Raw genomic sequence first — 55,522 nt, forward strand, 5'->3', positions numbered from 1 at the left:
TTTCATGGGACCGCCGCCGGGCATGCCGTCGGGATGCCCCGTGATGCTCATCAAGCCGCCCATGCCCTGGATCAAAAAGTCGTAGCCGGCGCGATGCGCATACGGACCGTCCTGGCCGAAGCCGGTGACCGAGCAATACACCAGTCTGGGGTTCAGCTCGCTCAGCGACGCATAGTCCAGCCCGTATTGCGCAAGGCCCCCGGTCTTGAAGTTCTCGATCAGCACATCGCATTGCCGCGCCAGTTGCCGCACCAGTTCCTGCCCCTCGGGCTTGGTGAAATCGATGCTGACCGACTGCTTGTTGCGGTTGGCGCACATGTAATAAGCGGACTCGCCCGTGGGCTGCCCCGCCGGATCGGTCACGTAGGGCGGCCCCCAGGCGCGCGTATCGTCGCCCGTGCCCGGCCGCTCCACCTTGATCACTTCAGCGCCCAGGTCGCCCAGCGTCTGGGCGGCCCAGGGGCCGGCCAGCACGCGCGACAGATCGAGCACCTTCACATTCTGCAGGGCTTGCGACGTCATGCTCGCCTCTTCCTTCATTGTTGGGGAACGTTCGCCTTCTTGACGATGCGCTGCCACAGCGCGATTTCCTTCTCCTGGAATTCGTGCATCTGCGCAGGACCGCCCGTCATCGGCGTGGCGCCCAGGCGTTCATAGAAGGCGCGGGTTTCGGGCATCTTGGATATGCGCGTGAACAGCTCGGCCAGGCGCTCGGTCTTTTCGGCCGGCGTCTTGGCGCTGACCATCGCGCCCACCCAGGTATAGGCTTCGAATCCGGGCAGGCCGGCCTCGGTCGCCGTCGGCACATCGGGTGAAGTCCCGACACGCTGGTCCGACGCGACCGCCACCACCTTCACGCGGCCGTCCTTGGCCAGTTCCTGCACCGCGGTCACCTCGGCGAACGTGTAGTCCACTGTGCCGCCGGCCACAGCCATGATGGCGTCGCCGGCGCCCTTGAACGGCACATGCACCGTCTTCAGGCCGGCGCTGTCGTTCAGCAATTCGCCCATCAACTGGTAGCCGGCCGACCCTGCGCCGAAATTCACCTTGCCGGGATTGGCCTGGGCATAGGCGATCAAGTCCTTCAGGGTGCCGTACGGGGCCTGGGGACTGACGGCCAGCATGGCGGGCGAACGCATCATCATGGTCAGCGGCGCGAAATCCTTGACCGGGTCGTAAGGCAGCGCCTTGAACAGCGCCGCATTGACCGCCAACGTCGAATTGCTGCCGATGAAAACCGTGTATCCGTCCGCCGGCGCGGACAGCACGTTCTTCACCGCGATGAAGCCATTGGCGCCCGGCTTGTTCTCCACCACCACCGGCTGCCCGGTCAGCTCCTGCAGCTGGCGGGCGAAATAGCGGGCCGAGGTATCGGTGCCGCTACCCGGGCCGAACGGCACGACGAACTTGATCGGCCGGGAGGGGAAGGTCTCGGCCAGCGCGACGGTCTGATGGCCGGCGGCGCCAAGCATTGCCACGGCCAACATGGCCGTCAGCATCTGTCTGCGGTGCAGCATGGAAGTCTCCTTTGGGTGGATGGCCGGCCGCTCTAGGCGGCGGTCCTGGCCATATGTTCCAGCGGATGACTTTAGGCGTGCTTAACAGGCCTGTCTAATATTAAGAATTTTATATTTGATATTGAATGAATATCAGCGATATCCGCAGCTGCGCTCGGATCAGGCCCGACCTTGCCATTCCCGGCACAGATCAATCCGTGAATCTGGCGTTGTATTTCCAGTTTCCGTCAGGCAACAGCTCCACCCTATACGTGACCGAGGCCCATGCCTTCCCGAACTCTCTGTACAGGCCGGAGAGCTTATAGAGTCCCGCCTGGATTTCCTCCGTCGGGCCGATGAGATCCCGATGCCCTTCCGGGCTCGAAATTGAAATACTCATCCTTTCATAGGAGGCATCACCATCCCGGTGAACCACCATTTCCGCGATGCTCCATGACTCCGGCGTTGCCACGATCAATGCATTGGCCACTTCAAAATCAATCGGCGCCTGGCGCTCGACAAGCGATTCCATCGTCATTCTCGCTAAGGCTGTCTAATTGGAACAAGAAAGAGCCTGAATAAGCCCGTCCAGCTCGAATACTACTCCCGCCTGACCTCGCCCGTTTCCGCCCTTCATTGACCCAGGCTGCCAAGTTCCTTGATGAGCCCGGGCACCACCGAATACTCCTCCCGGTACTCCCGCAAGAATTCCTCCGGCGCATTGCCGATCGCATCGAAGCCGATGTTCTCCAGATACTTGCCGAACTCCGGATCGCGCACCACCTGCCGGGCCGCCGCCGCAAGCTTCTGTACCACGTCCGTAGGCATGCCGGCGGGGCCGCTCAAGCCGACCCAGGCCTTGTTCTTGAATATGAAGGCGTCGTATCCCGCTTCGGCGAAGGTCTGGACTTCCGGCAGCAACGCCGAACGCCTGTCGCCGATGACGGCGATGGCCTTGACCTTGCCGTCCGCGATCATGGGCGCGGCAATGCTGGTGGAGGTGAAGGTGAACGCCAATTGGCCGCCCAACAGATCCGTCATGGCCGGCGGCGATCCCTTGTAGGGGACATCAATGAACTTTACTGAAGACTGCCTGGCCAGGCTCTCCATGATCAGCTGCGGGTACGAGCCCGGGCCGTATGAACCATAAGCCAGGGGAATCTGCGCAGTCCGTGCCTGCTGGACCGCGCCCGCCAGATCCGCGGCCTGCATGGACTTGTTCGCGACGAGCACCGGGCCGGAAGCAGCAATCTTGCTGATCAGCGTGAAATCGCGCTGCGGGTCATAGGGCACCTTCATGGTGACGGTCGAAGAAATGAGCGCATCACCCACGCTCAGCATCATGGTGTAGCCATCTGGCTTGGCGCGCGCCACCTCGGTAGCGCCGATGGTTCCGGCCGCGCCGGGCTTGTTTTCAATCACGATGGGCGCGCCAAGCTGCGCGGACATGAGTTCGCCCAGCTTGCGTCCAATGGCATCGATGGGAGCGCCCGCCGAAGAGGGAACGATCCAGCGGATGGGCCGGTTCGGGTAGGAAGCTTGAGCCGTGGCGACGACGCTGCTCAGCGTCATGGCGCACGCCAGCGCTATTCCCAGTGTTTTCTTGATGGCAGCCATTTTGTCTCCTCCTTGCGGGAGCCGGAATCAGTTGTGCGCGTCCAGGAACTCAAGCACCACGCGGTTGAACTCGTCCGCCGTTTCGAAATACGGCGAGTGGCCGGATTCTTCGAAGGTGTACTTCTGGCTGCCAGGCAGCAACTCCGCGACCAGATGGTGGCTTTCCGGCGTGAGGAAATCGTCGTGGCTGCCGCCCGTCATCAGGGTCGGCACGCGGTAGCCTGCGAGTTCGGATGGATGGATCTTGACGTCGTCGGCCTGCATGGTCAGCGCCAGGAAGCCTTTCGGGTTGAGCGCCTTGATGCAACCGTACAGGTGCAGCATCTCGGGCCGGGCTTCGACGTTCTTGCGATTCCAGCCGATGCTCTTGCTGCGCAGGTCATGGCGGCCGTCATCGAAGGTCTTGCCGGCCTTGCGCAGGATCTCCCAGGTCTCGGGCGAATAGGCTGGCGTCGGCGAGCCGCTGATGAACAGCGTCTGGACGCGTTCCGGCTGCTTCACGGCCAGCGGCAGGCCCGCCCATGCGCCCAGCGACTGGCACACGAGGTTTACTTTGCCTATGCCTTCCTGGTCCAGGATGGCCAGCACGTCCGCGGGGTAATGACGCGGATGGTTGCCCTCCGGCGCGCAGGGAGAGTTCTTGAACCCTCTCAGGTCCATCACGATGACCTTGTATTTTCCGGCGAAGAAAGGCACTTGCTGGTACCAGCAAATGGTGTTGCCGCCGCCGCCATGGATGAACAGGACGGGCGCGCCGTCGCCATAGGTTTCGTAGTAGATGCGGGTGTCGTCGGGTGCGGTTGCATAAGGCACGAAAAGCTCCTCGGAGGGATCGGTTGATCTAATATCTGCGTGTTGATTTTGTTCGATCTCCTGCGGAAACACCGCGCTCCAGACAGACATCATGGGTGCCGCTCCAGACAACTACCCTCTGCATGTGGACCTGCTGCTGCCAGCCGGCAGGCTGAATGGCCCCATCCATGCCGCGATCGATACTTTCCGCACCGCCAACGGCATTGCCCGCAGCCGCAGCGGGCAGGCGTCCGGCCATGTGGTGACTTGGCGCTGCGCGGGCGCGGCCCTGCCGGCGGGAACGGACTCCGCATCCGAACACCAGTGCTTTCTGCCGCCGGGCGCACCGGATTCGGCAACGGAGCGCGCCATCTTCGTGCCTCCGCTGGAAACGGTCTCGGTGCCGCAGCTGCGCGCCTGCGTCGCAAGCAACGAAACCGTGCTGCGCGAAATCCGCAGTGCCGTGGCGGATAAGCGCTATGTCTGCGCGGTCGGCACCGGCGTCTGGCTGGTCGCGGCGGCGGGCGTCCTGGACAGGATGCAAGCGCCCGTGCAATGGGCGTACCAATCAGGTTTCGCGCGCACCCATCCTGACCTGGCCATCGCCAACGATCCAATTGTCTGGGCCGACGAGCGCATCCTGCTGGCTGGCACCCCTTCATTGGCCTATGACTGCGTGCTTGAGCTGATGGACCGCGCAGGCATCGCCGGACTGGCCGGCGCCTCGCGCGACAAGCTCGTCTTCGATCCCGCGCGGCAGTTCATCGCCTCGACGCTGCCCATAGACAAGGTCAGCGGCCTCACGCGCGACAGCCCGCTATATCGGGCCGTCCAGTGGCTGCTGGCGCATGCGCAGGAAGCCGTGACGATAGGCGACGCCGCGCAGCATGCGGCCGTCAGCGAAAGGACCCTGGCGCGCCTATTTCGGATGCACCTGACGATTACGCCTCATGAATTCCTCACTGACGTACGGATGCGGAAAAGCCAGATGTGGCTGGAGGTGACGCTGCGCTCGGTGGAGGACATAGCCAATGACTGCGGCTATCAGGACGTCGCGGCCTTCCGCCGCGCCTTCAAGCGCAAGTTCGGCGTAACGCCGGCGGATTACCGGCGCGAGTACACGCAGCGCGGGCCGCGGGCGCGATGGAAGATGGAGCAGTATGGAAGCGAGGAGTAGCGGGCGGAGATATCCTGCGCCCTGGCGAAACTCGGGGCGGTCGCATGGGCATGCAAGAATACATGGCCCATGCCATGCGGGGGACTGGCTGCTGGGATCGCCAGGAATGCGCGTGGAACACTCAGGGACTCGAACACTATGGGAATTTCCGCGGCGGCCAGCCACCGGCTGCGCATGCTGCTCGGCGGAGCAGCTTCAATCGTCTTTGCCTGGTACTGCTTCCACGGATTGGGGTGGCTTGCGCGCAGGGTCGGGATAGTCCCGATCGTGCACTACGATCCGCCGGTAATCCAGTGGCTTCAAATCGGCGACCCGATATTTCAAAGCTGGTACCAGGTCCGCGTGTCGGAAGACTTTACGCTAGCCGGCCTCGCGCTGATTTTCCTGACCCTGGTACTGTCCTATTACGTAGCACGCGTGGCCTATCACCTCAGCTTCGCGAAGGTCTTTACCCGTTACGACCGTTGGTTTCTTGCGGGATGGATGATCGGCGCGCCCTTGATGGCCGCGCTGGGGCACATACTCGTCTTCATGGTGTTCGAGCATCCCTGGGCGCAGCGATGGCCCACGCTTTCCGGCGCAGCCATGCTGATCGCTTTTTCCGGGTCGGCGAAACTGTATGTGGATTCCTGGCAATGGATCATGCGCCGGCGCAGGGTTCATCCGATCTGACACGCCTCCCCGGCCTGGCACGCGGCGTCCTTTCCGGGCCTGCCCAGCATCCATCCGCATTCCGTCCTAAAATGCGCGGTTTGCCGAAAGAACCGTCATGGCCATCGCCATGAAGGGCTTTCATCCTTTACAAATGAGTGTGGTGAAGATGAACAAGCCTTTCATTTCGCTGTGCCCGGAAATCACCCGGACGCACGCGCTGACGCTGATGGATTGGTTGGAAGATGAGCGCGTGACCTGCTATCTGAGTGATTCGCGCAATGTCTCCCGTTTCATCGAGCAAGCCATCGATCGGACCCAGCTGCCGATCCTGACCCATCTGTTCAACCAGGGCGGCCGGTTCTTCATGGCCTATGACAGGCATGACGCCCCGGTGGGCTTCGTGCGCCTCGTCAAGACCGGCCCGGATTGCGAGATCGTCCTGGTGATCGGAGACTGCGACAACTGGGGCCGGAACCTGGGCGCCAGCACGATCCGCGAAGGCATGAAGCTGGCCTTCCTCGACATGCGGGCCGAAAAGCTCATCGCCAAGATCCACCCGGACAACGCGCGCTCGCTGAAGACCTTTCTGCGCAGCGGCTTTCTGCTTGAAGGCGAAACGCCGACACTGAAGTCGTTTTCCATGACTGCGGGGCGCTATCTCCGGCTCTTGCGCGAAGGCGCCGTTGTCGACTCCACCGATATCTACATCACTGAAATCGACAAGGCCCGGCTCAAGAGCCTGATAGAACTCGAGCAGGGTCCGACCATTGTCGAGCTCGAGCACGAGCTGGAGCGAGCCATCGTCGTCAAGCCGCAGCAAGTGGCGCGGGACGTGGTCACGATGAACTCCCGTGCCTTGCTGCAGCTGGACGACGAAGAGATGGAAGTGGCCCTGGTCTACCCTGAAGACGCCGACAGCAGCGCAGGAAAGCTCTCTGTCTGTTCCGATGTCGGGGCCGCCATCCTGGGCTACCAGGAGGGGGATTCCATCGATTGGCGGATTTCGGACCGGACCCGCCGGATCGGGATCAGGAAAGTGCTTTACCAGCCGGAAGCCGCGGGCGATTTCCATCTGTAGATCGGCGTTCGTCTGTTCGGCGCGAACAACCTCGACAGGGATGGCGAAACTTCGCGAGCCGTCAATGCTACCTTCGAAAGCGCTCGATCGTGAGTCCCTCGAGGTCGATTTCTGGCCTGCGGCCGCATACCAGATCCGCCACGATCCGAGACGTTCCGCAAGCCTGGGTCCAGCCGTTCGAGCCATGCCCGCTATTGAGAAACAGCCCGTCCCAACCGGAGCTTCCGAGAATGGGGGGGCCATCCGGCGTCATGGGGCGCAGGCCTGCCCAGAAGATGGCGTTCGCGTAGTCGATACCATTTGGGAACAGGCTACGCACCGCTCTGACCAGCACATCCTTGCGGCCCGCCTTCAATGACAAGTCATGGCCGACCAGTTCGGCCATGCCCGCCGCGCGGATTCTGTTGCCCAGTCGGGAAATCATGACCTTGTTGTGTTCATCCATGACCGACATATTGGGTGCTTGGTCAGCATCGGTCACCCGCGCGGTAATGGAATAGCCCTTGAGCGGATATACGGGAAGCCTGATCCCCAACGGGGCAAGCAATGCCGGAGCCTGGTTGCCCAAGGCGACAACCGTGGCATCAGCCTTCAGCGAGCCGCAAGAGGTCTCGGCGCCCACCACCCGTCCGTTCTCATGCAGCAATCGCCGCACATCGGTATCGAAGCGGAACTGCACGCCAGCGCACTGAAGCCAGGCGGTCAATGCCTGGCAGAAAACGTGGCTATCGCCGGAGGCATCGGACGGCAAATGAAGGCCGCCCGCGATCTTGGCGGTGGCGTCTCGCAAGGCCGGCTCGACCGCCCGCGCATCGCGTCCGTTCAACACACTGTGGGGAATGCCGAATTCCTTCAGTGCGCTGGCGGCAATATTGCCATACTGGCACTCCGCTTCGGTCTGGAATAGCTGCAACACGCCGCCCGCATGAAAATCGAAGGCGATCGGCGTCTCGGCCATAAGCTGTTTCAGACAAGCGAGGCTATAGTGAGCCACGCGCTGCATGCGCAGCTTGTTGACGCGGAAGCGCGGCGCGTTGCATTCCATCAGCCATCGCCTGGTCCAACGTAGCCTTTCAAATTCGGGCCAAAGCGAAAAGCGCACCGGGGCATCGGCTTGCAACGCCATCTTCAATACCTTGATCGGCATTCCCGGCGCGGCCCATGGCGCCGCAAAGCTCGGGCACAGACCGCCCGCATTGCCGAAGCTGGTTTCCATTCCCGCCGCCGAGTGGCGTTCCACAACTTCGACGTCATGGCCTTCGCGGCAGAGATAGTAGGCCGTTGTGGCGCCGACTACGCCGGATCCGAGGATGAGAACTTTCATGGGCGTGGTTGTCTTGGTCGATCGTGATGTCTGCGGCGTAGCCGGAAGGCGCTGCCCGGCGATGCCAGGCCGGACCGGATTCAAGAATAAAGGGTGCCGGAGTGAAATTTATTTCATTGTTTTGACGCCAATCCGCGCGAATGGAAAGAAAATTCACCAGCTGTATTGCTAGCATTAATGGCGTGCTGAACATTCGCAATCGGTCCGCGCCTTTGATATGCGCGGCCTTGGGCCGGAACCTCGTCAAATCATGTCTGAACAGATTCGCCGCTTCCCCTCGCTCTCTCATTGGGGCGCATTCACCGCGGTCACGCAAGGCGGCCGGCTGATCGATTGCGAACCGTTCGCCCGCGACAGCGCTCCCTCGGGCATCCTGCAATCGATGCCTGCCATGGTCCACTCGCCGCTACGGGTGAACCGGCCAGCCATCCGGAAGGGATGGCTGCGCGACCGGCACTTGTGCGACGGGAGCGAGCGCGGACGTGACGACTACGTTGAGGTCAGTTGGGACGAGGCCCTTGCAGCGGTCCATTCGGAACTCCAGCGAGTGAGGACAGAGCATGGCAGCGAGGCCATCTTTGGCGGCTCGTATGGCTGGTCATCGGCGGGCCGTTTGCACCATGCGCGCACCCAGACGCACCGTTTCCTGAACGCCGGCGGCGGCTTTACGAATCAGGCGGGCAACTATAGCTGGGGCACCGCGCAGTTCCTGCTTCCCCATGTGATCGGCACCTATACGCCGGTTACCGGCCGTGTGACGGACTGGAACAGTGTCACCAGTCATACGCGGCTGCTGATCGCATTCGGCGGCATGCCGTTGCGCAACACGCAGATCACATCGGGCGGCGCCGGGGACCATCCCGTGCCCGGGCAGCTCGAACGGGCGGTAGCCGCTGGCATGGAGCTTGTGGTCATCAGCCCGACCCGGGGAGATGTCCCTGCCGGCGTGCGTGCGCGCTGGATTCCCATTCGTCCCAACACGGACGCGGCCTTGATGCTTGCAATGATCCAGGCGCTGATCGTTGATGGCGTCCACGACGAAGCGTTCCTCCAGACCCACTGCGTTGGATTTCCGGCCTTGCGCGATTATCTCGAAGGCAGTACGGACGGAATCCCGAAGACGCCGGAATGGGCCCAGGCGATCTGCGATGTGCCGGCCGAGACTATCCGCGCACTCGCGCGTCAGGCACGCAACACTCGCACGATGCTGACTTGCGCGTGGTCGTTGCAACGGGCTCATCGCGGCGAACAACCGTATTGGGCAAGCATTGCGCTAGCCGCTGCGTTGGGGCATATCGGGCTGCCTGGCGGGGGCTTTGCGTTTGGGCATGCGTCCATGAATGGCGCGGGAAACCCGCGCATGGAGATCGCGGGACCGGCCATGGAATCGGGACGCAACCCGACCGGCTCGGTGATTCCTGTTGCCCGGGTCACCGACATGCTGCTGCATCCTGGCCAGCACTATGAATTCAATGGGCGGGAAGGTACTTATCCAGACATCAAGATGGTGTACTGGGCCGGCGGCAACCCCTTCCATCACCAGCAGGACCTGAACCGCTTCAGCCGGGCGTGGAGCCGGCCGCAAACGATAGTCGCCCATGAGATCTGGTGGACACCCATGGCGCGGCGCTCGGACATTGTGCTGCCGGCCACCACCACGCTGGAAAGAAATGACATCGGCGGATCGACGCGCGATCGTCACGTGTTCGCCATGCATCAGGCCCTGGCGCCGATCGGCTCCAGCCGCAATGACTTCGACATATACAGGGAACTGGCCGCGCTGGGCGGCTACGAGCATGGTTTTACCGAAGGCCGAGGCGAGATGGAGTGGGTACGGCATATCTATGAATCAATGGCCAAGGAATGGCGCGACTGCGGCCATATGGCCCCTGATTTCGATGCATTCTGGAGCCGCGGGTTCGTGGAAATTCCCGAGCCTGAAAAGCCATTCGTGCTGTTCGAAGAGTTCCGTCGCGATCCCGAGGAACATCCACTGCGTACACCGTCCGGACGCATCGAGCTGTATTCGGAAAAAATCGCCGGATTCGGTTACGCCGATTGCCCGCCCCACCCCAGCTGGCTGATGCCGGACGAATGGCTTGGATCACCCAAGGCTGCACGGTGGCCGCTGCATCTGCTCACACCGCAGCCCGCGGGCAAGCTCCATTCCCAAATGGATGGCGGCAAGGCATCGGTGGACCTCAAGGTCAATGGCCGGGAGGCCCTGCGCATTTCGCCGTTGGATGCGCAAGCGCGCCGCATCGGCCAGCATGATCTCGTCAAGATTTACAACGACCGTGGCGCGTGCCTTGCAACCGCGCTTATCGACGCCGACCTCAAGCCTGGCGTGGTGGCGCTGCCTACGGGAGCATGGTTTGACGCTGCCGACGAGGAGCTGGAGATACACGGCAACCCCAACGTATTGACGATAGACGTGGGCACTTCCCGCTTGACTCAAGGAAGCAGTGCCCAGTCCGCGCTGGTGGAGGTAATGCGCTGGGAAGAAGCCGCGCCTTCGGTCCGGGCCCTGGAGGTGCCGGCAATTGCCAAATTGGATCGTGCCGCATAGCCGTCTGGCCCGGGTCCGGACACGGCTTTTCCCAAGCGCCCGGAGCGCCCCTCGATGGGGCGCTCTGGTTCTTGGGAAAGCGCCTTATTCCGCGGTGATATTGGCCTGCTTGATGATGGCGCTGTATTTGTCCGTCTCGGCCTGGATGTACTGCGCGAAGTCCGCGCTGTTCCGGTAGGAGCTTTCAAAGCCGAGGTTGTCGAGTTGCTCCTTCATGCTGGCGGACGTCATGACTTTCTGCGTGGCGACTTCCAGCTTCTTGAGTATCGGCTCCGGCAACTTGGCTGGCGCCCACAAGCCATACCAGGAATAAAACTCGAAATTCTTCAGCCCGGCTTCGCGCATCGTGGGAACGTCCGGAAGCAAGGGGCTGCGCTTGTCGCCGGTTACCGCCAACGCGCGTATCTTGCCTGACTTGACCATCGGCAGCGAGGAGAGCATTGGATCGGCCAGCGCGTGAACCTGTCCGCCGATCAGATCAGTCAAGGCGGGACCGCCGCCTTTATAGAGGACGATCGGGATCTTCAGATCGGAAAGACCGCCTTCATATGCGAACTGCGCGATGGCGAGGTGCCCCGCCGAGCCAAAGCCCGTGGTTGCAAAATTGTATTTGTTGGGAGCTGCCTTCACCACACCAACGAACTCCTGCACGGTCTTCGCAGGGACATCGTTGTTCACGCTGAATATCAATGCGCCTTGCGCCAGACCGCTGATGGGGGTGAAATCCTTCACCGCATCGAAGGTCATCTTCTTCCCATAGAGCAGCGGGTTGATGTTGTGGATCGAGGCATTCAGGTACAACGTATAGCCATCTGCCGCCGAACGGGCGACCACGCCTGCGCCCACCATCCCGGACGCGCCTGCCCTGTTGTCGATGATGACCGATTGCTTCAGCTCCTCGCCCAGCTTCACGGCAAATATGCGGGCGAGGCCGTCGACGGAGCCGCCAGGAGGATGAGGCACCACGATGGTAATCGGGCGGCTGGGATAGGAGGCATCCGCCTTCGACTGCGCCTGTACCGAACCCAGCACGGCCAATCCACCGACAACTGCCGCAATGCCTTTCATGCAAAGGCGGCGAGAACGAATAGGGGTATTACGCATGACGAACGATCTCATTGAAAATGGTTGGGCAACGAATACCGCCCCCCCTCTTCGGCCCCGCAATAGATGAAAAAAGGCCGGCGTGGAAAGCGGGGATGATCGTAGGCGAATCAGTAGGTGCCTGGATAGGCTGCGCCGTCTATTAAGATATTCTGGCCGCATATATAGCCGGATTGGGCCGCGCAGACATATGCGCAAAGCGCGCCCAATTCCTCGGGCTCGCCGTAGCGGCCGGCAGGATTGTTGGATCCGCGCTCCGTCCACAGCTGTTCAAAACTCTTGCCGCCTGGCTCCAGCATTCCTTCTATGTGATGCCGCTGCGCATCGGTGGCGAAGACGCCCGGAAGCAGGTTGTTGATGGTGACGTTGTGCCGCACCGTCTGGCGGGCCAGGCCCGCAACAAAGCCCACCAGGCAGGAGCGCGCACCATTGGAAAGGCCGAGTTCAAGCTGCGGGGTTTTGACGCTGCGTGAAACGATGTTCACGATGCGGCCGAAGCGGCGTTCCATCATGCCGTCGACGACCCGCCGGATCATGTCGATCGGCCCGAGGGCCATGGCATCAAGGGCCGCATGCCAGTCGGACTGGGTCCACTGGCGGAAGTCGCCGGGCGGCGCGCCGTCTGCGTTATTGACCAGAATATCGGGCGCGGGACACGCCGCAAGCGCCGCCTCCCGCCCTTCATCCGTGGTGATATTGGCAACTGCGTATCGGACCCGGGTTCCCGTGGCCGCCGTGATTTCCTCAGCGGCCTGGGCCAGCGTGCTTTCCGTGCGCGCCGCGATGGTCACGTTGACGCCTTCGCTTGCCAACTGATGGGCGCAGGCGCGGCCCATTCCCTTGCTGCCGCCGAAAACCAGCGCGTGGCGGCCTCGAATTCCCAAATCCATAGCGTTTCCTATTGCAAAGGCGCAGCCCGATCCATGACATGAAATGGCCGGAAAGGAATTCAGTCAGCAGGAAGCCGCAAGGCGGACAATCTCCCGGCGCGCGTTCTTTCCGGCCCCATCCTGCAAGGGATCAGGCGGCCTTCAGTTGCAGCGAATTCCAGCCGTACTTCTTGTCCAGCCCCAGCGCCTTGACCGCGCGCAGGCCCTTGAGCAGAGGCTCTCCTTCCAGTGCGCGCAGCGGCTTGCGCAGTTCGCCTGCCGGCAGGCCCACGGCCTTCATCAGCGATTTGATGGCCACGGGGTTGATGGCCGAGTACGAGTAGTGCAGCAATTGCAGATTGCGCAAATAGGATTCGCGGAAGCTGAAGCTGACCTCGGGCGAGGTCCAGGGCTGGGAAATTTCCGTCAACTCTGCCGGCGCGATATTGCCGGTCATGTTGGCCGTGCCATGGCCACCCAGGCTCATGGTCGGCACGACCAGGCCCAGATTGGGCGAATCGCAGCACATCACGGATACGTCGGGCGCGCCGTATAGCACCTGCGCCACCTGGCCCACGCGCGTGGTGGATTCCTTGTGGACCACGTAGTTCGGGTGCTTGAAGATGCGCAGCAGCTGATCCCAGTGCAGATCGCTCTTGACCCGCGGCGGATTGTTGTAGATGCCCAGCGGCAGATCGGTGGCGTCGGCTATCTCGAGGAAATAGCTTTCGATGTCCGCTTCGGAGGCGCAGATGTAGGCAGGCGCTGCCAGAATGGCGCCATCGGCGCCGTTGGCCCGCGCAAAGCGCAGGTAATCCATGGTGGCCTCGGTGTTGTTGCCGGTGCAGCCATAGAAGAGCTTCATCTTGCCGGTCTTCATCTTCGCGGTTTCCACGATGATGTCCTGGCGCTCTTTTTGCGACAGCATGGAAACCTCGCCCGTGGATCCCATGATGAGCACGGCGCTGGTGCCGTTGTCTTCCTGGAACTTCAGCAGTTCGCGGAAGGCTTCGTAATCGGGACTGCCATCCTTGTTGAAGGGCGTAATCAGGGCCACGAAGGACCCGGTGATCTTCATCTTGCTCATGTGTATCTCCAGTAATGGACGAGTCAAAAATGGTGGAAGCTCAAACCGAGCGGGCGACTTCTTTCTGAGTATCTTGCTGCTGCGCGTCCTGGCAGGCAACCATCGCAGCCAAACCTTGCTTCAAGTCGGCGATCAGGTCTTCCGGGTCTTCCAGCCCCACATGCATGCGTACTGCCTTGCCCTTGTGAGGCCAGCGATCACCATGGTGCTTTCCCGGAGTGAACGGTATCGCCAGGCTTTCATATCCGCCCCAGGACACGCCGATTCCAAAATGATGCAAGGCATCGACAAAGGCGGCGACTGATTCGTCGTCGCTGGCGCGCAGGACTACCGTGAACAGGCCGCTTGCCCCCTTGAAATCACGCTTCCAGATGGCATGGCCCGGATGCGACGGCAGCGCGGGATGCACCACGGCCTCGACCTCGGCTTGTTGTTCCAGCCACTGGGCCACGCGGATTCCCGACGCCATATGCTTCTGCAGCCGCACGTCCATGGTGCGCAGCCCGCGCAATGCCAGGAAGATATCGTCGGGACTGGCCGTCTGGCCCATTTCCTGCGTCGTCTCCCTGACCTTGGGCCAGGTGGCTTGGTTGCAGGTCACCACGCCCAGCATGGCATCCGAATGACCCACGATGTACTTGGTCGCGGCATGGATGGACACATCGACGCCATGCTCAAAAGCCTTGAAGAACAATGGCGTGGCCCAGGTGTTGTCCATGACGACAAAGGCGCCGTGCGCGTGTGCGGCCGCCGCGATGGCGGGAATATCCTGGATTTCAAGCGTTTCGGAACCCGGCGATTCGACAAATACGACGCGCGTATTGGGCTGCATGAGCGATTCGATGCGCTTGCCGCAAGCAGGGTCGTAGACCTGTACCTCAACCCCGAAGCGGCTGAGCACGCGATCGAGGAAGGAGCGGGTCGGGGAATAGGCGCTATACGAAACCAGGATATGGTCGCCGGCCTTGAGCAATGCGGTGAGCGTCGTGGCGATGGCCGCCAGGCCCGAGGGAAAGACCAGGGAACGGTGTCCGCCTTCCAGGGTGGCCATGGCCTCCTCGAACGCGTGGGTGGTGGCGGTTCCATAGCGGCCATAGGTGGTGGCGCCCGGCTCTTGCGCGGCGCGGGCGCGCTTCATGCCTTCCCATTCCGCCATGCTGCCCGCGAGTATCGTCGATGCCCTGCAGATGGGGGTATTCACCAGGCCGCCAAAACGTTCCGGATGCCGGCCTGCGCTGACGAGTTGAGTGCTTTGCCTCATGAACTTCAATCTCCGTGGATGCACGGCCAGCGCTTCCAGGGGAAGTCGATGACCACTGATGACGTGATCAAGTCTATGAGGAGAGTGGGTGAAAACTCTTCGATTTTTTACCCCTTACGGAGGCAAAAAGAGAAAAATAATCACCGCCGAATCCTGACAATCTGGCGAAGGCGGACTGGCTAAGCCGGGTCAGCTCAGACCCGGGGGAGGAAAGGCCTCAGCTTCGGGCAGCGGCGCGCGCGCGTCTCGGCCTGCTTGCGTCAAGGGAATTCCACCGGCCCGCGCGTTCTTCGATGGTGGAGGGAAAAATCTCCAGGCAAAGCTTGTGAAGCGAACGCACGAATGGATTCGATTTCAGGAACATGGCTTCGCCGAAATAGATGGGAATCCTCGGCGCGTTGGGAAGCGCGATGCAGCTCAGGCGCCGATCCGACTCGTCGATGCACCACGTGGGAAGCAATGCGAAACCCAGGCCTTCATCGACGCAACGCTTGACGCTCATGCTGGTCGAGGTAGACACCGCGACCTTGGGCTGCTCGTTGCCGACCGACAAATAGTCCAATGCGATATTGCGGAGCATCTGGCCCGGTTCATATGTCACCAGCGGCCGCCCAAGCGCCCATTCCGGAATAGCCGTCTCATCGGCTGGCGCCGGCCAGCTCGACGGGAACGCCAGCGCCGGCTGGTAGTGGCAGATAACGCGCTGCGGAATCACGGTGTCGCCGAAATAGCGCTCGCTCAAACAGACATCCAGCGAGCCGTTGCGGATCAGCTCCGGCAGCGAGACGTCCTTTTCGTAGCCGACGATCTCGACGTTGGGATACATGCGCCGAAACTTCGTCAGCACCGGCGGCAGCAGGTAGTAGAAGATCGCGTGCGGCATCCCGATACGGATGACTGGCCGTTCCTTGTCGATCAGGTTGCCCAGGCGCGTCAGCATGACGTCGAATTCCGGCGCCAACAGCCGGTAAAGGCTGGTGCCGCGCGGAGTGAGCTTGATCGACTTGGCGCCGCGCCCAGCCACCACCAGCTTCTCGCCGACGCGCTGCTCGAGGCGCCGGATGTGATTGGCCACCGACTGGTAGGTGATGTTCAGCCGGCGCGCCGCGGCGGAATACGTGCCCTCCTGTGCGACAAGGAAAAAAGTCTGCGTGAGAGTAAGGTCCACCTCTTGCATCGCGCCTCCGGCTCGCCGGCTCAAATATAAAATTTCTTGTAGGTTTGGCTCGATGAATTGTATCGCCCCCGGGGGTAGCGGCCTATAACATCGACCTCAGGTTTGGCCTCCGAACCGCGCGGCGGCAACGGCATACAGGTATGTACGCTGCGCAAAAGGGAGGGTAAGTTGAGTGAGCCATGGACAAGAAAGATCGCTGCATCCTCGCGTTGCTTCAGACTGATGCGCGCCTCTCGAACAATGAAATCGCCGAACGGGTCCACCTGTCCCCGACCGCATGCTGGAAGCGGATTCAGCACCTGCAGGCGTCCGGCCTTATTCGCCGCCAGGTTTGCCTGTTGGACAACAACAAGGCGGGGCTGGGCGTGACTGTGTTCGTGTCGATAAAGACGAACCGCCATGACCTGAATTGGCTCGAGAAATTCTCGCTCGGCGTCAAGGATATGCCGGAGGTCATGGAGTTCTATCGGATGACCGGCGACACCGACTACCTTCTCAAGGTGGTGGTGCCCGATATCGCCGGGTTCGATTTCGTCTACAAGAAGCTCATCCAGGTCGCCGAACTGTTTGACGTCAGTTCGAGTTTTGCGATGGAGGAACTCAAGTACACCACGGCGTTGCCGCTTGACCATCTTTGATGCGCAGGCGCGGCAAGCCCCAGTCTGAGGGAATTGCATCCCAAACCGAGGAATTGGACGTGGCGCGTAATTGGAGCGGGTGATGGGAATCGAACCCACGCTTGAGGCTTGGGAAGCCGCCGTTCTACCATTGAACTACACCCGCTCGGGTGTCGTGCCCTCGGCGCAAAGCCGAAGCAGAGGCGGCGATTATAGCGCGCCTTTTTTCATCGCTGCTGGCCGGCGCCGCCCTGCTGCAACAGGCCCTCAGCCTCAAGGTTGTAAATATGTCCCCAATTTAGTGCATCTGGGCGACAGCGGCATGCCGGGCCTGCCACTACAATTCGGGCTATGAATACGAACACCCCCGAAAACAACCCCGCAGCCACCTCGGCCCCGGCTGCCGCAAGCGCCCCCGCGACGCCTGGCGGCGAGCCCTCGGCTACCGCCGTTTCCCCAGAAACGCAGGCGGCGCTGGCCAGTACCGCCCACGCTCCCAACAGCCCGGGCGCGACCCATATCCGCAGTTTCGTGCACCGCCGCGGCCACATTACGCAGGGCCAGCTGGCCGCACTCGAGCGCCTGATGGGCCAATGGTCCATTCCCTATGCGCCGCGCCGCCTGGATCCCGCCGCCGCCTTCGGCCGGCAGGCCCCGACGGTGCTGGAAATCGGCTTCGGCATGGGCGAGACCACCGAGAAGATCGCGCTGGCGCGCCCGGACGACAATTTCCTGGGCGTGGAGGTGTTCAACGCTGGCGTGGGCTCGCTGCTGCGCCGCATTGAAGACTCCAATATCCCGAACCTGCGCATCATCCAGCACGACGCGGTGGAAGTGGTGCGCGACATGATCGCCCCCGATTCGCTGGCCGGCGTGCATATCTATTTCCCCGATCCGTGGCCGAAGAAGCGCCATCACAAGCGCCGCCTGATCCAGCCCGCGTTCATCGCGCTCCTGGCCAGCCGCATCGCGCCGGGCGGCTACATCCATTGCGCCACCGATTGGGAAGACTACGCGGTGCAGATGCTGGAAGTGCTGGGCAATGAGCCGCAGCTTGCGAATACCGCGGACGGCTACGCTCCGCGCCCCGATTACCGCCCTCTGACCAAATTCGAGAACCGCGGCCTGCGACTGGGCCACGGCGTCTGGGACCTGATCTTCAAGCGAGTCGCCTGATGCTATACCCGCCCATCGAACCCTACCGCCAAGGCACGCTGGACACCGGCGACGGCCACCAGATCTACTGGGAACTCTGCGGCAATCCGCAGGGCAAGCCCGCCGTGTTCCTGCATGGCGGCCCCGGCAGCGGCTGCTCGCCCGTGCACCGGCAGCTGTTCGATCCGCAGCGCTACAACGTGCTGCTGTTCGATCAGCGCGGTTGCGGCCGTTCGCAGCCCCACGCCAGCCTGGAGAACAACACGACCTGGCATCTGGTGTCCGACATCGAACGTCTGCGCACCGAGGTCATGGGCGCGGAAAAGTGGCTGGTGTTCGGCGGGTCCTGGGGTTCGACGCTGGCGCTGGCCTATGCGGAAACGCACGTGTCCCACGTCAGCGAACTGGTGCTGCGCGGCATTTTCGGGCTGCGGCGCGCGGAGATCCATTGGTTCTACCAGGAAGGCGCGTCGTGGCTGTTCCCCGACCGCTGGGAAGAGTACCTTGCGCCGATTCCGGAAGATGAGCGCGGCGACCTGGTCGCGGCGTATCACAAGCGCCTGACGGGCGACGACCCGGCCGAGCAGTTGCGCGCCGCCAAGGCCTGGAGCAAATGGGAAGACAGCACCATCACGCTGCTGCCCAGCCCGCGCCACCAGCAAAGCCATGCCGCCGACCGCGCCGCGCTGGCGTTCGCGCGCATCGAGAACCACTACTTCGTGAACCGCGGCTTCATGGAAGAAGGCCAGCTGATACGCGATGCGCACAAGCTGCGCGGCATTCCGGGCACCATCGTGCAGGGGCGCTACGACGTCTGCACGCCCGCGCGCACCGCCTGGGACCTGCACCGCGCCTGGCCCGAAGCCGAATTCCACCTGGTCCCGGATGCGGGCCATGCGTTTGACGAACCCGGCACGTTGGCGCGGCTGATCGCCGCCACCGACGGCTATGCGCGATAACTGAGGAGACCTGCATGCACATCACCCTGAACGGAGACGCACGGGAGTTTCCCCTGGACACGACCGTGAACGAGCTGCTGGAAGCCCTGGGCTATGCCGGCAAGCGCGTGGCCGTGGAACGCAACGGCGAAATCGTGCCCAAGAGCCAGCACGCGCAGACCGCGCTGACGGACGGCGACCAGATCGAAATCGTGGTGGCCGTGGGCGGCGGCTGACACCGGCGCCGCGCTGAAAGACAGCCAAGACAAGGGCCGCTGCGATAGCGGCCCTTGTCGCATGTAGCCGCGCGCCCGATGCGGTTTAGACCGATCGCGGCGCATTCCCTGCAAACTGACCAGCATTCTTGCGTAGTCTGCCAACAAGCTAGCAACCTGTTACACGTTAACCCCTCGTCGCCCGGGGAATGTGCGAGTCATAATCGTTCCTGCTGGTTTCGTACGTTCGTCTTGCTGTTGTTCTAGCGTTGCACATCGCCCTCGCGGGGCAGAGGAGGCATCATGAACACCGCAGTCATCATCAACCTGATCATCCAGCTTGTCGCCGGCGCTGCCGCAGGCAATGGCTTGGGAAAGATGCTCCAGCAGTTCAATCTGGGTCCGTTGGGCAATACCATCGCAGGCGCCATCGGCGGCCTGGCAGGGGGTTCCTGGCTGGCTCCGATGATCACCGCCGGAGCGAACGCGGTTGCAGCAGGCAATACGGGACTGGATCTTTCCGCGATCGCCAGCAGCGTGGTCGGCGGCGGCGTCGGTGGCGCCGTGCTGACCTTGATCGCCGGCATCGTGCGCAAAATGTTCATGGGCCAAAAGCCCTGATGGCACTTGTTTCTCTCACCGCAACATAGATAAAGGAAACGCTATGGGTCTGCTCAATTTCATCAAGGACGTTGGAGAAAAGCTCTTCGGCGCCAGCGAGGCCAAGGCCGCGACGGCGGACGAATTGAAGAAAGAGCTCGATAAGCACGGCCTGAATGCCGACGGCTTGCAGATCTCGGTCGATGGCGACAAGGTCACGGTGGCGGGCGAGGCCCTCAGCACTGAAGCGGCGGAGAAAATCACTCTGGCGCTGGGCAACACCGTGGGCGTGGCCCAGGTGGACAACCAACTGAAGGTGAAGCAGGCCACCCCGGAAGCCAAGATGTACACGGTGCAGAAGGGCGACAACCTGTGGAAGATTGCCGAAGCGCAATACGGCAAGGGCCAGGGCGCGAAGAACAACCTGATCTTCGAAGCCAACAAGCCCATGCTGACCAGCCCCGACAAGATCTACCCGGGCCAGGTGCTGCGTATCCCGCCCCTGTCCTGATCATTGCCGTAAATCGGACAGGCTGGAAGGCACCCATGCGCTTTCCGGCTTGCATCGCGGCAGGCGCCCCCTGCTAGCCGCGATTACTTGGCCAGACGCAATGTCTGGCCATTTTTTTCGCCCGTCTCTCCAATGAAAAATGCCCCAACAGGGGCATTCCGGTCCGGCGCAAGAAGGGTCTTTTCCGCAGGGCTGCCTAGGGAAAAAGCGCCCCCTTTTGGGGGGCACCGCCAGCGCACGCAGTGCGCGCGCCGTGGGGGCATCACTTCATTCCGAAGCGGCCCAAGCCCTTCATCCCGCCCATGGCGCGCATCATCTTGGCCATGCCGCCCTTCTTCATCTGCTTCATCATGCCCTGCATCTGGTCGAACTGCGCGAGCAGGCGGTTGACTTCCTGCACCGGCACGCCGGAACCAGCCGCGATGCGACGCTTGCGCGAGGCCTTGATGAGCTCGGGCTTGGCGCGTTCGGCCGCCGTCATGGAGTTCAGGATGCCTTCGGTGCGGCGCAGCTGCTTTTCAGCCTGGCCGCCCTGCAATTGGCCGGCAGCCTGTTGAAACTGGGCGGGCAGCTTTTCCAGCAGCGAGCCCATGTCGCCCAGCTTCTTCACCTGGCCCAGCTGGTCGCGAAAGTCGTTCAGGTCGAACTTGTTGCCCGACTTGATCTTCGCGGCGAGCTTCTGGGCTTCGGCGATGTCGATGTTTTTCTGGGCCTGTTCGACCAGCGAGACGATGTCGCCCATGCCCAGCACGCGCTGCGCCATGCGCTCGGGATAGAACGGCTCCAGGCCATCGAGCTTTTCCGAGACGCCGACGAACTTCAGGGGCTTGCCGGTAACGTGGCGCACCGACAGGGCCGCGCCGCCGCGGGCGTCGCCGTCCAGCTTGGTCAGCACCACGCCGGTCAGGGGCAGCGCTTCGGCAAAGGCGCGCGCGGTGTTGACTGCGTCCTGGCCCTGCATGGCGTCGACCACGAACAGCGTTTCCACCGGCTTGACCAGGTCATGCAGCGCGCGGATTTCGCGCATCATGGCTTCGTCGATGCCCAAACGGCCGGCCGTGTCCAGGATCAGCACGTCATAGTGATGGCGGCGCGCGTGGTCCACCGCGTTACGGGCGATGTCCTCGGGCTTCTGGCTGGGGTCGGACGGCAGGAAGTCCACGCCCACCTGTGCTGCCACGCTCTTCAGCTGATCGATAGCGGCCGGGCGGTAGACGTCGGCGGACACCACCAGCACTTTCTTCTTGCCAGTCTTGCGGCCGTGCTGGGTGTGCTGGCCTTCGCTGAGCCAGCGCGCCAGCTTGCCGGTGGTGGTGGTCTTGCCGGCGCCCTGCAGGCCTGCCATCAGGATGACGGCAGGCGGCTGCACCGCCAGCGACAGTTCGCCGGAGTCGGCGCCCAGGTCGCCGCCCATCAGGGCGGTCAGTTCCTTGTGGACCACGCCCACCAGGGCCTGGCCCGGGCTGAGGCTGCTGGCGACTTCTTCGCCCAGCGCCTTTTCCTTCACGCGCGCGACGAACTCGCGCACGACGGGCAGTGCCACGTCGGCTTCCAGCAGCGCCATGCGCACTTCGCGCAGCATCTCCTGGGTGTTGGCCTCGGTCAGGCGGGCTTCCCCGCGCAGCGTCTTGACGACGCGCGACAGGCGTTGAGTTAGGTTATCGAGCATGAGAGGCGTTTCCGCTTAAACTAGTTGATTGAACGGTGGCCGCAGGCGCGGATTCTGCGCTTTCGGGCGGCATGCGCCCCAAGGCCCCATCCAGACAACGGTTTCTATGTCACTAGGCATTGTATTTCACACGGCGGCTGCCTTGGCGTACGCGGTGCTGGGAGGGTCGCTTTGGATCCGCCTGGCCCGTGGCGGCGGCGTGGAACAGACCGGCAAAATCGCCCGCCTGTGCCTGCTGGGTGCCCTGGTTCTCCATGGAATCGGGCTGCAACAATCGATGCTGGGGGCCCAGCATCTGTTCATCGGGTGGGCGTTGGCCCTGTCCGCGGCCATCTGGCTGGGCATGGTGGTGTTCTGGCTGGAAAGCCTGCTGGTACGCATAGACGGCCTGCAATTGCTGCTGCTGCCGGCAGCCACCATCGCCAGCGGCCTGGCCGCAATCTTTCCCCAGGGCCAATTCGTGCCCCATGCCAACGACGCGTGGCTGCGCGTCCACCTGCTGATCGCCCTGGCGGCCTACGGCCTGATCACCATCGCCGCGCTGCACGCCATGATGATGGCGCTGCTGGACCGCCATCTGCATCGCCCGCTGGAAGCTCCCGCCGAACGCAGCATCGTCGGCCGCGTGCTGGACTCCCAGCCGCCGCTGCTGGTGCAGGAACAGCTGCTGTTCCGCATCATCTGGATCGGCTTCATCGTGCTGACGCTGGCCGTGGGCACGGGTTCGGTGGCGTCCATGAAGCTGACGGGCAAGATCCTGCCCTTCGACCACAAGACCGTGTTCACGCTGCTGTCATGGCTGACCTTCGGCGTGCTGCTGGCCGGCCGCCACGTCTGGGGCTGGCGCGGCCGCGTCGCCCTGCGCTGGACGCTGACGGGTTTCGGGTTCCTGATTCTGGCCTATACCGGCAGCCGGTTCGTGCTGGAAATGATTCTGCATCGAGGTTGAAGTGGGCAAGTTGCTGTTCTGGATTGTTCTGATCATCCTGGTGCTGTTCGTGGCCCGTCTGGCGGGCCGCATGGCCGCGGCGCGGCAAGCCGGCCAGCAGGGCGCGAAAAAGCCCAAGGCCGATGCGCGCGGCCCCAAGCCGCTGGAGTCCATGGTGCGCTGCGCCCACTGTGGCATCCATCTGCCTCGGTCCGAAGCCTTGCAGCAGAACGGCCAGACCTGGTGCAGCTCGGAACACGCGCGCCTGGGCCCGGCCCGGCACTGATCCGCCTGATTAGAGGCTTGCCGCCCTGCACGGCATAATGCGTGTTGGAAACCACACGCATGCTCTCTTCCCATGGCCTTGCTTCTGGATCGTCATGGCTGGCTGGCGCCAGCCCCGGGTGTTTCGCTCATGCCCTCCCCCAACTGCGACGCGCGCCCTGCCGGCGCGCAGGCGTCGCTGCTGGTGCTGCACAACATCAGCCTGCCGCCGGGGCGATTCGGCGGCCCTGAAGTCGCGGGGCTGTTCCTGAATACGCTGGACTACGGTTCGCATCCCTGGCTGGAACGGCTGCGCGGCCTGCGCGTGTCGGCGCATTTCTTCATCCGCCGCGACGGCAGCATCATCCAGTTCGTATCCACCGACGAACGCGCCTGGCATGCGGGCGTGTCGCGTTTTGCCGGCCGCGAACGCTGCAATGACTTTTCCATCGGCATCGAGCTCGAGGGCACGGATACCCTGCCCTATGCCGAAGAGCAATACCTGGCGCTGCGCAAGCTGACGCCGGCTCTGCGCGCGCGCCATCCGCTGGCCGCCGCCTGGGGCCATGAACACATCGCCCCGGGCCGCAAGACCGATCCCGGACCCGCTTTCAACTGGACGCGCTTCTCGCGCGACAGCGGCTTTGCACGGCGGCAGCTGCCGCCCGTCTGACACTAAAGGAATGGTTATGTTGAAGATCTGGGGACGCCTGACTTCCGTCAACGTTCAGAAAGTCATGCTGGCGGTGCGCGAACTGGCCCTGCCGCACTCCTTCACGCAGGCTGGCGGTCCGTTCGGCGTGGTCGATACGCCCGAATTCGCCAAGCTGAATCCCAACCGTACGGTCCCCGTCATCGACGACGGCGGCTTCGTGCTGTGGGAATCGAACGCTATCGTGCGCTATCTGTCCGCGCGCTACGGCGTCGGCAGCCTGTGGCCGGAAGACGTATGCCTGCGCGCCGACGCCGACCGCTGGATGGACTGGCAGGCCACCGAATGGCAGGGCGTCATGGGTCCGGCGTTCCTGGGCCTGATCCGCACGCCCGAGGAAAAGCGCGACCGCGCCGCCATCGAAAACTCGGTCAAGCGTTCGAATGCCCGTGCCCTGATCCTGGACCAGGCCCTGCAGGGCCGCGAGTTCATCGCCGGCCGCCAACTGACCATGGGTGATATCGCCCTGGTCTGCTCCGCCCACCGCTGGCTGGCCCTGCCGATCGAACGACCGGACACGCCGGCGCTGTCGGCCTGGTACCGCCGCGTCATGATGCGTCCGGCCCCGCAGGGCGTGCTGACGCTGCCGCTGGAATAAGACACAGGGCCGCGGCCTCAGCCGCGGTCCACCTTCCATCCCAGTTCCGCTGAAATCCCCGCTGCGGCGCCCTGCACCACGGCGACCATGTCGCGCATGCGATCCAGCGACATATAGGGCACCGTGCTGGACACACTGATGGCGGCGACGATGCCGCTGGACGCGTCGCGCACGGGCGCCGCCACGCAGCGGATCGACGGTTCGTTGTCTTCCAGGTCGAACGCGTAGCCGTGGGCGGCATAGTCGCGCATACGGTCGCGGAAGGCCTCCCAGGTCTGGCTGCCGCCTCCCGCGCGCGACGACACCGGCGCGCCGACACGGTATAGCGCTTTCCACTGCGGTTCTTCGGTATCCAGCAGCAAGGCTTTGCCCACGCCCGTGGCGGCCAGCGGCATGCGGTGCCCCACGCGCGAGCGCATCTCCAGCCCCTTCTTGCCGGGGATCTTTTCCAGGTACAGGACTTCGTCGTTGTCGCGCACGGCCAGGTGGATGGTGTCGCCCGTCTGTTCCGCCAGGCTGTCCAGATAAGGACGCGCCAGCGTCGCCATCGGAAAGGCTTCGCGCGCCTGGAAACCCAGTTCGATCAGCTTCGGCCCCAGCACATAGCCCACGCCGGGCAGGGACCGCAGATAGCGTTCCTGCACCAGGCAGCTGGCCAGCCGGTGCGTGGTGCTGCGCGCCACGCCGATGCGGGCGCAGATTTCCTTCAGGTCGCGCGCGCCGCCGGACACGGCCTGCACCACCGCCAGGCCGCGCATCAGCGTCTGCGTGCCGGCGGGCGCGGCGCCATCGGGGTCCAGGGTGGGCGTACGGTCGGGAGTCTGCGTAGAGGTCATGAAAGCGGGGCCAGGCGACAAAGAGAACGATTGCAAGCATAACCGCCACCATCGCAGCGAGATGCGGGGAAAAGGCGCGCTTTCCGGGCGATATGCCCGGAGGATGCTCCAGGCGCAGGGAGCGCGCCTCATCACCGTTCTTTCCCTGTATGTGGGATTTAATTCTATATTTTGAGATTTTTCAAGCGCTGATCTAGAATTTTTCCCATCGCCCGCCGCGTGCTCACGAACATCCGGCGGGCCTGAGACAACAAGGTCCGCAGAGCCCTGCCCCCGCGCCAGCCTCACCGCGCGTCCGCAGCCCGGTTTGCGGCCGGAAACGAGACAGCTTCTGATGACTACCGGATCTCCCGCCCGCGCGGCGCTTATCGCGCTGGATTGGGGCACCTCCTCGCTGCGCGCCTACCGTCTGGATGCCGCCGGCCGCACGCTGGATACGCGCCATCTGCCCTGGGGCATCATGCGCCTGCCGCAGCCGCTGCAGGACGGCGCCGCCACCACCGCCCTGTCGGGCTTCGAGCTGGCCTTCGAACAGGCTTGCGGCGATTGGCTGCGCGCCGAACCGGCCCTGCCTGTGATCGCCTGCGGCATGGTCGGCAGCGCCCAGGGCTGGAAGGAAGCCGCCTACCTGGACGTGCCGGTCGACCTGCAGCGCATCGGCACGCTGCTGACCAAGGTCGAACGCGAGGACGGCCCTGCCCTGCACATCGTGCCCGGCCTGATCCAGCGCCATGGCCTGCCCAACGTCATACGCGGCGAAGAAACCCAGGTCGTCGGCGTGATGGCGGACCAGGCGACCCGCAGCGCCGACAGCGTCCTGATAGGCCTGCCCGGCACGCATTCGAAGTGGGTCAGCGCCCGCCGCGGCCGCGTCACCCACTTCGACACCTTCATGACCGGCGAGGTCTACGCGGCGCTGCGCGGCCACACCATCCTGGGCCGGACCATGGCCGACGCCGCCAGCGCCGACATGGCCGCCTTCGAGCGCGGCCTGAAAGTTGCCGGAGCGCCCGCCGGCCGCGCGGGCGTGCTGTCCACCATCTTCAGCACGCGCGCGCTCGGCCTGACCGGCGAACTGGCGCCCGAATCGCAGGCTGACTATCTGTCGGGCCTGCTCATCGGCCATGAAATCGCGGCGCTTGCCGACATGCTGCAGCAGCAGGGCGAACTGCCCCGCATCGTGCTTTGCGGCGACCCCGCGCTGTGCCGGCGCTACATCCAGGCCATGCAGCACTACGGCCTGGGCACGCCCGAACAGGCGCAGAACGCCACCGAGCGCGGCCTGTGGCACCTGGCCATCTGCGCCGGGCTGATCGCCTCGCCCCCCACGGAATAGGAACCAAACATGAACCATCCCGGTCTGCAAACCGCCATGGCCCACTGCGGCCTGATCGCCATCCTGCGCGGCATCAAGCCCGCCGAGGCCGAAGCCATAGGGCAGGAACTCTATGCCGCGGGCTTTCGCCTGATCGAAGTGCCGCTGAATTCGCCCGATCCGCTGGACAGCATCCGCGCCATGCGCGCGGCGCTGCCCACCGACTGCCTGATCGGCGCGGGCACCGTGCTGGATCCCGAGGACTGCGCCCGCGTGCAGCAGGCCGGCGGCGAACTGATCGTCATGCCGCACAGCGACGCCGCAGTGATCCGCGCGGCCAAGGCGCTAGGCATGGCCTCCTGCCCCGGCGTGGCCACGCCCACCGAAGCCTACGCCGCACTGGCGGCCGGCGCCGACGTGCTGAAGATGTTTCCGGCCGAACAACTCGGCCCCGTCGTGCTGAAGGCCTGGCGCGCCGTGCTGCGCCCGCCGATCGCGCTGGCGCCCGTGGGCGGCATCACGCCCGACAACATCGCGATTTACGCCCAGGCGGGCGCCAGCGGCTTCGGCCTGGGCTCCGCCTTGTACAAACCCGGCCTGTCGGCCGCCCAAGTCGGCCAGAACGCGCGCGCATTCATCGCGGCCTGGCAACGCGCCTATCCCGCCCAGGAGACCCAAGCATGAAGATCACCAAGCTCACCACCTACATCGTGCCGCCGCGGTGGTGCTTCCTGAAGATTGAAACGGACGCCGGCATCGTAGGCTGGGGCGAACCGGTCGTCGAAGGCCGCGCCCATTCGGTCGCCGCCGCCGTCGAGGAACTATCCGACTACCTGATCGGCAAAGACCCCCGCAACATCGAAGACCACTGGACCGTGCTGTACCGCGGCGGCTTCTACCGCGGCGGCGCCATCCACATGAGCGCGCTGGCCGGCATCGACCAGGCCCTGTGGGACATCAAGGGCAAGGACCTGGGCGTACCCGTGTCGCAGCTGCTGGGCGGCAACGTGCGCGACCGCATCCGCGTGTACTCGTGGATCGGCGGCGACCGCCCGGCCGACACCGCCGCGGCCGCCAAGAGCGCCGTGGAGCGTGGCTTCACCGCCGTGAAGATGAACGGCACCGAGGAACTGCAGTACATCGATTCCTTCGACAAGGTCGAGAAGTGCCTGGAGAACGTGGCCGCCGTGCGCGACGCGGTCGGCCCCAACGTAGGCATAGGCGTGGACTTCCATGGCCGCGTGCACAAGCCCATGGCCAAGGTGCTGATGAAGGAGCTGGACCCGTTCAAGCTCATGTTCATCGAAGAACCCGTGCTGAGCGAACACTACGAAGCATTGAAGGAACTGGCCCCGCTGACCTCCACCCCGATCGCGCTGGGCGAACGCCTGTTCTCGCGCTGGGACTTCAAGCGCGTGCTGTCCGAAGGCTATGTGGACATTATCCAGCCTGACCCGTCGCACGCCGGCGGCATCACCGAGACCCGCAAGATCGCGGCCATGGCCGAAGCCTATGACGTGGCGCTGGCGCTGCACTGCCCGCTGGGCCCGATCGCGCTGGCCACCTGCCTGCAGATCGACGCCGGTTGCTACAACGCCTTCATCCAGGAACAAAGCCTGGGCATCCACTACAACGCCGCCAACGACCTGCTGGACTACGTCAGCAACCGCGAAGTCTTCGCCTACGAAGACGGCATGGTCGCGATTCCGCAAGGCCCGGGCCTGGGCATCGAGGTCAACGAGGAATACGTGAAGGAACGCGCCGCCGTGGGCCACCGCTGGCGCAACCCGATCTGGCGCCACGCCGACGGCAGCTTCGCCGAATGGTAAGCCGATAAAAATCAGCCGATAGAGAGAAAGAGGAGACATCCCTTGTCCACTGCCACCCACGCCGGCCTGCAGGGCGCCCAGCGCCCCACGCGCAGCCGGTACCTCATCATGGTGATGCTGTTCATCACCGTCGTCATCAACTACCTGGACCGCAGCAACCTGTCGATCGCAGCACCCGCGCTCAAGGACGAGTTCGGCCTGGACACCGTGCATGAAGGCCTGATCCTGTCGGCCTTCGGCTGGACTTACGCCGCCATGCAGATCCCCGGCGGCTGGCTGGTGGACCGCGTGTCGCCGCGCGTGCTGTACGCGGCCGCGCTGATCCTGTGGTCGGCAGCCACGTTCTTCATGGGCTTTGCCGGCAGCTTCGTCATCCTGTTCGTGCTGCGCCTGGCCGTGGGCGCGCTGGAAGCCCCGGCCTATCCGATCAACAACCGCGTCGTCACCACCTGGTTCCCGGAACGCGAACGCGCCACCGCCATCGGCTTCTATACCTCGGGCCAGTTCGTCGGCCTGGCGTTCCTGACGCCGGTGCTGGCCTGGTTGCAGCACCACTACGGTTGGCACATGGTGTTCGTCAGCACCGGCCTTCTGGGCATCGTATGGGGCGTGCTGTGGTTCATGATCTACCGCGAGCCGCGGCAGTTCAAGGGCGCGAACGCGGCAGAAATCGAGCTGATCCAGCAGGGCGGCGGCGTGGTCGACCTGGACCGCAGCGTCAAGGAAAAGAAGGCCCCGTTCAACTGGAACGACCTGGGCCTGGTCATGAGCAAGCGCAAGCTGTGGGGCGTGTACCTGGGCCAGTTCTGCCTGACGTCCACGCTGTGGTTCTTCCTGACCTGGTTCCCCACTTACCTGGTCAAGTACCGCGGCATGGACTTCATCAAGTCCGGCTTCCTGGCGTCGGTGCCCTTCCTGGCGGCCTTCATCGGCGTGCTGTGCTCGGGCGTGCTGTCCGACTTCCTGATCCGCCGCGGCGCCACCGTCGGCCTGGCGCGCAAGCTGCCCATCATCCTGGGCCTGCTGATATCCACGTCCATGATCGGCGCCAACTTCACCGACTCCACGCCTTGGGTGATCTTCTTCCTGGCCGTAGCCTTCTTCGGCAACGGCCTGGCGTCGATCACCTGGTCGCTGGTGTCCACGCTGGCGCCGGTGCGCCTCCTGGGCCTGACGGGCGGGGTGTTCAATTTCGTCGGCAACCTGTCGTCGATCTGCACGCCCATCGTGATCGGCTTCCTGGTGACGAAGGACAGCTTCGCGCCCGCCATCGTGTACGTGTCGTCGCTGGCCCTGCTGGGTGCGCTGTCGTACATCCTGCTGGTGGGGAAGGTGGAACGGATCGAGGCCTGAGCGACGCCGCGATTTCCCTGCATGAAGAAAGGGCGCCTGCATGCATAGGCGCCCTGTTTACTTGCTGCGCGTAGCGGCTTCAGCAGCCCTGCATCGCCAGCTTGCGTTGGCGCTGGTTGCTGGCGCGCTGCCACAGCACCAGGCCCAGACCCGCTGCGGCGATGATCGCGCCGGCGACCGGCACCGCGGCATAGCCCATGCCCGCCGAGATCACGCCCCCGCCCGCTGCGGCGCCTACCGCGTTACCCAGGTTGAAGGCGCCCACGTTCACTGACGACGCCAGCCCCGGCGCATCGGTGGCGGCGCGCATGACGCGCATCTGCAGCGGCGGCACCACCGCAAACGTGCCGAAACCGAAGATCAGCAGCGCAATCGCGGCGCCGGTCTGCGTCGTAGCGAGCCACGGGAATGCCAGCAAGTCGGCGATGATCAGCACCAGGAAGGCGATCAGGCTGCCATCCAGCGAACGGTCGGCAAAACGCCCGCCCACCGTATTGCCGATAGTGAAGCCGATGCCGATCAGCACCAGCATCGCCGTGACGAAGTTGGGCGATGCGCCCGTCAGTTCGGCCAGGGTCGGCGCCACGTAGGTGTAAAGCGTGAACATCGCGCCCGCGCCCAGCACCGTGGTGAGCAGGGCCACCAGCACCACCGGACTCTTCAACACGGCCAGCTCGCGGCGGATGTCGGGACGGCGTCCGGCCTCGCCGGCCGGCAGCGCGAACCACAGCGACAGCATCGCGATCAGGCCCAGCACCGAGGTCGCGGCGAATGACATGCGCCAGCCTATGACCTGACCCAGCCACGTGGCTGCGGGCACCCCGCCGACGTTGGCGATGGTCAGCCCCAGGAACATGGTGGCCACGGCGCTGGCCTGCTTGTGGCGCGGCACCACGCTGGCCGCCACCAGCGAACCCAGGCCGAAGAAGGCGCCGTGGTTCAGGCTGGTGACCAGGCGCGCCAACAGCAGCGTCGTGTAGTTGGGCGACAGCGCGGACAGCACGTTGCCCACCGTGAAGATCGCCATCAGCACCAGCAAGGCGTTGCGGCGCGACCAGCGCGACAGCGCCAGCGTCATCAGCGGCGCGCCCACCATCACGCCGATGGCGTAGGCGCTGATCAGCATGCCGGCGCTGGGTATGGACACGTCCACCCCTTCGGCGATGACGGGCAACAGGCCCATGGGAGAAAACTCGGTCACGCCGATGCCGAAGGCACCGACGGCGAGCGCCAGCAATGGCAGGCCGGCCTTCACCGGCTGGGAGTCCTGGGGATTCATCTGGTTTCCTTGGGTTCGATTGCGCCGACCGGGAGAGCGGGCCGGCGCAAAGGGGCCGGCACGCGGGAAAACCCGGATCGGAAGACAGGCGTCCAGTATGCCGCCGTCATCCTTGCGAAAAAAGGCAGGAAACAGCGAAACACTTTTGACCTGGAGTCATGAATCCGGAAAAGGGGCCGATTCGTCTCAGGCCAGTCCCAGCAACCTTTCCGTCTCGCGCGCCAGGGCGACCAGGCGCGGGCCGATGTCGGCCGCGCGCTCGCGGTAAGGCCCGTCCTGCGCCGGCACGCCGCAATTGAAGACGTACAGCAACGACTGATAGGGCCTGCCCAGCGGCGCGGCAAAGCCATAGGCGTCCGGCCGCCACTCCAGGTTGTTGCCGCAATATCCCTTGCGCTCCAGATCGCGGCGCGCGGCCGCCAGGCTGGGGAAGTGGGCATCGTAGTGCCGGGGATCCGCCACGCGCAGCTGGTTCAGGACGACCGCCCGCTCCTCATCCGACACCCGCGCCAGCCAAGCCTTGCCGGCGGCGCTGGACAACAGCGGCAGCGCCGCGCCTATATCGGGCCGCGTCTGCAAGGCTTCGTTGGAGCGGGCCGTCTCCACGTACACCATCTGGAGGCGGTCACGCACCACCAGCGACACGGCGCCGCGCGCGTGGTCGGCCAGCTGCTTCATCAGCGGCCGCGCCAATTGCCGGATCTGCATGCTGGCGAGCAAGGGATAGCTCAGCGCCAGCACCGAGGCGCCCAGCCGGTAGCGCGCCGGCTCGCCCTCGCGTTGCAGAAAACCCAATTCAACCAGCGTATGCGTCAAGCGCGCCACAGCGCTGCGCGACAGGCCGGTCTGCTGCGCGAAGTCCTTGTTGGCCAGCACCGGGCGGTCGGCGCGAAAGCACGCCAGGATGTCGATACCACGCGCCAGCGTGGTGGTGAATTCCCGGTCCTGGTCATGCGTCATTCTGGCGCTCCAGCACTTTTTCCACGCGCGCCACCAGCGTCAGCAGACGCGGCGCGATGCGGCCGCGCAGGTCGCCCGGCCGCAGCCGCGTCACGGGCACGCCGCAGTTGAACACCAGCGCCTGGCCGTCGACCCGCGTGCGCATGGGCACCGCCACCGCGTGCACGTCCGAGTGCCAGTCGCCCTGCCCCACGCAATAGCCATGCTCGGCGTAGTCGCGCTGAGCCTGCTCCCAGTCCGGCGCGTGACGCCGCCAGACGGCGGGATCCTGGCGCCGCAGCGCCGCCAGCAAGGGCTCAGCCTCGTCCGCCGGCGCCTGCGCGAGCCAGGCGCGCCCCATGGCCGAAGGCAGCAGCGGCAGCAAGGCGCCGATGTCCGGCCGGAACGACACGGCGTCATGGCCGCGACAGGTTTCCACGTACACCATGTTCAGGCCGTGATGCATGCCCAGCGAGGCCGAGCCGCCCGCCGCATCGGCCAGGCGCTTCATCAGCGGGCGCGCCAATTGGCGAACCTTGATGCTGGCCAGAAGCGGATAGCTCAGCGACAACACCGCCGTGCCAAGCCGGTACCGCCGCAAGCCCCCGTCGTAGCGCAGCAAGCCGCGCTGCATCAGCGTGGTGGTCAAGCGTGAAATCGTGGCCTTGGACAGGCCGGTGCGGTCCGCCAGTTCGCGGTTGCTGAGCGCGGGTTCGCCATGCCGGAACGCCTGCAGCACTGACAAGCCGTGCGCCAGCGTGGTGGCGAAGGCGGGGTCGGCATGGCGCTCGCCGGGGCGGGTGGTCATGGTGGAGGTCCTGGGCGCGGCGCGCGCGGAATGCGCGGTCTGTCCCTGCCGATCATAGAGCAGCGACGGCCCGCCATGCGTTCAAGATATCAAAACACTTGTCTCAAATCCCGCGGCCTTTTGCTAGCCTGGATTCAACACGGCGCGGCACGCATCAGCGCCCATGATGAAACGGAGACTAGCCATGATCAGGGACCCTGACGGATTCCCGCAATTCCTCGAATCGCTGCGCCGCTACGTGCGAGAGCAACTGGCGCCGCGCGAAGCCGAGGTCGCCCGCCTGGACGAGGTGCCACAGGACCTGGTCGCCGGCATGGCCGCGCAGGGACTGTTCGGCTATTCCATCCCGGAGCAATACGGCGGCGCCGGCATGACGACCGAGGAGCTGATCCTGGCGGCCATGGAACTGTCGCAATGCTCGGTGGCGTTTCGCGCCCGGGTCGGCACCAACACGGGCATCGGCTCCGAGGCGCTGGTGGCGGACGGCACCGACGCGCAGAAGGCCCGCTACCTGCCGCGGCTGGCCTCCGGGGAACTGACCGGCTGCTTCGCCCTGACCGAGCCGCAGGCGGGTTCCGACGCCACTGCGCTGCGCACCACCGCCGTGCGCGACGGCGACCACTACGTGCTGAACGGCGAGAAGTGCTTCATCACCAATGCCCCGCTGGCGGGCCTGTTCACCGTCATGGCGCGCACCGATCCCGATGCGCCTGGCGCCAAGGGCATCACCGCATTCATCGTGGAGCGCGGCACGCCGGGCCTGTCCACCGGCCAGCCCTACGACAAGATGGGCCAGGCCGGATCGCCGGTTTCCGCCGTGCATTTCGAGGACTGCCGCGTGCCGGCAGACTGCATCATCGGCGGCCAGGAAGGCGTGGGCTTCAAGACGGCCATGAAGGTGCTGAACAAGCAGCGCATCCATCTGGCCGCGCTGTGCATCGGCCCGGCGATCCGCATGCTGGACGACACGTTGCGCTTCGTGGCCGAGCGCCAGCAGTTCGGCAAGCCGCTGATGGACTTCCAGCTGATCCAGGCCATGCTGGCCGACTGCCAGACCGAGATCCAGGCCGCCCGCGCGCTGGTTCTGCAAACCGCCCGAGAGCGCGATGCGGGCGAGGACGTGACGCTGAACGCCTCGATCTGCAAGTACTTCGCGTCCGAGATGTGTGGCCGCGTGGCGGACCGATGTGTGCAGATGCATGGCGGGTATGGCTACATCGCCGATCACGGCATCGAACGCTTCTACCGCGACGTGCGCCTGTTCCGCCTGTACGAGGGCACCAGCCAGATCCATCAATTGAACATCGCCCGCCATACGCTGAGCCAGGCGGGCTACACGCCCGGCCGCTAGGGCAATACAGGGACCGCAGCCGCAAGAAGCCGGCGGCCCGCCAAACCAAAGGAGACTTCCATCATGCTGCACAAGCACCTGCCGAAGTGGATCGGCGCCATGGCCGCCGCCTTCGCCTGCGCGGCGCTGCCGCCGCAAGCCGCGGCCGCCTATCCCGACAAGCCCGTGAGGCTGATCGTGCCCTTCGCCCCGGGCGGCTCGACCGACATCCTGGGCCGCCTGCTGGCCGAGGCGCTGCATCCCATCCTGGGCCAGCCGGTCATTGTGGAGAACAAGCCCGGCGCTGGCGGCAACATCGGCGGCGACTTCGTGGCCCGCGCCGCGCCCGACGGCTACACGCTGCTGCTGGCCGCTGCCGGTCCCACCGTCATCAATCCCAGCCTGTACGCCAACATGCCGTTCAACCCGGCCAAGGACCTGGCGCCCATCACCTGCCTGGAACGCGAACACAACCTGATGGTGGTGACGAAGTCCATGCCGGTGAAGACGCTAGAGGAGTTCCTGCAGTACGCGCGCAACAACCCCGGCAAACTGTCGTTCGGCTCCCCCGGCAACGGTTCGCCCGCGCAACTGGCTGGCGAACTGCTCAAGCAGCAGACCGGCATCCAGGCCGAGCATGTGCCCTACAAAGGCACCGGCCCCGCCATCACCGACCTGGTGGCCGGCCACATCGATTTCATGATCGACAACATGCCGGCGCTGCTGCCGCAGGTCAAGGCGGGTGGCCTGCGCGCGCTGGCGGTGCCCAGCGACCAGCGCGCCACCGCCGCGCCCGACATCCCCACCTTCGATGAAGCCGGCCAGAAGGGCTTCGTGGTGATGGCCTGGAAGGGTTTGATGGCGCCTGCCGGCACCGATCCCGCGGTGATCGAACGGCTGCACGCCGCCGTGGTCAAGGCGCTGCAAGACCCGCAGCTGCGCACCCGCTTCCAGGAGCTGGGCGCGGAACCACTGGCCAGCACGCCCGCCGAGTTCGCCAAGCAGATCGCGGACGAAACCGCCTGGTGGGGCAAGCTGGTGCAGTCCACCGGCACCCGCATCCAGTAAGCCCGCCGGGAGACCGCCATGCAAGCCTTGATCCGAACGTTGCGCGCGCTGTGCGCCGTCGCCCTGCTGGGCGCGGCCGGGGCGGCGCAGGCTGCCTATCCCGACAAGCCGGTACGCCTGATCGTGCCCTACGCGGCCGGCGGCGGCACCGACACCGCGGCGCGCATGATCGCCCGCAAGCTGGCGCCCTTGCTGGGCCAGCCCGTGGTGGTCGAAAACAAGCCCGGCGGCGCCACGCAGATCGGCACCGCCTTTGTCGCCAGCGCCGCGCCCGACGGCTACACCTTGCTGATGGGCACCGCCAACCTGGCGACCAACAGCGTGCTGTACGCCAAGCTGCCCTATGACGTGAAGAAGAACCTGACGCCCGTGGTCTGGGCCACGGATGTGCCGGTCTACCTGCTGCTGCCCGCCGCCAGCCCGATACGCAGCCTGGAAGACTTGAAGCGCGCTGCCGCGCAGCAGCAGGGGCTGACTTTCGCCACCGCGGGAACGGGCAGCATCCCCCATCTGGCAGGCGAACAGTTCGCGCACCAGACCGGCATCGCGCTGCGGCACATCCCGTACAAGGGCAGCAGCGAAGCCGCCACCGCACTGGTCGGCGGCCAGGTCCAGATGAGCTTCGACAACCTGCCGCCGGTGTATGCGCAGGTCAAGGCGGGACGTCTGCGCGCCGTCGCCATCGCCTCGCAAACACGCAATCCCGAGCTGCCCGACGTGCCCACGCTGGCTGAACTGGGCGTGCCGATGTCGGCCTCGTCCTGGTGGGGCGTGATGGCGCCCGCCGGTACGCCCAAGGACGTGGTCGCCCTGCTGAACCGGCAGATCAACGCCGTGCTGGCCGATCCGGAAGTGCGCAGCTACTTCAACGGGCTGGGCATGCAAGCCACGGGCGGCACGGCCGAAGCGTTCGGCCGGCACATCGCCGACGAAACCGACAGATGGCGCGCCGTGGTCAAGCAGGCCGGCGTCAAGATCGAGGAATAAACCATGCAGTCCAAGCCAGAACGCAACGGCGGCGACGCCCTGCAAGACCTGTGCGCGCGCGTGCGCCGCTTCGTCGACGAGGTGGCGATACCGGCCGAGTCCCCCGCCATTGCCCGCGACGTGGCCGCGCTGGATCGCTGCGTCGCCCAATTGCGCGTACAGGCCCGCGAGGCCGGCCTGTATGCGCCCCAGTTGCCGCAGGGATGGGGCGGACTGGGCTTGGGCTGGCGCGCCCTGGCACAGGTGCTGGAAGAAGCGGGGCGCGGCTTCCTGGGCCCCGCCGCGCTGAACTGCGCCGCGCCCGACCAGCCCAACATGTTGACGTTGCTGCGCCTGGGCGACACCGCCCAGCAGGAGCGCTTCCTCGCGCCGCTGGTGCGCGGCGAACAGCGCGCCTGCTTCGCCATGACCGAGCCCGCCCCCGGCGCCGGCTCCGATCCGTCCATGCTGCGCACGCGCGCCGAAAGGCGCAACGGACGCTGGGTGCTCAACGGCCATAAGCAATTCATCAGCGGCGGCGTGGGTGCGGATTTCGCGCTGGTGCTGGCGCGCACCGATACCGGCGCCACGCTGTTCCTGGTGCCGGCGGACACGCCGGGCTACCAGGTGGTGCGCGACATCGGCATGGTGACGGGCTACCAGATCGGCGGCCACGCCGAAATCCTGCTGCAAGACTGCGAGGTCAGTGACGAGGCCGTGCTGGGCGAGCCCGGCCGCGGCCTGGAATATGCGCAGCTGCGGCTGGAGCCTGCCCGCCTGTCCCATTGCATGCGCTACATCGGCCGCGCCCGGCGCGCGCTGGAGACGGCGCAGGCCTATGTGGTGCGGCGCGAATCCTTCGGCGCGCGCCTGGCGGACCTGCAGCAGATCCAGGCCATGGTCGCGGACTCCCACATCGACCTGCATGCCAGCCGCCTCATGACGCTGGACTGCGCAGCCCGCATGGACGAAGGCCTGTCGGTGAAACAGCACAGCGCCATGGCCAAGGTCTTCGTGTCCGAGGCCGTGAACCGCGTGGCCGACCGCGCCGTACAGATGATGGGCGCATCGGGCCTGTCGGACGACACGCCCGTATCCATGGTCTGGCAGGAGATGCGCCCCTTCCGCATTTATGACGGCGCCAACGAACTGCACCGCGCCACGCTGGCGCGCCGGCTGCTGGCCTGATCCCTTAAGGAGACGAACATGGAAAATCCCGAATTCCAGGCCTACCGCCTGCACGCAGGCGCGGCGGGCGAACCGCCGCAGGGCCGTTTCGACACGCTGACCGCGGACCAGTTGTCCGCGGGCGACACGCTCATCAAGGTGGCCTATGCCGGCCTGAACTACAAGGACGCGCTGGCCCAGGCCGGGCGCGGTGGCATCATCCGCGAGTATCCACGCATCGGCGGCATTGATCTTTCTGGCACCGTTGTGCATTCCGCCGACCCTGCGCTCGCGCCCGGCCAGGAGGTCGTGGTGCATGGCTTCGGCATCGGTGTGGATTGCGACGGCGGCTATGCCGAGTATGCGCGGGTGCGCCACGACTGGGTGCTGCCGCTGCCCGCCGGCATTGGACTGCGCGATGCGGCCGTGCTGGGCGCTGCGGGCTACACCGCGGCGCTCTCGCTGCACTGGATGGAGCATTGCGGACTGACGCCGGAACAAGGCGAGGTCCTGGTCACCGGCGCAACCGGCGGCGTTGCCGGCGTCGCCATCGACATCCTGAGCCAGCGCGGCTATCGCGTCTGCGCCATGTCCGGCAAGCCGGATGCGGCGGACTATCTGCGCTCGTTGGGCGCGCAAGAGGTGATTGCCCCGCCCGACCTGTCGGCCGGCATCAAGCCGCTCATGAGCGCGCGCTGGGCCGGCGTGGTCGACTCCGTGGGCGGGCCGCTGCTGGCCCACGCGTTGGCCAGCCTGAAGCCGGACGGCGTGGCCGCCGCCTTCGGCAACGCCGGCGGCGCGGAACTGCCCACCACCGTCATCCCTTTCATCTTGCGCGGCGTCAAGCTGCTGGGCATCAACGCCAACAGCACCATGCCGCTGCGGCGCCAGGTATGGAACAAGCTCGCCGCCGAATACCGCCCCGCGCACCTGGACCTGATCGCGCGCGTCATCGAACCCCGCCAGCTGCCGCAAGCGCTGGCCGCCATGCTCGAACGCGGCAGCACGGGCCGCAGCGTCGTGCGCTACTCCTGATTTTTCATCGCCACATCATGACTGACTCTTCCCTGTCCCGCCTCTTCAATCCGCAAGGCATCGCCATCGTCGGCGCCTCGGCCACGCCCGGCAAGATCGGCGCGATGCCGGTGAAGCTGCTGCTCCAGCACGGCTACGGCGGCCGCATCATCCCCGTCAACCCGCGCGCAGACGCCATCGCCGGCCTGCCGGCCGTACCCGGCCTGGACGCGCTGGACGCGGAGGTGGACCTGGCCATTCTGGCCGTGCCGGCCGCTCATGCCGCGCAGGCGCTGGAACGCGCCCGGCCCGGCCAGGTAGGCGCCGCCGTGGTGTTCACCTCGGGTTTTTCCGAGACCGGCGCGCAAGGGGCCGCGCAACAGGAACGGCTCTGCGCCATCGCGCGCGAGCGCGGCATCCGCCTGCTGGGGCCGAATTGCCTGGGCTTCATGAACGTGCGGCGCAATGTCTACGCAACGTTCTCGCCCGCCCCCGCCAACGGCATCGTCGCCGCCGGCGGCATTGGCATGGTGTCGCAGAGCGGCGCATTCGGCGCCTACGCCTACAGCATGGCGCGCGAGCGCGGCCTGGGCCTATCGCACTGGATCAGCACCGGCAACGAGGCCGACATCGACGTGGCCGACTGCATCGAATGGCTGGCTCGCGACGCCGATACGCGCGTCATCATGGCCTACATGGAAGGCTGCCGCGACGGCGCCAAGCTGCGCCTCGCCCTGGCCGCGGCGCGCGCGGCCGGCAAACCCGTCGTCGTCACGAAGATCGGCCGTACCCAGGCCGGCGCGCAAGCCGCAGCTTCGCATACCGCTGCGCTGGCCGGCGATGACGCCGTCTACGACGCGCTGTTCCGCCAATACGGCGCCCTGCGCGCGCGCACCATCGAGGAATTCTTCAACCTGGGCTATGCGCTGGACACCTGGAAACAGCCGCCGCAGGGCCGCCGGCTGGGGCTCTTCACCATCTCTGGCGGCGTGGGCGCCTTGATGGCCGACGAGGCCGACGACACTGGCCTGGCGCTGCCCGAGCCCGCCGCCGAAGCGCAAGCCCGCCTGCTGGAGCGCGTGCCCTTCGCCAGCGGCCGCAATCCCGTCGACGTCACCGGCCAGGCCGTGTCCGAACCCGGGCTGCTGCTGGCCACCGCCGACGACATGCTGGCCGATGGACGCTACGACGCGCTGGCCGTCTTCCTGGCCGCCGCTGGATCCTCCGAAGCCTTGTGGCCTACCTTCGAGGCTTTCGCAAGGCAGATGCAGGCCCGCCATCCGGACGTGCCGTTGGCCATCAGCGCGCTGTTTCCGCCCGCGCGCCGCCGGGAACTGGAGCAACTGGGCTGCCTGGTGTTCACTGATCCCAGCGCCGCCATCCGCACGATAGGCGCGGTGGCCGGGCTGGCTGCTCATACGGGTAGCGACGTTGCTGACGATGCTCCCACGATGCCCGCGGCGCACACACCGCCATTGCTGGACGCCTACAACGAAGTCCAGGCCATGGCGCTGCTGCGCCAGGCCGGCTTGCCGGCCTCGCCCTGCACGCTGGCCGCCGACGTGGACGCGGCAGTGCGCGCCGTCGCCGAGCTGGCTGCTACGGACGGCGACGCCGCTCCCGTCGTGCTCAAGGTGGTATCGCCCGACATCACGCACAAGAGCGACGTAGGCGGCGTGAAGCTCAACATCCGCGGCGAAGCCGCCGTGCGGCAGGCCTATGCCGACATCATGGCCGCCGTGCGCCAGCACCGGCCCGACGCCCGCATCGACGGCGTGCTCGTCGCGCCCATGGCGCCCAAGGGCGTGGAATGCATCGCCGGCGTGCATTGCGACCCGGTGTTCGGCCCGGTCGTCATGTTCGGGTTGGGCGGCGTCTTCGTCGAAGTGCTCAAGGATGTGAGCTTCCGCCTGGCCCCCTTCGGTCGCGAGGAAGCCCTGGCGATGATCCGCGAGATCAAGGGCTACGCGCTGCTGCAAGGCGCGCGCGGCGCGCCTCCTTGCGACGTCGATGCGCTGGCTGACGCGCTGGCGGCGCTATCCCGCTACGCCCACGCGCGGCGGGAGGACTTCAGTTCAATGGAGATCAATCCCTTGCTGGCGCTGCCCGAGGGACAAGGGGTGGTGGCACTGGATGCGGTGGTGATGCGGGGCTAGGCGCCACCCGGACGGTGGCGCCGATGCGGCCGCGGGCGGCTACGCGTCCATCCCCCACCGCCTGGCATGCTTGCGGGTGTTGGTCTTGATCCAACGCCCCAAGCGCTCGATCAACGTGCGCTCCGCGCCCCCCGGCGCCTGCGCCAGCAGTCCTGCCTGCACCTCATCCAAGGCGACGGGAAGCGCATCTACCAGCGACTCCCCTGCTGCCCTGACGTAGCGCAGGGCAAAACCCAACTCCCTAGCCATGGTCGCGATATGTTCCGCGCCGATGCTGCCCGGCTTCACTTCACCGCCGATCGCAAACGCGAAATTGCGAGCAAGCCCGGAGTACATGCCCGTGCACATCAGGTCATAAAAGGGCGCCAGCCGGTATCGGCCATCTTGCGTCTGCAGCACGGACAGGTTCTTGGCATGGCTATCGTTGTTGCCGACGCACAAGTTGAAGAATATCCATTGCAGGAATCGCTTCAAATCCGCCGCGCCGATGCCCATGCTTCCCAACAGCTCCCGACATTGCTGCAGCGACGGACCGCCATCGGACTCATACTTCACGTCGGACGGTTTGCCAGCCAGCTGGCAGAGATCCAACTGATGCAGCCGCAGCAAACCACCCTTGCCGTCAGGCTTGCGGTCATACCGGGTAATCAGGCATGCGCGCGTATCGGGCTGATAGCGGACTTCCGCCACGCCCAGGCCCATTCTGGCGGCCAACTGCATGACCAGCGTTTCGTTCAGGGCCGATGACCATACGCCATCGAGGCCGCGAATATCCGGCTTCAGAATATGCGTGGACGGTGCAGCCCCCTCGGGTATCGCTGGCGAACCATCGGGCATGACCGTCAATAGAAGCTTGTCCTGCGCCCCGGCCAGAGAAATGCGGGCGCCCTCGGCGTTCTCCGCCGCCAGCGCGGGCACGGCCACGTTTTGCAGGCGCTTTGTCACGTCCTGCCATGTAGCAACCCGGTGGCGCGCCGGCGCGGGCCGCTCCCCTTGCGGCAGTATCGTCAACCCGCTGGCGGTATCCCCGCCCACGCTGCGCAGCAGACCGAAGACCGTGGTGGCATGGCGGCTGACCTGCAGAAACTTGCGTACATGCCCTTCGGGCAACAGGTTTTCAAAAAAAGCATGCACGGCATCGCCCGCATGATCGCCGCTGCGCAGAGGCACCGACGGCGAAATGGCATGCGCGCCAGACCAATTCAGCCAGACATCTTCGTACACGAAGCGCAACGGCCGCTCGTCGAACAAGCGGCCGACCTTGCGGTCAGCGTGATAGAGGTCCAGCGCGTCAGCGACGGTCATGGCAGCCTCGGGCGTTTGGGCGCTACCTGCACTTCCAGGCCCAGCAGATCCAGCATGTCCAGCACCTTCTGCAATTGCAGCGTGGGCTTGCCGCGCTCCAGATCCACCACATAGCGGTTGCCGGTGCCAGACAGGCCAGCCAAGTCCGCTTGCAGCAAGCCCTGCGAGCGCCGCACGGCCTTCACCAATTCGCCCAGTTCGGTCGATGTGCGGATCGTTACGCCGGCCCCGCCTGCGAGCTCGGCGGGAATATCTTGCGAGGGCATGGCCGCCTCCAAAATTACCGATCGGTAATTTTAGGATAAAAATTTGATTGGCGTAGGAAAAAAATTACCGAGCGGGAAAAATTTGCCGCGGCACATTTTTCTACGGCGAAAAAATTACCGAACGGGAATAATTTTTTCTATCCAAGCGGATTTTTTGTACAAAATTACCGATCGGTAATTTTTTAATCACTGCTTGTGAAACGTCTCCCAAAAGAAAAAAGGCGCCAAGGGGCGCCTTTCTTCCTTCAAGCGGATGCGCCGCTTACTTCAGCAGCAACGCATTCAAGCGCTTCACGAACGCGGCCGGGTCGGCGATCTGCGCGCCTTCGGCCAGCAGCGCCTGATCCAGCAGCAGGCGCGCCCACTGGTCGAATTCGCCGTCTTCGGCAGCGCGGATGCGGGCCAGCAGCGGGTGCTCCGGGTTGATTTCCAGCACCGGCTTGACGTTGGGCGCTTCCTGGCCGGCGGCCTTGAGCATGCGCAGCAGGTGCGGGCTGAGTTCGTTCTGGCCCACCACCACGCACGCCGGCGAGTCCACCAGGCGCAGCGTCACGCGCACTTCCTTGACCTGGTCTTCCAACGTCTTCTGCAGGCGCTCGACCAGCGGCTTGAAGTCCTCGGCCACTTCGGCCTGGTGCTTCTTTTCTTCCTCGTCGGCCAGCTCGGCCAGGTCCAGGCCGCCCTTGGCCACCGACACCAGCGACTTGCCGTCGAATTCACGCAGATAGGACAGCATCCATTCGTCCACGCGGTCCGACAGCAGCAGGACTTCGATGCCCTTCTTGCGGAAGATTTCCAGATGCGGGCTGTTGCTGGCCGCAGCGAAGGTATCCGCCGTGACGTAGTAGATCTTGTCCTGGCCTTCCTTCATGCGCGACACGTAGTCGGCGAACGACACGGTCTGGGCCTGGTCGCCCGTGTGGGTCGAGGCGAAACGCATGAGCTTGGCGATGCGTTCCAGGTTGGCCGAGTCCTCGCCCGCGCCTTCCTTCAGCACCTGACCGAACTCCGACCAGAACGTGGCGTAGTCTTCCGGCTTGTTCTCCGCCATGTCTTCCAGCAGCGACAGGATGCGCTTGGCCGAACCTTCGCGGATGGCACGCACGTCGCGGCTTTCCTGCAGGATTTCACGCGACACGTTCAGCGGCAGGTCGGCCGAGTCGATCACGCCGCGCACGAAGCGCAGGTACGACGGCAGCAGCTGGTCGGCGTCGTCCATGATGAAGACGCGCTTGACGTACAGCTTCACGCCGTGGCGGCCGTCGCGGTCCCACATGTCCATGGGTGCATGCTTGGGCACGTACAGCAGCTGCGTGTATTCGCTGCGGCCTTCGACGCGGTTGTGGGTCCAGGCCAGCGGGTCGTCGTAGTCGTGCGACACCGTCTTGTAGAACTCGCGATACTGCTCTTCCGTGACGTCCGACTTGCTGCGGGCCCACAGCGCGTTGGCCTGGTTCACCGTTTCCAGTTCTTCGGTCTTGACCTGCTCGCCCTTTTCCTGGTCCCACTCTTCCTTGGCCATGCGGATGGGCAGGGAGATGTGGTCCGAGTAGCGGCGCAGGATCTCGCGCAGCTTCCAGCCGTTGAGCAATTCGTCTTCGTCGGCGCGCAGGTGCAGCGTCACGTCCGTGCCGCGCGTGGCCTTCTCGGCAGCGGCGATGGTGAATTCGCCCTGGCCGTCGGATTCCCACTGGATCGCGTCCGTGGCGCCGGCGCGGCGGCTGACCACCGTGACCTTGTCGGCCACGATGAACGACGAATAGAAGCCCACTCCGAACTGGCCGATCAGCTGCGCATCCTTCTGCTTGTCGCCGGTCAGCTGCGAGAAGAATTCCCGCGTGCCGGAGCGCGCGATCGTGCCCAGGTTGGCCACGGCTTCTTCACGCGACAGGCCAATGCCGTTGTCGGAAATCGTGATGGTGCGGGCGGCCTTGTCGTAGCTGACCGTGATGGCCAGTTCGCCATTGCCTTCCAGCAGTTCGGGCTGGTCGATGGCCTCGAAGCGCAGCTTGTCGCAGGCATCCGATGCGTTCGACACCAGCTCGCGCAGGAAGATTTCCTTGTTGCTGTACAGCGAATGGATCATCAGGTGCAGCAGCTGCTTCACCTCTGCCTGGAACCCCAGGGTTTCGGACGTGGAAGGCGTGGCGGTTTGGCTCATAGTTCTACGTGGCTAGGTAAAAATTAGGGACGGTTATTGGCTGCCGGGACATCTGGCCCGCGCGGCCGCCGGGAAACCCTACTGATGTGGGGGCCAATGGCGCACTTTCAAGGGCGGGCAAAAAAACCCCCGCAGGTTCTAGCCTCCCCTTTTGGGGAGTGGCGGCAGCGCCTCAGAAAATCGAGAACACCTTGCGGTAACGTGTCTTCGCTTCCAGCACGGCTTCATACTGCGGCACCGCCAGCTTGCCGGCCCGGACCAGCTTGCGTATGTCGGCAGCCGTGATCTGCCGTGTTTCTTGCGAACTCAGCAGGAAATCCGCCGCGCCGCGGTCCATGATCTGATAGATCGAATGGGAAATCAGCTGCGAGGGTCCAAGCTCATCCAGGTAATAGAGCTTCTCTCCCTTCTGCCAGACCGTGCCGAAGTTGTGATAAACCACGCCGCGCTTGATCCATTCCCCAGCCGGCGCATCCGCCAGCTGGTTGACCAGCGTGGAACGGGACACCAGCCCACCGCCCCCGCCCCGCGAGTTGCGGGCCCAAACTTCCTGCGCCTGCAGGAACAACGTCTGTTTGCCATCCGTGTACACGTATGGCGACAGCGCGGTGTATGTGCCCGAAGCCAACGGGTCGTCACCCGCCCGTTCCACCTGCCGCGTCTGCGTGTTGTAGAAAAAGATGCCGTCCTTGCTGCGGAACAGCGCCTGGTACACATGCCGGCCGTGCTCGTTCAGCAGGCGGTACGGCGCATGCGCCGCGTCGAAGGGCTGCGCGCCCACATACACCATGCCGTCGCGGGGGTCTTGCAGATAGGGCTGACGGTACAGGTCGCCCACCATGAAGGTGTACAGCGCGGGATCATCCGACAGCGGCAGCAACTGTTCGTGGAAATAGACGCGGCGGCCATCGGCGAAGAAATCGTCGCTGGAACGCACGTCGCCATCCCGGCCTGCAGGCAGGCGGCGCAGCGAAGCGGGCGCCGCCTGCGGCATTTCGCGGCCGCGGTAGTACACGCGTACATCGTCGGTGGCCAGCTCGCGGTCCAGCAACGGCCGGTAGGGCCGGGCGCTGGCCGGCAGGACGACGAACGGATACAGGTAGGTCTGCGGCTTGGGGCCGGCGTCCGCCCGGTACTGGATCTTCTGCCAGAACTCGTCCAGCATGCCCAGTTCCTCGTTGCGCACACTGTGCATCGAACAGAAAACCGTAACCGCGCCGTCGCTGAAATAGCTGTTGCCCAGGTAGCGTGCCGACGCCGGCTTCATGTCCGGCAGGACCTGGTTGCCGCAGTACACGTGCCGCTGGTCCCTGGCCGCCTGCCTGCCATCGAAAGCCCCGGTATCGAAGGCCGTGAAACTGGCTGGATCGGCCTCGTCCATGCGGTAATAGCCGTTGCTGGGGACCGCGGCGTAAACGCCGCCCTGATAATTCTTATAGATGCTGTTGCCGTAAGACTGCCCACGGTCGACGGCCGCGAAGTCGTCGCCGTCCATCAACCAGAACAACAGGAACATCGGCAGCGCGGCGATGATCAGAACCAGCGTGATCAAGGCCCATTTGGCGCGTTTTTGCATGGAGTGGCGGGGCTGACCTGCCGTTGATTGGTGACCAGGGATTCTAACCAGCGGCGGAGATCCCGGCCCGCGCCTGCGCCCCCTCCCGATCCGTCCCCGGACGGCACGGGGCCTTCCCCGCTAAAATCCCGCACTTTCCTCCCCTACCCATCCCTGGCCGGCCCATCCGCCATGCAACCCGCCTCCCTGACCCAACCCGCCCCCCACGGCTCATCCGACGCCGACCCCAGCCCTGACCTGGTCTACGGCCCCGACGACCGTCCCGCGCCTCCCGTGGCCTTTGTCGCCGCCCTGCAGCACCTGCTGGCCATCCTGGTTCCCATCGTCACCCCCGGCCTGCTGATCTGCCAGGCCCTGGGCGTGAGCACCCGCGACACCACCCTGATCGTGTCCATGTCGCTGGTCATCTCCGGCATCGCCACCTACGTCCAGTGCAAGCGCTTCGGCCCCCTGGGCGCCGGACTGCTGATCGTGCAGGGCACCAGCTTCAACTTCGTCGGCCCGCTGATCGCTGGCGGCTCGGTCATGGTCAAGCAAGGCACCCCGGTCGAAGCTGTCATGGCCGCCATCTTCGGCGTGGTCATCGCCGGCTCCTTCGTCGAAATGGGCATCAGCCGCATCCTGCCCTTCGTCAAGCGCCTGATCACCCCGCTGGTCACCGGCATCGTCGTGCTGCTGATCGGCCTGACGCTGATCAAGGTCGGCCTCATCAGCATGGGCGGCGGCTACAGCGCCATGGGCAACGGCACCTTTGCCAGCGCCGAGAACCTGACGCTGTCCGGCCTGGTCCTGGGCACCATCATCCTGCTGAACCGCGTGCCGGTCGTGTGGGTGCGCAGCACCGCCCTGGTGCTGGCGCTGGCCGTCGGCTACATCGCAGCCGCCTACATGGGCCGCCTGGACTTCACCGGCGCCCGCGAAGCCGCCCTGTTCCAGATCCCCACCCCGCTGCACTTCGGCCTGGGTTTCTCGTGGGCGCTGTTCGTGCCCATGCTGATCATCTACCTGGTCACGTCCCTGGAAGCCATCGGCGACGTCACCGCCACCAGCAAGGTCTCCAAGCAGCCCGTCGAAGGCCCGCTGTGGATGCAGCGCATCAAGGGCGGCGTCCTGGTCAACGGCGCGAATTCGCTCCTGGCCGGGGTCTTCAACACCTTCCCCAGCTCGGTCTTCGCGCAGAACAACGGTGTGATCCAGCTGACCGGCATCGCCAGCCGCCACGTCGGCGTATGGATCGCCGGCATGCTGATCCTGCTGGGCCTGTTCCCGGCCGTGGCCGGCATCCTGCAGGCCGTGCCCGAACCCGTCCTGGGCGGCGCCGCCATGGTCATGTTCGGCGCGGTCGCCGCGTCCGGCATCAACATCCTGGCCGGCATCCACCTGGACCGCCGCGCCCTGCTGATCATCGCCGTGTCCCTGGCCCTGGGCCTGGGCGTGTCGCAAGTGCCGGAAATCCTGTCGCACCTGCCCCATGCCGTGAAGAACGTGCTGGAGTCGGGCGTCGCCACCGGCGGCATCTGCGCGCTGGTGATGAACTGGTTTTTGCCTGAGAAGAAGTAAGGCTGCGAATTCCTCGGAAAGCCGGTCCCCGCCTGCGCCTGTGTGCGGAGGGACTGGCCCCCGTCAGATGGCTGGATCCAGGGCCGCCTGACAATTTTTCCCAGACCGCATATAATCGCCGTCTTCGCTTCTCCCGCGACCGTCATCTGGACGTGTCCGCGACCTCCTAGCCCGGGTGGTGAAATTGGTAGACGCAGGGGACTCAAAATCCCCCGCCGCAAGGCGTGCCGGTTCGATTCCGGCCCCGGGCACCAGAATTCAAAAAGCCGTTGACGTTTAGCGTCAGCGGCTTTTTTCGTGCGTCGGCTAACCCTTGCTCTCGCTGCTGTTCGAGCGCGTGATGCGCACGCTCAAGCAGATTATCGGCTGGCGCGAAAAGCTCTCAGCCATTCGGTGCACTAACGGCCCGGAATACCTGAGCTCGGCGATCGTCGAGCGGGCCGGCGCATGGGAGCATAGGGCTCGATACATCCAGGCAGGCAAGCCGCAACAGAATGCCCACGTCGAACGGTTCAACGGGACCATGCGCTACGAATGGCTGTCCCAATATCACTGGAACGATCTGGACCACGTACAGCGCGTCGCCACGCAGTGGATGTGGTCCTACACTCACGAGCGCCCAAACATGGCTCTGAGCGGATTTACCCCAAAACAGCGGTTGGCCATGACCGCGTAGCGTTCCTACTTCTGGCAATCGCTAATAATGGGGGGGGGATTACCGGACCGTTACGAAGCAGCAAATATTGCTCAGCAATTTTCAGGCACTGCGATTCCGTCACTTTCCACTACCTAAAAAATGAGAATCGCGTCAGACCACAACTCTATTCGTTGAATTGCAGTCTGATATAGTTTTTACCCACAGAGCGGTTTTTCAAAAATTCCCGAGGGAAAAATCTTTGATAAAAGGCTCTACAAATAGGCATCAAGAGTTTCCCTCCATATGAAGATATGGCTAATTGGTTGCCCGGAAGGCAGATATGAAAAGCACCGATGTAATTTGCGAACTTTGCGGTAAAAAAATAGATAGTAAGCAACCCATATTCTATTTCCCAAAACTGCATCCTGAGCACAACCTGGTCGATCTTAAGGGGATTATGCACGTGGCATGCTTAGTTTCGCAAGATGGACCCAGAAAAATTGGCTTTCAACTTGCTGGAATGACGGAAGATTTAGCCCGTAGGTCAGTTGAAGCGTCTTTTCTTCGCCGGAATGGAAATATTGTTTCTAGATATCGCGATCATGAGGAAAATATTGAGATACTGGATTTTGAGAATTTTTGTGAAATTACAATTCCTCGAAAATCATTAAAAGACATTATTCTAGCCAAACGAGGAAACTCCTTTTCCTTGAGATTTGATATTCTTAAAATAGAAAGAAATGGAGATATCTTTTTGGAAAACAAAAACTCAGGATCCAGTAATTTTCTACGCACATTGAATTTAAAAAGATTACACGAATTACTGTCGTGAATTCATAGAATATATTGATTGGCGCTTGAGGATATGAATCTTGAAAAAATGTCAGACTACAATTTAGCGAGTGGAATTGCAGTCTGACACCTTTTTTTTCGCAGCGCCATACGGACCTCCGGTACTGGAATTGCTGCCCATTCGACCGGACTTTTGCGCCTGGTCATACGAAGCCGGCGCCGTGAAGCCACAGCCTGAGATCTACCGATACCTCTGCGATAGTATTGCGTGCCGGCCCGAAGAGATACTCATGATCGGCGACACCATTAAAGCTGATATGGTCGGACCTCGGAAATTTGGCATGCATGGGTACCACTTGGACAGACACGCGACGGCGACGCGCTCATGTGAATCGGTGGACTCGCTGAATGACGTTCTGACCATCCTGGCTGCTCGCTATTGATGAATTGCCTACGACTGCGAACTGGCGGAAAGGCTGACCCACGTCGCGTTGATGACATGCCGCAGAATGAACTGCTACTGAACTGATCTGAGCGAGAGATGCAGGGGCTCATCCGGCCTGAGTGCCACTTGTTGCACTGGACGCGGTGATTTCATGCCAACGGGTATCGATAACACCCACCGCTGCAAGATCATGGCTGCCATTACCTTCATTTCCGCCGTTGCAAGATGCTGCCCGAGACAAACACGTGGGCCTAATCCAAATGGCGCATACGCGCCCCGCGGGGCACGTCTTGGATCTTCACTGAACCGATCCGGCCAATAATCCTGCGGATCAGTAAACCAACTTGAATCCCGCTGCATTAGCTGTATCGGCAGCATGAACAGCGTGCGCTGTGGAAACTGCCATGGCCCCAAGCTCACAGGATTGACAGCACGGCGGGTCATGAGTACTGGTGCAGCAGGGTATAGGCGCATCGCTTCTTCCAGTGTTCGAGCCAGATAAGACAGTGCCGCGAGTGCTTGCATCGTGGGCGCTTCGCCCTGCAACACTTGTGCGACTTCAGTCCGGGCCTTTTCCTGCATGGTTGGATTCGAAGCCATGCACCAAGCCCACCAGGTCAGCGTTGCCGCGGTTGTTTCATGTCCGGCGAGGACCGTCGTCATGCATTCATCGCGAATATCCTTATACGACCATTCGGACGGATTGGTCTGTTGCAGACGCAACAGACGGGACAGCAAATCGTCTGGCCAGTTTTCCTCGGGTGCTTGTAGCCTCTCTTGCATGTGGCGCTCGATCAATTCATCCAACTTTTGAATTGCCCGCCTCTTGCCTCGCTTCCATGGCACCCAGTCGGGCCAATCTACTAACGAGAAGAATTCGGCATCTATCACCTTGCCTACAACACGAACAGCCTCTTCCGCTTGCCTAGCCTCGTCGCCAACTTCGGTCGAGAACATGGTTCGAATGATCGCGTCCATGGTCAATGAAGTAAACGCACTCTCTATGGGCCAGAGGTCATCGTTTGGAGGCCAAGAATCAAATGCATCTCGCGTTGCATCAATGATGGACGGAACAGTGCTTTGCAGCGCTCTAGGGGTGAAGTTCGGCTGCATGACTTGGCGCTTCTGAATCCATTTCTCACCCTCAGCTATGATCACGCTATGCCCGTGCACTTTTGCAAAGACACGAATGCCGCGTTCCCAGCGAATGAGAGCATCGTGGTGATTCACTAGTAGTTCACGCGCCAACTCCGGATCCGTGAGAACTATGAAATTCTCGGGCCAAATTCGCAGATGAAACACATTTCCAAAGGTCTGTTTCCATTCAGAAAGTGTCTCGAGCATGTTGTGAGACATCTTTCTGGACAGCCGCCAACCAGTGACGCCTGATGACGGACCGGGAGGCCACTCTCCCGCGTCAAACTGTCGCGGGGATAGGGGAGAATCAGACTTGCCGGTTGATTCGAAAGGGCATGAGTAGGGGGCATCTTTTTTCATAGGCAGTACTACATGCCAATTTGCCCGAGACGTCTTGAATCGAAACGACATCTTAAGTCCCGAAGCGATTCCACACCCAGTCCCGTAGACCCATGGATTGCCAATCAAATCAGATTTGTGTTCCTGCCTTCAACGCGCGAGCCCCTCGTGTGGTGACCGGCACGCAAGACTCCCTGGCGCAACTATATCCAGCGCCTATGGCACTGTCTGGCGCCATTGTGGCAGTGGTTAGTCGAAACACCTGTGGTATCGCTCTTAGCGATGCGCAGCGCCTCTCTCATTTCCCCGCATCGCCGTTCGTCTGCCTTTCTTGGTACAAAAATGCCGACTTCGGTCTTGTGGAGCGAAACGACCATGGGACGGAATGGCGCCGCTTTGACACCGATGTCTTGATTTCCGGCAGTCAGTCAGGACCAGCAGCAAGTTGGTCTAGGGGAAGTGGCCGCGGCGGAATGATTTACTTCCCTATAAGCACGGCGACGGAGTTGTTCCAGATAGATGTATCCATGATTCAAGACCGAGCTATTTGCGCCCGCCGGATACTTGGATCGACTTGGTTTGAGATGCTTGACGCTCTGGTTGATTCCGATGACGATCAAGTTACTCTGGAAATTATCGAACGATATCTTGAACCGCGTTGGCGGCCATCACATCTACGCCACTCCACAATAGACATCTTGAGAGGGGCGGGCCGTCAGTGGGTCGACGGACTAGCCCGCCAAGCAAATGAATGGCAACGCAGTCGTGGCATTCGACAGGTCGAACGTCGTATCAGAGCATTCAGCGGACGATCTCTACGCGAATGGCAGTCACTTGTCGGCACTGAACAAGCCTTCTTTACAGCGCGAGATCGTCAAGAGTCCATAAAATCGCTGGACTGGGCTGCTTTTGCACTGGAAACAGGATTTGCAGACCAAGCCCATCTAAGTCGGGCAGTAAAACGCATAACTGGATTTCCTCCGGCCGAGTTTGCTCGGCGCTTCGTTGAGGACGAGTCGTTCTGGATCTATCGACTCTGGGTCTAGCCCCTCGTCGCAATCAGACAAAGAGGCCTCCGCCAGAACCCCAAAAGCCGTTGACGTTTGCCGTCAACGGCTTTTTTCTTGTTCGACCCGGGCACGGACTGTCGCAGACGGTTTTCACGTGTTGCCACGTCCCGCGCCCAGTTCCGCGCAAGACGATCAATTGACCGTCACACCCGCCTCACGCACCACATCGCCCCACAAGGAAATCTCCTTCACGATCTGATCGCGAAAGTCCTGCGGACTGCCCGGCGCGGCCGCTTCCCCGGTCGCCTTCAGACGATCAGCCATCTCGGGCATCACGACGGCCGCATTGATCGCGGCGTTCAGCTTGGCCTGCACCTGCGGCGGCACGCCCTTGGGCGCGATGATGCCGTACCACACCGTCACGTCATACGGCACGCCGGCCTCGCGCACGGTGGGGATATCCGGCGCCGAGGACACGCGCTGCGGCAGGGTCACGGCCAGCACCTTCAGGCGCTTGTCCTCGCGGTAAGGCAGGGTCGAGCCGGCCGTGGTCAGCATCGCATTGACCTGGCCTGAGACGGTGTCCGTCAAGGCCGGCGCGGACCCCTTGTAGGGGATGTGGACCATGGTGATGCCGGCCGTCTTCAAGAAGGCCTCCATCGCCAGATGCGAAATCCCGCCCGTGCCAGACGAGGCATAGGTCAACCCGCCCGGCTTCTTCTTGGCCAGGGCCACCAGCTCGCTCAGGCTGTCCACCGGCACGCCGGGATTGACCGACACGAAGAAGGGCGCGCGCGCGATCATGCCGATTGGCGTCATGTCTTCCACCGGATCGAACGGCAGCTTGTACAGACTGGGATTGACGGAATAACTGTTGGAAATCAAGGTCAGGGTGTAGCCGTCGGGCGCCGACCTCAGGCCCTGCTCCACGCCCAGCTTGCCGCCCGCGCCGGGGCGGTTCTCCACCACCACGGGCTGCTTCAGGCCATCGGACAGCAACTGCCCCAGGAGACGCGCGATCCCGTCATTGCCGCCTCCGGCGGCAAAGGGCACGATCAGCTTGATCGGCTGCGATGGGTAGTCATCCGCGTGCGCATTGGAAACCGATGCGGCAAACGCCACGGCAGCCAGTGTCATCCCCCATACCGCCCTGCCCAGCTTGGCGCCGGATAGCATCGTCATACTTCTCTCCTCTTTGATCGGCCACTGCGCGGCCATGTTATGTGGCGAAAGGCGCAAGACTACAACTTAACGAGTGAAGTTGCAGTCTTGCGCCTTGTTTTCTGGACCTCTCGATGGCGTTGCGCGGCTTTCTTATGCTGTATGCGTGCCCTGGAACGCATACACCCCAAGCCGCTCCACCAGCGTTGCCACCGCGGACTTGTCCAACGATTGCACCGCATAGCAAAGCCCGACGCGACGCGCCATCTCCAGCCCTTCCAGAGGCCTGATCTCCACGCCGGCCTGGCTGCCGGCGAGGGACTCCGGTGCCACGCACATGCCTGCGCGGGCAGCGGTCAACGCCAATGCCAGACGCAGCGATCCTGCGTGCGCGGCCGGCGTGTTTGCCCCGGCGCCATAGTAGGGCAGCAGACGCTGATGCGTCGGATGGTTCGGGCACACGATCCACGGCAATGCGGCGTCGGCGCCGCTGCCCGCGGGCATGGCCAGCACGTAAGGATCGACGGACAGGGGCAAGAACAGCTCGTCCTCGCAACGCTCGTCTTCGGTCGCCAGCCGGGCATCGCCCTGGCACCCTTCAAGCAGACTCACGAAAAGCGCCGGCACGACCTCTCGCGCCGCGCGCAGGAAGGCGGCGATGTCCTGTCCGGCAATATCCGCCTCCACGCCGATCTCGACGCGAGATCCAGGCGAGCCGTGGCGGAACTGCTGCGCCATCGAGTCCGTTTGCGACAGGATGCGGCGCGCCTGCGGATACAGGATGCGGGCGTCCTCCGTCACGGCCACGCCACGCGCCTGCCGCGTGAACAACTGCGTGCCCAGCATGTCCTCCAGGCTTTTGATCGTGCCCGACAGCGCGGGCTGGCTCAGGTGCAGGCGGCGGGCGGCAACGGTGATGTTGCGCTCTTCGAACACGGCGACAAAGGCCTTGAGCTGGCGGCTATCCATAAGATTTTCCGATTTCTTCCAAAGGAATAAACCATTTCTCAGGGAGAACCCCCGGGAATAAAATGATTTCCGATCACTCAAGCATACATAAAACCGATATCAGGAGCCCACCATGTCAACCATGAAGAAACCGCTGGTCATCATCACGGGCGCCAGTTCCGGCATCGGCCTGGCCACCGCCCGCCTGTTCTCGGCTCACGGCCACCCGCTACTGCTGCTGGCCCGCCGGCTGGAAAAAATGCAGGCGCTGAACCTGCCCGACACCCTGGCGCTGTCCGTGGACGTGACCGACCGCGCCGCGCTGGCCGCCGCCGTGCAGCAAGGCGAAGCGCGCTTCGGGCCGGCCGATGCGCTTATCAACAATGCGGGCGTCATGCTGTTGGGCGACATCACGCGCCAGGACCCGGACCAATGGGACCGGATGCTGGACGTGAATGTGAAAGGCGTGTTGAACGGCGTGCATGCGGTCGCGGCGGGCATGGTCCAACGCAAGCGCGGCAGCATCATCAACATCAGTTCAGTGGCCGGGCGCAAGACCTTTCCCAATCACGTGGCTTACGTGGGCACCAAGTTCGCCGTGCACGGCCTCTCGGAAAACCTGCGCGAGGAACTGTCGGCGCACAACGTGCGCGTGACCACCATCGCGCCGGGCGCCGTGGAAACCGAGCTGCTGGGCCATACCACCGATGCGGACATCAAGACGGGCTACGAGGCCTGGAAGGCCGAGATGGGCGGCAAGGTGCTGGCCGCCGAGGACGTGGCCAACGCCATCCACTACGCCTATGCGCAGCCGGACGGGGTTTGCGTGCGGGAAATCGTGCTGGCGGCCACGCGCCAACAGGCCTAATGCATCCGTTGCCGTGGCCGCATGACGTTCAGCCCTGCGCCTCCGCGCGCAGCGCGGCCCGCACCGCAGGGCGCTCTCCGATGCGGGCCGCGTATGCCGCCAGGGATGGCCAGCGATCCAGGTCGATCGCGAAGAACCTGCACCATCCCAGCACGGTAAACAGATAGGCATCGGCCACGCTGAACTGCTGGCCCACCAAGTAGCTGCTCCCGGCCAGGATGCCGTCCAGGTAATCGAAGCGTTTGAAGAGCCGTTCGCGGAAGTGCGCCTTGGCGGCTTCGGGCAAGGCCGACTGGAACAAGGGCGCCGATCCTGCGTGGATCTCGCTGGTTAGGAAGTTCAGCCATTCCTGCAGCCGCGTGCGTTCGCGCGTGCCATTGGGTGGCGCCAGCTGCATGCCAGGACGCAGGTCGGCCAGGTACTGGACGATGGCCGGCCCTTCAGTGAGCACATCGCCATCTACCAGTTCCAGCGCGGCGACATAGCCTTTGGGATTGATGGTGCGGAAATCGCGGCCGTCCGCGGTCTGCTTGGTCTGGTTGTTCACCTTGACCAGTTCGAAGGGCAATTCAAGTTCGCGCAAGACGATGTGCGGCGACAGCGAGCAGGTATGCGGGGCGTAGTAGAGCTTCATGGCTTCTCTGGGAAACGACATGGGAGAAGTCTCGCGCGCTGCGAGGCACGGGTAAAATTAATGCTCTATTTTCCTATCATTAGCTCAGCTACTTAATATGTTGAACCTGGCACATTGGCGCCTGCTCGTCGCGACGGCCGACACAGGCAACATCTCCCGCGCCGCCGAGCGCGTGGGCATCACCCAGTCCGGCGCCAGCCAGGCCATTGCG

At 63.9% G+C, this 55,522-nt stretch carries 54 protein-coding genes, 2 tRNA genes and 1 pseudogene (2 of these 57 only partly in view); 32 read left to right on the plus strand and 25 right to left on the minus strand.

Features of this window, described 5'->3' with window-relative positions; translation table 11 throughout:
• The 5 genes from HV793_RS03710 to HV793_RS03730 all read right to left on the minus strand — a co-directional run.
• A protein-coding gene (locus HV793_RS03710; protein WP_175212689.1) for a CaiB/BaiF CoA transferase family protein crosses the window boundary here: on the minus strand, positions 1-540 show its start. 708 nt of this gene lie to the left of the window's left edge; only the first 540 of its 1,248 coding nucleotides appear in the window; its start codon is at positions 538-540; its stop codon lies off the left edge, out of view.
• Positions 537-1,517 carry a Bug family tripartite tricarboxylate transporter substrate binding protein gene (locus HV793_RS03715; protein ID WP_175212690.1) on the minus strand — a complete coding sequence of 327 codons (981 nt, stop codon included), beginning with the start codon at positions 1,515-1,517 and terminating at the stop codon, positions 537-539. The genes HV793_RS03710 and HV793_RS03715 overlap by 4 nt, the downstream gene beginning before the upstream one ends.
• Before the next feature lie 190 nt (positions 1,518-1,707).
• Positions 1,708-2,028: a hypothetical protein gene (locus HV793_RS03720; protein WP_175212691.1), complete on the minus strand. Its 321-nt coding sequence runs from the start codon at positions 2,026-2,028 to the stop codon at positions 1,708-1,710.
• Between the two features lie 101 nt (positions 2,029-2,129).
• Positions 2,130-3,113 (minus strand): Bug family tripartite tricarboxylate transporter substrate binding protein, encoded by a 984-nt coding sequence (locus HV793_RS03725; protein ID WP_175212692.1) that lies wholly within the window; start codon positions 3,111-3,113, stop codon positions 2,130-2,132.
• Positions 3,114-3,140: 27 nt separating this feature from the next.
• Entirely contained in the window at positions 3,141-3,926 is a 786-nt protein-coding gene (locus HV793_RS03730; RefSeq protein WP_088142987.1) for an alpha/beta fold hydrolase, read from the minus strand.
• A gap of 91 nt (positions 3,927-4,017) precedes the next feature.
• On the opposite strand from HV793_RS03730, the gene HV793_RS03735 reads away from it, so the two are divergent.
• The 3 genes from HV793_RS03735 (at position 4,018) to HV793_RS03745 (ending at position 6,814) form a co-directional block, all read left to right on the plus strand.
• Entirely contained in the window at positions 4,018-5,082 is a 1,065-nt protein-coding gene (locus HV793_RS03735; RefSeq protein WP_175212693.1) for a GlxA family transcriptional regulator, read from the plus strand.
• A gap of 138 nt (positions 5,083-5,220) precedes the next feature.
• Positions 5,221-5,754 (plus strand): hypothetical protein, encoded by a 534-nt coding sequence (locus HV793_RS03740; RefSeq protein ID WP_088142960.1) that lies wholly within the window; start codon positions 5,221-5,223, stop codon positions 5,752-5,754.
• A gap of 97 nt (positions 5,755-5,851) precedes the next feature.
• Complete coding sequence (locus HV793_RS03745; protein ID WP_175212694.1) at positions 5,852-6,814, plus strand: bifunctional GNAT family N-acetyltransferase/nucleoside diphosphate kinase regulator; 963 nt, start codon at positions 5,852-5,854, stop codon at positions 6,812-6,814.
• Positions 6,815-6,881: 67 nt separating this feature from the next.
• Here HV793_RS03745 and HV793_RS03750 read toward each other — a convergent pair whose 3' ends face one another.
• A complete protein-coding gene (locus tag HV793_RS03750) occupies positions 6,882-8,138 on the minus strand; it encodes a D-amino acid dehydrogenase (RefSeq protein ID WP_175212695.1) in 1,257 nt (418 codons plus the stop codon).
• Positions 8,139-8,388: 250 nt separating this feature from the next.
• Here HV793_RS03750 and HV793_RS03755 point away from each other — a divergent pair, with 250 nt between their 5' ends.
• Positions 8,389-10,707, plus strand: a complete 2,319-nt coding sequence (locus HV793_RS03755) for a molybdopterin-dependent oxidoreductase (protein WP_175212696.1) — start codon at positions 8,389-8,391, stop codon at positions 10,705-10,707.
• A gap of 84 nt (positions 10,708-10,791) precedes the next feature.
• Here the strand turns inward: HV793_RS03755 and HV793_RS03760 are convergent, their stop codons facing one another.
• From HV793_RS03760 to HV793_RS03780, 5 genes are all read right to left on the minus strand, one after another.
• Positions 10,792-11,811 carry a Bug family tripartite tricarboxylate transporter substrate binding protein gene (locus HV793_RS03760; protein WP_225588872.1) on the minus strand — a complete coding sequence of 340 codons (1,020 nt, stop codon included), beginning with the start codon at positions 11,809-11,811 and terminating at the stop codon, positions 10,792-10,794.
• 110 nt (positions 11,812-11,921) lie between these two features.
• Positions 11,922-12,701, minus strand: a complete 780-nt coding sequence (locus HV793_RS03765; protein WP_054452198.1) for an SDR family NAD(P)-dependent oxidoreductase — start codon at positions 12,699-12,701, stop codon at positions 11,922-11,924.
• A 130-nt stretch (positions 12,702-12,831) separates the two neighbouring features.
• Complete coding sequence (locus tag HV793_RS03770) at positions 12,832-13,767, minus strand: 4-hydroxy-tetrahydrodipicolinate synthase family protein (protein ID WP_119450446.1); 936 nt, start codon at positions 13,765-13,767, stop codon at positions 12,832-12,834.
• Positions 13,768-13,807: 40 nt separating this feature from the next.
• Positions 13,808-15,028, minus strand: a complete 1,221-nt coding sequence (gene metC, locus HV793_RS03775) for a cystathionine beta-lyase (protein ID WP_175180760.1) — start codon at positions 15,026-15,028, stop codon at positions 13,808-13,810.
• A gap of 217 nt (positions 15,029-15,245) precedes the next feature.
• Positions 15,246-16,205 (minus strand): LysR family transcriptional regulator, encoded by a 960-nt coding sequence (locus HV793_RS03780; RefSeq protein ID WP_175212697.1) that lies wholly within the window; start codon positions 16,203-16,205, stop codon positions 15,246-15,248.
• A 179-nt stretch (positions 16,206-16,384) separates the two neighbouring features.
• On the opposite strand from HV793_RS03780, the gene HV793_RS03785 reads away from it, so the two are divergent.
• Positions 16,385-16,843, plus strand: coding sequence for an Lrp/AsnC family transcriptional regulator (locus HV793_RS03785; protein WP_054459352.1), 459 nt, complete (start codon positions 16,385-16,387; stop codon positions 16,841-16,843).
• 71 nt (positions 16,844-16,914) lie between these two features.
• Here HV793_RS03785 and HV793_RS03790 read toward each other — a convergent pair.
• A tRNA-Gly gene (locus tag HV793_RS03790) sits at positions 16,915-16,988 on the minus strand.
• 185 nt (positions 16,989-17,173) lie between these two features.
• Between HV793_RS03790 and trmB the strand changes: the two genes are divergently transcribed.
• From trmB to lysM, 5 genes are all read left to right on the plus strand, one after another.
• Positions 17,174-17,998: a tRNA (guanosine(46)-N7)-methyltransferase TrmB gene (gene trmB, locus HV793_RS03795; protein WP_175212698.1), complete on the plus strand. Its 825-nt coding sequence runs from the start codon at positions 17,174-17,176 to the stop codon at positions 17,996-17,998.
• Positions 17,998-18,936 (plus strand): prolyl aminopeptidase, encoded by a 939-nt coding sequence (gene pip / locus HV793_RS03800; RefSeq protein ID WP_054459347.1) that lies wholly within the window; start codon positions 17,998-18,000, stop codon positions 18,934-18,936. The genes trmB and pip overlap by 1 nt, the downstream gene beginning before the upstream one ends.
• Before the next feature lie 14 nt (positions 18,937-18,950).
• Complete coding sequence (thiS, locus tag HV793_RS03805) at positions 18,951-19,151, plus strand: sulfur carrier protein ThiS (protein WP_054459345.1); 201 nt, start codon at positions 18,951-18,953, stop codon at positions 19,149-19,151.
• A gap of 282 nt (positions 19,152-19,433) precedes the next feature.
• A complete protein-coding gene (locus HV793_RS03810; protein WP_054459343.1) occupies positions 19,434-19,751 on the plus strand; it encodes a hypothetical protein in 318 nt (105 codons plus the stop codon).
• Between the two features lie 43 nt (positions 19,752-19,794).
• Positions 19,795-20,241, plus strand: a complete 447-nt coding sequence (gene lysM / locus HV793_RS03815) for a peptidoglycan-binding protein LysM (RefSeq protein ID WP_054459342.1) — start codon at positions 19,795-19,797, stop codon at positions 20,239-20,241.
• 262 nt (positions 20,242-20,503) lie between these two features.
• Here the strand turns inward: lysM and ffh are convergent, their stop codons facing one another.
• Positions 20,504-21,910: a signal recognition particle protein gene (ffh, locus tag HV793_RS03820; protein ID WP_054459340.1), complete on the minus strand. Its 1,407-nt coding sequence runs from the start codon at positions 21,908-21,910 to the stop codon at positions 20,504-20,506.
• A 106-nt stretch (positions 21,911-22,016) separates the two neighbouring features.
• On the opposite strand from ffh, the gene HV793_RS03825 reads away from it, so the two are divergent.
• The 4 genes from HV793_RS03825 (at position 22,017) to HV793_RS03840 (ending at position 24,412) form a co-directional block, all read left to right on the plus strand.
• The gene (locus HV793_RS03825; protein WP_054459338.1) at positions 22,017-22,859 is read left to right on the plus strand and encodes a cytochrome C assembly family protein; all 843 of its coding nucleotides are present in this window, start codon (positions 22,017-22,019) and stop codon (positions 22,857-22,859) included.
• Between the two features lies 1 nt (position 22,860).
• Positions 22,861-23,124 carry a PP0621 family protein gene (locus tag HV793_RS03830; protein WP_158598561.1) on the plus strand — a complete coding sequence of 88 codons (264 nt, stop codon included), beginning with the start codon at positions 22,861-22,863 and terminating at the stop codon, positions 23,122-23,124.
• A 72-nt stretch (positions 23,125-23,196) separates the two neighbouring features.
• A complete protein-coding gene (ampD, locus tag HV793_RS03835; protein WP_119450465.1) occupies positions 23,197-23,775 on the plus strand; it encodes a 1,6-anhydro-N-acetylmuramyl-L-alanine amidase AmpD in 579 nt (192 codons plus the stop codon).
• A 16-nt stretch (positions 23,776-23,791) separates the two neighbouring features.
• Positions 23,792-24,412, plus strand: coding sequence for a glutathione S-transferase family protein (locus tag HV793_RS03840; protein ID WP_054459332.1), 621 nt, complete (start codon positions 23,792-23,794; stop codon positions 24,410-24,412).
• 17 nt (positions 24,413-24,429) lie between these two features.
• On the opposite strand, the gene HV793_RS03845 is transcribed toward HV793_RS03840, so the two are convergent.
• Positions 24,430-25,248 carry an IclR family transcriptional regulator gene (locus HV793_RS03845; RefSeq protein WP_054459330.1) on the minus strand — a complete coding sequence of 273 codons (819 nt, stop codon included), beginning with the start codon at positions 25,246-25,248 and terminating at the stop codon, positions 24,430-24,432.
• 334 nt (positions 25,249-25,582) lie between these two features.
• Here HV793_RS03845 and HV793_RS03850 point away from each other — a divergent pair, with 334 nt between their 5' ends.
• Genes HV793_RS03850 through HV793_RS03865 form a run of 4 tightly spaced genes read left to right on the plus strand, consistent with a single transcriptional unit; the run spans position 25,583 to position 29,745 of the window.
• Complete coding sequence (locus tag HV793_RS03850) at positions 25,583-26,584, plus strand: 2-dehydro-3-deoxygalactonokinase (RefSeq protein ID WP_054459328.1); 1,002 nt, start codon at positions 25,583-25,585, stop codon at positions 26,582-26,584.
• 9 nt (positions 26,585-26,593) lie between these two features.
• On the plus strand, positions 26,594-27,247 hold the full coding sequence (locus tag HV793_RS03855) for a 2-dehydro-3-deoxy-6-phosphogalactonate aldolase (protein WP_054459326.1): 654 nt from the start codon (positions 26,594-26,596) through the stop codon (positions 27,245-27,247).
• Positions 27,244-28,392, plus strand: coding sequence for a galactonate dehydratase (dgoD, locus tag HV793_RS03860; protein ID WP_054459324.1), 1,149 nt, complete (start codon positions 27,244-27,246; stop codon positions 28,390-28,392). The genes HV793_RS03855 and dgoD overlap by 4 nt, the downstream gene beginning before the upstream one ends.
• 42 nt (positions 28,393-28,434) lie before the next feature.
• Positions 28,435-29,745 (plus strand): MFS transporter, encoded by a 1,311-nt coding sequence (locus HV793_RS03865; RefSeq protein ID WP_119450466.1) that lies wholly within the window; start codon positions 28,435-28,437, stop codon positions 29,743-29,745.
• A 79-nt stretch (positions 29,746-29,824) separates the two neighbouring features.
• Here the strand turns inward: HV793_RS03865 and HV793_RS03870 are convergent, their stop codons facing one another.
• From HV793_RS03870 to HV793_RS03880, 3 genes are all read right to left on the minus strand, one after another.
• A complete protein-coding gene (locus HV793_RS03870) occupies positions 29,825-31,024 on the minus strand; it encodes an MFS transporter (RefSeq protein WP_054459320.1) in 1,200 nt (399 codons plus the stop codon).
• Between the two features lie 186 nt (positions 31,025-31,210).
• A complete protein-coding gene (locus HV793_RS03875) occupies positions 31,211-31,984 on the minus strand; it encodes an IclR family transcriptional regulator (protein WP_119450469.1) in 774 nt (257 codons plus the stop codon).
• Entirely contained in the window at positions 31,974-32,771 is a 798-nt protein-coding gene (locus HV793_RS03880; RefSeq protein WP_175212699.1) for an IclR family transcriptional regulator, read from the minus strand. The genes HV793_RS03875 and HV793_RS03880 overlap by 11 nt, the downstream gene beginning before the upstream one ends.
• A 184-nt stretch (positions 32,772-32,955) precedes the next feature.
• Here HV793_RS03880 and HV793_RS03885 point away from each other — a divergent pair, with 184 nt between their 5' ends.
• From HV793_RS03885 to HV793_RS03910, 6 genes are all read left to right on the plus strand, one after another.
• On the plus strand, positions 32,956-34,122 hold the full coding sequence (locus HV793_RS03885) for an acyl-CoA dehydrogenase family protein (protein ID WP_175212700.1): 1,167 nt from the start codon (positions 32,956-32,958) through the stop codon (positions 34,120-34,122).
• A gap of 63 nt (positions 34,123-34,185) precedes the next feature.
• Positions 34,186-35,169, plus strand: coding sequence for a Bug family tripartite tricarboxylate transporter substrate binding protein (locus HV793_RS03890; protein ID WP_119450472.1), 984 nt, complete (start codon positions 34,186-34,188; stop codon positions 35,167-35,169).
• A gap of 18 nt (positions 35,170-35,187) precedes the next feature.
• On the plus strand, positions 35,188-36,156 hold the full coding sequence (locus tag HV793_RS03895) for a tripartite tricarboxylate transporter substrate binding protein (protein WP_175212701.1): 969 nt from the start codon (positions 35,188-35,190) through the stop codon (positions 36,154-36,156).
• Positions 36,157-36,159: 3 nt separating this feature from the next.
• On the plus strand, positions 36,160-37,323 hold the full coding sequence (locus tag HV793_RS03900) for an acyl-CoA dehydrogenase family protein (RefSeq protein ID WP_175212702.1): 1,164 nt from the start codon (positions 36,160-36,162) through the stop codon (positions 37,321-37,323).
• A gap of 18 nt (positions 37,324-37,341) precedes the next feature.
• Positions 37,342-38,337, plus strand: a complete 996-nt coding sequence (locus HV793_RS03905) for an acrylyl-CoA reductase family protein (protein ID WP_175212703.1) — start codon at positions 37,342-37,344, stop codon at positions 38,335-38,337.
• Between the two features lie 17 nt (positions 38,338-38,354).
• Complete coding sequence (locus HV793_RS03910) at positions 38,355-40,472, plus strand: acetate--CoA ligase family protein (protein ID WP_175212704.1); 2,118 nt, start codon at positions 38,355-38,357, stop codon at positions 40,470-40,472.
• A 39-nt stretch (positions 40,473-40,511) separates the two neighbouring features.
• Here HV793_RS03910 and HV793_RS03915 read toward each other — a convergent pair whose 3' ends face one another.
• The 4 genes from HV793_RS03915 to HV793_RS03930 form a co-directional block, all read right to left on the minus strand.
• On the minus strand, positions 40,512-41,777 hold the full coding sequence (locus tag HV793_RS03915; protein WP_175212705.1) for a type II toxin-antitoxin system HipA family toxin: 1,266 nt from the start codon (positions 41,775-41,777) through the stop codon (positions 40,512-40,514).
• Positions 41,774-42,043: a helix-turn-helix domain-containing protein gene (locus HV793_RS03920; RefSeq protein ID WP_119450477.1), complete on the minus strand. Its 270-nt coding sequence runs from the start codon at positions 42,041-42,043 to the stop codon at positions 41,774-41,776. Before HV793_RS03920 ends, HV793_RS03915 begins: the two co-directional genes overlap by 4 nt.
• Positions 42,044-42,305: 262 nt before the next feature.
• Positions 42,306-44,204, minus strand: coding sequence for a molecular chaperone HtpG (gene htpG, locus HV793_RS03925; protein ID WP_125470201.1), 1,899 nt, complete (start codon positions 44,202-44,204; stop codon positions 42,306-42,308).
• A gap of 172 nt (positions 44,205-44,376) precedes the next feature.
• Entirely contained in the window at positions 44,377-45,780 is a 1,404-nt protein-coding gene (locus HV793_RS03930; protein WP_175212706.1) for a DKNYY domain-containing protein, read from the minus strand.
• A gap of 171 nt (positions 45,781-45,951) precedes the next feature.
• Between HV793_RS03930 and HV793_RS03935 the strand changes: the two genes are divergently transcribed.
• The 5 genes and pseudogenes from HV793_RS03935 (at position 45,952) to HV793_RS03955 (ending at position 49,212) form a co-directional block, all read left to right on the plus strand.
• Positions 45,952-47,340: a uracil-xanthine permease family protein gene (locus HV793_RS03935; RefSeq protein ID WP_054459298.1), complete on the plus strand. Its 1,389-nt coding sequence runs from the start codon at positions 45,952-45,954 to the stop codon at positions 47,338-47,340.
• 169 nt (positions 47,341-47,509) lie between these two features.
• Positions 47,510-47,594, plus strand: a tRNA-Leu gene (locus HV793_RS03940).
• A gap of 77 nt (positions 47,595-47,671) precedes the next feature.
• Positions 47,672-48,016 (plus strand): annotated as a pseudogene (locus tag HV793_RS03945) (integrase core domain-containing protein); the annotation flags it as partial.
• Between the two features lie 301 nt (positions 48,017-48,317).
• Entirely contained in the window at positions 48,318-48,809 is a 492-nt protein-coding gene (locus HV793_RS03950) for a hypothetical protein (protein WP_175212708.1), read from the plus strand.
• 70 nt (positions 48,810-48,879) lie between these two features.
• Positions 48,880-49,212 (plus strand): HAD family hydrolase, encoded by a 333-nt coding sequence (locus tag HV793_RS03955; RefSeq protein WP_280528334.1) that lies wholly within the window; start codon positions 48,880-48,882, stop codon positions 49,210-49,212.
• A 74-nt stretch (positions 49,213-49,286) separates the two neighbouring features.
• On the opposite strand, the gene HV793_RS03960 is transcribed toward HV793_RS03955, so the two are convergent.
• Complete coding sequence (locus HV793_RS03960) at positions 49,287-50,711, minus strand: cytochrome P450 (RefSeq protein WP_175212709.1); 1,425 nt, start codon at positions 50,709-50,711, stop codon at positions 49,287-49,289.
• A gap of 197 nt (positions 50,712-50,908) precedes the next feature.
• Between HV793_RS03960 and HV793_RS03965 the strand changes: the two genes are divergently transcribed.
• Positions 50,909-51,736, plus strand: a complete 828-nt coding sequence (locus HV793_RS03965) for a helix-turn-helix domain-containing protein (RefSeq protein WP_175212710.1) — start codon at positions 50,909-50,911, stop codon at positions 51,734-51,736.
• A gap of 156 nt (positions 51,737-51,892) precedes the next feature.
• Here HV793_RS03965 and HV793_RS03970 read toward each other — a convergent pair whose 3' ends face one another.
• Both HV793_RS03970 and HV793_RS03975 read right to left on the minus strand, forming a co-directional pair.
• Positions 51,893-52,882 carry a tripartite tricarboxylate transporter substrate binding protein gene (locus tag HV793_RS03970; protein ID WP_175212711.1) on the minus strand — a complete coding sequence of 330 codons (990 nt, stop codon included), beginning with the start codon at positions 52,880-52,882 and terminating at the stop codon, positions 51,893-51,895.
• Positions 52,883-53,014: 132 nt separating this feature from the next.
• Positions 53,015-53,830: a LysR family transcriptional regulator gene (locus tag HV793_RS03975; RefSeq protein WP_175212712.1), complete on the minus strand. Its 816-nt coding sequence runs from the start codon at positions 53,828-53,830 to the stop codon at positions 53,015-53,017.
• A gap of 112 nt (positions 53,831-53,942) precedes the next feature.
• Between HV793_RS03975 and HV793_RS03980 the strand changes: the two genes are divergently transcribed.
• Complete coding sequence (locus HV793_RS03980) at positions 53,943-54,677, plus strand: SDR family oxidoreductase (RefSeq protein WP_217481754.1); 735 nt, start codon at positions 53,943-53,945, stop codon at positions 54,675-54,677.
• 28 nt (positions 54,678-54,705) lie between these two features.
• Here the strand turns inward: HV793_RS03980 and gstA are convergent, their stop codons facing one another.
• The gene (gene gstA, locus HV793_RS03985) at positions 54,706-55,311 is read right to left on the minus strand and encodes a glutathione transferase GstA (RefSeq protein WP_175213151.1); all 606 of its coding nucleotides are present in this window, start codon (positions 55,309-55,311) and stop codon (positions 54,706-54,708) included.
• A 97-nt stretch (positions 55,312-55,408) separates the two neighbouring features.
• Between gstA and HV793_RS03990 the strand changes: the two genes are divergently transcribed.
• On the plus strand, positions 55,409-55,522 hold the 5' end (the start) of the coding sequence (locus HV793_RS03990; RefSeq protein ID WP_175212713.1) for a LysR family transcriptional regulator. It continues 795 nt past the right edge of the window; the window shows 114 of its 909 coding nt (coding positions 1-114); the start codon lies at positions 55,409-55,411; the stop codon falls past the right edge of the window.

It is taken from the genome of Achromobacter aegrifaciens, assembly GCF_902859965.1.
Classification (GTDB): Bacteria; Pseudomonadota; Gammaproteobacteria; order Burkholderiales; family Burkholderiaceae_B; genus Achromobacter; species Achromobacter aegrifaciens.

Excerpts from the sequence above, each read along its gene's own strand:
- HV793_RS03825 (WP_054459338.1), top strand. The coding sequence starts at position 22,017 with ATGTCACTAGGCATTGTATTTCACACGGCGGCTGCCTTGGCGTACGCG.
- HV793_RS03935 (WP_054459298.1), top strand. The coding sequence starts at position 45,952 with ATGCAACCCGCCTCCCTGACCCAACCCGCCCCCCACGGCTCATCCGAC.
- metC (WP_175180760.1), bottom strand. The coding sequence starts at position 15,028 with ATGAGGCAAAGCACTCAACTCGTCAGCGCAGGCCGGCATCCGGAACGT.
- HV793_RS03715 (WP_175212690.1), bottom strand. The coding sequence starts at position 1,517 with ATGCTGCACCGCAGACAGATGCTGACGGCCATGTTGGCCGTGGCAATG.
- HV793_RS03855 (WP_054459326.1), top strand. The coding sequence starts at position 26,594 with ATGAACCATCCCGGTCTGCAAACCGCCATGGCCCACTGCGGCCTGATC.
- HV793_RS03895 (WP_175212701.1), top strand. The coding sequence starts at position 35,188 with ATGCAAGCCTTGATCCGAACGTTGCGCGCGCTGTGCGCCGTCGCCCTG.
- thiS (WP_054459345.1), top strand. The coding sequence starts at position 18,951 with ATGCACATCACCCTGAACGGAGACGCACGGGAGTTTCCCCTGGACACG.
- HV793_RS03905 (WP_175212703.1), top strand. The coding sequence starts at position 37,342 with ATGGAAAATCCCGAATTCCAGGCCTACCGCCTGCACGCAGGCGCGGCG.
- HV793_RS03810 (WP_054459343.1), top strand. The coding sequence starts at position 19,434 with ATGAACACCGCAGTCATCATCAACCTGATCATCCAGCTTGTCGCCGGC.
- HV793_RS03720 (WP_175212691.1), bottom strand. The coding sequence starts at position 2,028 with ATGGAATCGCTTGTCGAGCGCCAGGCGCCGATTGATTTTGAAGTGGCC.
- HV793_RS03965 (WP_175212710.1), top strand. The coding sequence starts at position 50,909 with ATGGCACTGTCTGGCGCCATTGTGGCAGTGGTTAGTCGAAACACCTGT.
- dgoD (WP_054459324.1), top strand. The coding sequence starts at position 27,244 with ATGAAGATCACCAAGCTCACCACCTACATCGTGCCGCCGCGGTGGTGC.
- ffh (WP_054459340.1), bottom strand. The coding sequence starts at position 21,910 with ATGCTCGATAACCTAACTCAACGCCTGTCGCGCGTCGTCAAGACGCTG.
- HV793_RS03915 (WP_175212705.1), bottom strand. The coding sequence starts at position 41,777 with ATGACCGTCGCTGACGCGCTGGACCTCTATCACGCTGACCGCAAGGTC.
- HV793_RS03930 (WP_175212706.1), bottom strand. The coding sequence starts at position 45,780 with ATGCAAAAACGCGCCAAATGGGCCTTGATCACGCTGGTTCTGATCATC.
- HV793_RS03745 (WP_175212694.1), top strand. The coding sequence starts at position 5,852 with ATGGCCATCGCCATGAAGGGCTTTCATCCTTTACAAATGAGTGTGGTG.
- HV793_RS03785 (WP_054459352.1), top strand. The coding sequence starts at position 16,385 with ATGGACAAGAAAGATCGCTGCATCCTCGCGTTGCTTCAGACTGATGCG.
- gstA (WP_175213151.1), bottom strand. The coding sequence starts at position 55,311 with ATGAAGCTCTACTACGCCCCGCATACCTGCTCGCTGTCGCCGCACATC.
- htpG (WP_125470201.1), bottom strand. The coding sequence starts at position 44,204 with ATGAGCCAAACCGCCACGCCTTCCACGTCCGAAACCCTGGGGTTCCAG.
- lysM (WP_054459342.1), top strand. The coding sequence starts at position 19,795 with ATGGGTCTGCTCAATTTCATCAAGGACGTTGGAGAAAAGCTCTTCGGC.
- HV793_RS03735 (WP_175212693.1), top strand. The coding sequence starts at position 4,018 with ATGGGTGCCGCTCCAGACAACTACCCTCTGCATGTGGACCTGCTGCTG.
- HV793_RS03975 (WP_175212712.1), bottom strand. The coding sequence starts at position 53,830 with ATGGATAGCCGCCAGCTCAAGGCCTTTGTCGCCGTGTTCGAAGAGCGC.
- HV793_RS03970 (WP_175212711.1), bottom strand. The coding sequence starts at position 52,882 with ATGACGATGCTATCCGGCGCCAAGCTGGGCAGGGCGGTATGGGGGATG.
- HV793_RS03890 (WP_119450472.1), top strand. The coding sequence starts at position 34,186 with ATGCTGCACAAGCACCTGCCGAAGTGGATCGGCGCCATGGCCGCCGCC.
- HV793_RS03920 (WP_119450477.1), bottom strand. The coding sequence starts at position 42,043 with ATGCCCTCGCAAGATATTCCCGCCGAGCTCGCAGGCGGGGCCGGCGTA.
- HV793_RS03750 (WP_175212695.1), bottom strand. The coding sequence starts at position 8,138 with ATGAAAGTTCTCATCCTCGGATCCGGCGTAGTCGGCGCCACAACGGCC.
- HV793_RS03875 (WP_119450469.1), bottom strand. The coding sequence starts at position 31,984 with ATGACGCATGACCAGGACCGGGAATTCACCACCACGCTGGCGCGTGGT.
- HV793_RS03780 (WP_175212697.1), bottom strand. The coding sequence starts at position 16,205 with ATGCAAGAGGTGGACCTTACTCTCACGCAGACTTTTTTCCTTGTCGCA.
- HV793_RS03950 (WP_175212708.1), top strand. The coding sequence starts at position 48,318 with ATGAAAAGCACCGATGTAATTTGCGAACTTTGCGGTAAAAAAATAGAT.
- trmB (WP_175212698.1), top strand. The coding sequence starts at position 17,174 with ATGAATACGAACACCCCCGAAAACAACCCCGCAGCCACCTCGGCCCCG.
- HV793_RS03960 (WP_175212709.1), bottom strand. The coding sequence starts at position 50,711 with ATGAAAAAAGATGCCCCCTACTCATGCCCTTTCGAATCAACCGGCAAG.
- HV793_RS03770 (WP_119450446.1), bottom strand. The coding sequence starts at position 13,767 with ATGAGCAAGATGAAGATCACCGGGTCCTTCGTGGCCCTGATTACGCCC.
- HV793_RS03885 (WP_175212700.1), top strand. The coding sequence starts at position 32,956 with ATGATCAGGGACCCTGACGGATTCCCGCAATTCCTCGAATCGCTGCGC.
- HV793_RS03765 (WP_054452198.1), bottom strand. The coding sequence starts at position 12,701 with ATGGATTTGGGAATTCGAGGCCGCCACGCGCTGGTTTTCGGCGGCAGC.
- HV793_RS03910 (WP_175212704.1), top strand. The coding sequence starts at position 38,355 with ATGACTGACTCTTCCCTGTCCCGCCTCTTCAATCCGCAAGGCATCGCC.
- ampD (WP_119450465.1), top strand. The coding sequence starts at position 23,197 with ATGGCCTTGCTTCTGGATCGTCATGGCTGGCTGGCGCCAGCCCCGGGT.
- HV793_RS03900 (WP_175212702.1), top strand. The coding sequence starts at position 36,160 with ATGCAGTCCAAGCCAGAACGCAACGGCGGCGACGCCCTGCAAGACCTG.
- HV793_RS03755 (WP_175212696.1), top strand. The coding sequence starts at position 8,389 with ATGTCTGAACAGATTCGCCGCTTCCCCTCGCTCTCTCATTGGGGCGCA.
- HV793_RS03980 (WP_217481754.1), top strand. The coding sequence starts at position 53,943 with ATGTCAACCATGAAGAAACCGCTGGTCATCATCACGGGCGCCAGTTCC.
- HV793_RS03870 (WP_054459320.1), bottom strand. The coding sequence starts at position 31,024 with ATGAATCCCCAGGACTCCCAGCCGGTGAAGGCCGGCCTGCCATTGCTG.
- HV793_RS03760 (WP_225588872.1), bottom strand. The coding sequence starts at position 11,811 with ATGCGTAATACCCCTATTCGTTCTCGCCGCCTTTGCATGAAAGGCATT.
- HV793_RS03845 (WP_054459330.1), bottom strand. The coding sequence starts at position 25,248 with ATGACCTCTACGCAGACTCCCGACCGTACGCCCACCCTGGACCCCGAT.
- pip (WP_054459347.1), top strand. The coding sequence starts at position 17,998 with ATGCTATACCCGCCCATCGAACCCTACCGCCAAGGCACGCTGGACACC.
- HV793_RS03740 (WP_088142960.1), top strand. The coding sequence starts at position 5,221 with ATGGGAATTTCCGCGGCGGCCAGCCACCGGCTGCGCATGCTGCTCGGC.
- HV793_RS03850 (WP_054459328.1), top strand. The coding sequence starts at position 25,583 with ATGACTACCGGATCTCCCGCCCGCGCGGCGCTTATCGCGCTGGATTGG.
- HV793_RS03880 (WP_175212699.1), bottom strand. The coding sequence starts at position 32,771 with ATGACCACCCGCCCCGGCGAGCGCCATGCCGACCCCGCCTTCGCCACC.
- HV793_RS03725 (WP_175212692.1), bottom strand. The coding sequence starts at position 3,113 with ATGGCTGCCATCAAGAAAACACTGGGAATAGCGCTGGCGTGCGCCATG.
- HV793_RS03840 (WP_054459332.1), top strand. The coding sequence starts at position 23,792 with ATGTTGAAGATCTGGGGACGCCTGACTTCCGTCAACGTTCAGAAAGTC.